This is a genomic window from Sulfitobacter sediminis (assembly GCF_040811725.1).
In the GTDB taxonomy this organism is placed as follows: Bacteria; Pseudomonadota; Alphaproteobacteria; order Rhodobacterales; family Rhodobacteraceae; genus Sulfitobacter; species Sulfitobacter sediminis.
The window spans coordinates 171,963-229,633 of the sequence record NZ_JBFNXX010000007.1; the positions used below are offsets into that span (position 1 = coordinate 171,963).

Below are 57,671 nucleotides of genomic sequence, written 5' to 3' on the forward strand. Positions count from 1 at the left end.
GCGACCAGCGCGCCGATGAGCTGCGCCTTGCCCTGACCCAGCAGCGCCACGATCACCAGCGCCAGCAGGATCGCGGGAAAAGACAGCTGCAAATCCACCAGCCGCATAATCAGCGCCTCGATCCGCCCGCCCACATAGGCCGCGAGGATGCCGAGCGCCGTGCCGATGGTGAGCGAGACGAAGCCTGCGGCAAGGCCAATCTGGATCGAGATGCGCAGGCCGTAGAAGATCGCCGACAGCAGGTCGCGCCCCTGCGGGTCGGTGCCCAATAAATGCGTATAGCCACCCGAGCCGACAAAGCCCGGCGGGCGGCGGCTGTCCATCAGCGACAGGTTGGCGAGGTCGTAGGGGTTCTGCGGCGAGACCAGGTTGGCGAAGAGCGCCAGCAGGATCATGATCACCACGACGACCAGCGCCACGACGGCGATCCGGTTCTCCCGGAACTCCACCCAGAAGCGGTGCAAGGGCGATGCGGGTTGGCTCATGCAGTGGCCCCCTTGCGAACGCGGGGATCAATCAGGGCAAACACCAGGTCGATCACGAAGTTGATCGTCACGAAGAGGAAGGCCACGAGGATCAGGTAGGCAACCATCACCGGCCGGTCGAGCACCGCGATGCTGTCGATGATCAGCTTGCCGACACCGGGCCAGGAAAAGATCGTCTCCGTGACAACGGCAAAGGCGAGGGTCGAGCCAAGCTCGAGCCCGAAGACCGTGATGATCGGAATGGAGATCAGCTTCAGCAGGTGCCGCCGCAGAATCGTCCCCTCCGACAGCCCCGCCGCGCGGGCGAATTTAATCGTATCGGTCAGCATGATTTCCCGGGTCCCGGCGCGGGCAAGCCGGATCATCATCGCCAGCTTAAAAAGCGCGAGGTTGATCGCGGGCAGCACGATATGGCTGAGACCGTCGAGCGTGGGGAAGGACCAGGGCACACCCCAGATCTCCACCGTTTCGCCCCGTCCGCCCGCTGGCAGCCAGCCGAGGTTCACCGCGAAGGTCAGGATCAGGATGAGGCCGACCCAGAAGGAAGGCACCGAAAAGCCCAGCACCGAGACAGCCATGATCGTCTTCGACACCCAGCTGTCCGGGCGGTAGCCTGCGTAAATGCCAAGGGTCACCCCGATAACGGTGGCCGAAATGACCGAGATCAGCACCAGTTCCAGCGTCGCGGGAAGCCGCCCGCCGATCAGCTCCAGCACCGGGATGTTGTAGACAAAGGACCGCCCCAGGTCGCCCTGCAGCAGATTGGCCATGAAGATGAAGTACTGCTCATAAAGGGGACGATCCAACCCCAGCCGCCGGATCGCTTCCTCGCGGATGTCCTGGGTCGCATCGGGCGGGATCACGATGTCGATGGGGTTGCCGATCGCGTAGACGCCGCAGAACACGATCACCGACATCACCGCCATGACGGCGACGGCCTGCAGGAAACGCTGGATGATGAAGCCGAGCATCGGCACTCCCTTCGGGCAAGCGAAGGCCGGGCGACGTCGCAGCCGCCCGGCCTCGTGTCATGTGCTCAATCAGGACGCAGGCTTGATGAAGAATGCAAGCGTGTCTTCGTCAAAGCGCGGGGTAAACTCCAGCATGCCCGCCTTGGCCGCCCAGACCGTCTGAAGCTGCACGATGGAGATATAGGCCTTGTCCGCCATCACCTTTTCCATCGCCTGCTCGTAGGTCGCGCGGCGCTCGTCCGGGTCCATCATCGTGGCACCCGCCTGCAAGAGCTGGTCAACCTCGTCGTTCTTGTACTCGATCCGGTTGAAGGCCCCGAGCTTGACGTCCGGGTTGTTTGAGTGCGCAAGACCACCCAGCGTATAGGACGCTTCGCCCGTCAGCGTGCCCCAACCGTTCATGAACATGGAGTACTCGAGCCGCGCCTGAGCCGGGAAGTAGACCGTCTTGGAGATCGCATTCACGTTGGTCTTGATCCCCACCTGCGTGAACATCTGGCCCAGACCCTGGCAGATCGCTCCGTCACCCGGCAGACGGTCGGCGGTGCAGTAGAGGTCAACCTCGAAGCCATTGGGATAGCCCGCTTCGGCCAGCAGAGCCTTGGCCTTCTCGGGATTGTACTCGGGCATCGGAATATTCTCGGACGAGCCGAAGAAGCCCGGGGGCATCATCTGGTTGGCGGGCTTGCCCAGACCTTCCAGCACGATATCGACCATGGTCTGACGGTCGATGGCGTGGTCGATCGCCTGCCGGACCTTCAGGTCGCGGAACGGGTTCTCGGCCAGTTCCGAACCGTCGATGGCGCGCACCAGCGGCGTTTTTTCACGCTGATCGAGCTGCAGGTTCATGATGTAGACCGAGTCGCCCTCGATGGCGTCGATGTTGGAGTCGTTCGCCAGCGCGAGGTAATCGACCGAGGAGACGTAGTTGATCACATCAACCTGCCCCGCCTTCAGTGCCGCCAGACGCGAGCTGTCGTTGGGGATCTCCTTGCGGATCACGGTCTCCCACGCGCCCTCGCCGCGCCAGTAGTCGGGGTTCTTCTCCAGCACCAGATCGCCCTTCGGCTCCCAGCTGACGAACTTGTAAGGGCCGGTGCCGATGGCGGCCTTGCCGGAGTTGAAGCCCTCGGCGGCCGTCTCGGGTGTGGAGTAATCCGCCGCCGCCTCGGAAGAGACGATGAAGAGACGGATGAAGTCATTGGGAAGCGTCGCCGCCTGACCATCGGTGTGAATGTGGATTGTATGCGGGTCGATGATGTCGACACCCGCGACACGGCGCACGTAGATCGCCGTGGTTGTCGGGCCGGTCACCACCGGGATACGTTCGATGGAGAACTTCACGTCCTCAGCGTCAAAATCCGACCCGTCGTGGAACTTCACGCCCTGGCGCAGCTTGAATTCCCAGGTGTCGTCATCGACGGGCGTCCAGCTTGTCGCCAGACCCGGTTCGATCTGCAGGTCATCTCCCGACCAGACCAGAGTGTCAAAGATATGCTTGGCCGCCTCCGCGTGGGGGCCCAGGGCCGAGAAATGCGGATCCATCGACTCCGGCCCTCCGCGCACGCCCATGGTCAACGTCTGTGCCGACGCAGCTCCCGCCATGCTAAGCCCGACGGCAATCGTCAGGGGCGCAAGGAATTTCTGAAATGTCATGAGACTTCCTTCCCGTTGGTGGACGCGGCAGCAAGGCCCCGCCCTGATGATACTCATCTTTTATTGCGTTCCATTTGGAACTTGCTTTTTCAGAATGTGCGGAGATATGCTATCCGTCAAGTTCTATTTGGAACTCCACCCAGCAATAGCTCGGAAAGCACGCTACATGTCAGGCCCGCAGACCGCCTGTGATCAAGATTTCGGCACCGAGGATGCGGGGGAGGCCCCGGACATGCTGAACGCGAAGTTGTGGGAGAACCCCTGCCCCTTCACCTTCCGCATCAACTATCTCGCCCTGCTCTACAACACGCCGCTCTATAGCTGGATACAGGACACCTACGGGCTGAAACGCCCGGAATACGTCGTGCTCTACTCCCTCGCCCTGGCGGAGGGCGGCAGCGCGCGGGACGTTTCCCGTACGTCGGGGTTTCCCAAGAACACGCTCAGCCGCGCCATAAAGCGGCTGGAGTTGATGGGCCTCCTTGAGGAACGCGCCAAGGCACCTGGCGGCGGGCGGATGCAGGCCCTGCATCTGTCAGAGAAGGGCTGGACGCTGATCCACGAAACGCGCCCGACCTTCGAAGCACAGGAAGAAAGGATGCTTAAGGCACTTTCGGACGGTGAACGGCAGATGCTTTTCGAACTGATGTCCAAGGTCGTGCTGGGGGCGGAGGACTGGGCAGGCGAACTGCCGTCCGACATCCTGCCCGATGCCCTGAATGAAAAGAAAGGAAAGCCGCAATGAATGTGGCCGATATGAACTGGCGCGATATCGAGGCTGCCGCCGCACGCGATCCGCGCTGCGTGCTGCCCATCGGCTCGACCGAACAGCACGCGCAACTGTCGCTTTGCGTGGACATGATCCTGGCCGAGAAGGTCGCGTCGGATGCGGCGGAACCGCTGAACATCCCAGTATTCCCCGTCATGCCCTACGGGCTTGCCCCCTATTTCAACGCCTACCCCGGCACAATCTGCCTGCGTGTCGAGACGCTGATGGCCGTTGTCCGCGACGTGGTCGCGTCGCTGCGCCGCTCGGGCTTTCGGCGCATTCTCATCGTCAACGGCCACGGCGGCAACAACCCCGTCGGCGCGCTTGCGCAGGAGTTGATGGCGGAATACGGCGATATCTCGGTCAAGTTCCACAACTGGTGGAACGCGCCCGAGACATGGGCCAGGGCGCAGTCCATCGACAAGACCGGCAGCCACGCCAACTGGATGGAGAACTTCCCCTGGACCCGGCTCGCTCACGCGCCCGCGCCCGAGGGCGAGAAGCCCGTGGTGGACATGGCGCTGATGAAAGCCTCGCCCCCGGCTTTGGCGCGCGAGGTGCTGGGTGACGGCTCTTTCGGTGGGCCTTGGCAGCGGCCTGACGAGGAGATGCTCGCCATCTGGGAGACCGGCGTCGCCGAGACACGTGCGGCGCTCGAAGGTCCCTGGCCGGAGCTTGGCAATGGCTGAGCCGGTCCTGATCTGGGGCGCCGGGGCCATCGGTGGCATTCTTGGAGCCTATTGGGCACGCGCAGGCGTGCCGGTGCGGATGGTCGATATCGTCGCCGAACACGCCGAGGCCTGTTCGACCAAGGGACTTTCCATCGAGGGACCGGTCGAAGAATTCACCCAAACAGTCCCCTGCGTGACACCCGACAAGCTGGAGGGCACCTACAGCCGCATTGTGCTCGCCGTGAAAGCGCAGGCGACCGAACCCGCGCTTGCGCAACTCATGCCCCATCTGGCCGAGGACGGTTTCGTCCTTTCCGCCCAGAACGGTCTGAACGAACGCGTTATCGCGCAGAACGTCGGCCCCGAACGCACCATGGGTGCCTTCGTCAACTATGGCGCCGACTGGATCGGGCCGGGGCGTATCCTCTTCGGGAACCGCGGTGCAGTGGTTTTGGGCGAAATCGACGGCAGCATCCGGCCGCGCACCGAGGAGATGCACAGTTTGCTGCAAGTCTTCGAGCCGAACGCCGTCCTGACCGATGACATCTGGGCCTATCTCTGGGGCAAGCTCGGCTACGGCGCGATGCTCTTTGCCACCGCGCTCACGCCAGACAGCATGACCGCGAATTTCGCCGATCCCGCGCGTGGCCCCGCTTTGATGGGTCTCGCCCGCGAGGTGATGCAGACGGCGGTGGCCGAAGGTGTCGATCCGAAGCCCTTCAACGGATTCGAGCCCAGTGCCTTCATGCCGGGTGCCTCCGACGATGCCGGCCGCCAAAGCCTTGCAGACCTTGCCGAGTTCAACTCAAAAACCGCCAAGACCCACACCGGCATCTATCGCGACCTCGCCGTGCGCAAGCGCAAGACCGAAGTCGACCCGCAGGTCGGCACCGTCGCCGAGATCGCTGCGAGCCACGGCATCGATACGCCACTTCTGCGCAGGTTGGTCGAGTTGATCCATGACATCGAGGACGGCAGGCGCGAGATGTCCGCCGACACCTTTCACGAACTTACGAAGGTACTGGGATGAGCGCGCGCATCGCACTGGTGACGGGCGTGGTCGGCGGCATAGGTGCCGCCATCGCCAAACGCCTTGCCGCCGACGGGGCGGAAGTGGTTGTCACCGATCTGCCCGGAGACGCACTGGAGCAAGCCGCCCGCCGCCTCGGCCTGCCCCCGGTGGGGGCCGATCTGGGCGATCCCGCATCGGTCAGGGAAATGGCCGCCCGGATCGAGGCCGACCTCGGCACGCCCGATATCCTCGTCAACGCCGCGGGAGGCGTGCGCGGACAGGTCGGCACACCGTTGGAGGACGTGGACCCCGACCAGTGGCACAGCATTTTCGCGGTGAACGTGGACGCCACGCTTTACCTCAGTCAAGCGCTGGTCCCCGGCATGAAAAAGACGGGCTGGGGCCGGATCGTCACCATCAGCTCGGGCGCGGGCTTGCGGCCCAGCCTCACGGGCATTCACGCCTATACAGCGGCCAAACACGCGCTGGTGGGGCTGACCAAGCAGCTGAGCCTGGAACTGGCGCAGCACGGCATCACCGTCAATTCCATCGCCCCCGGCTTTATCCTGTCGAACCCCGCGACCCAGCGTCAGTGGGAGGCGTATGGGCCCGAAGGGCAGCAACAACTGATCAACCGCATCCATACCCGCCGACTGGGCAAGCCCGAGGACATCGCCAATGCCGCCGCCTTTCTGACGTCAGAGGAGGCAAACTGGATCACTGGGCAGATCCTCAGTGTCGATGGCGGTATCACCTGAGGACAACAGCATGACCGATCCCGTACTGGCGCATGCCCATGCGCATGAGACCGATCTTGTCGAGGGACTGAAAACCCTTGTCTCCTTCCCGTCAGTCGGGGCCGATCCCGCGATGGCCGAAGGCATGGAGAATGCCCGCCGTTTCGTCGAGGCGCGTCTCGAAGCGATGGGTTTCGACAATCGCCAGCGCCTGACCCCAGCCGACGGCAGCGGCCAGGCCGCGATCTACGGCGAAAGGCTCGACGCGCCGGGCAAGCCCACGATCCTCGTCTACGCGCACTACGACGTGCAGCCTCCCGACCCGCTCGGCAAATGGGACAGCCCGCCCTTCGAGGCGACAGAGCGGGACAGCCGCCTTTACGGGCGCGGCATCTCCGACGACAAGGGGCCGATGATGATCGCGCTCGAAACGCTCGCCGCCTTTATCGCGGTAGAGGGCAAGCTGCCCGCCAACGTCAAACTGCTGATCGAGGGCGAGGAGGAAACCGGCTCTCCCTCCCTCCCCGGCATCCTGGAAACCCACCGCGACTTGCTCGCCGCCGATGCGGTGCTCTCGGCGGACGGGGCGCGCTGGCGGCCTGACCTCGTGGCACTCAACGTCGGCTCGCGCGGGAACGCAGGCTTCGAGATACGGGTCGAGACAGCGGCCCAGGACCTGCATTCGGGTCGCTATGGCGGAATCGTGGCGAACCCGTTGCACGTTCTCTCAGATCTCATCGCCAGCCTGCACGACGCGAAGGGCCACATCGCCGCCCCCGGCTTCTACGATGGCGTAACCGAACCAACCAATGCCGAGCGGGAAGAGATCGCTAGTATCCCCTACGACGAGGACAGCGCCTTTGCCGCCATCGACGCCAAGCCGCACGGGGAGGCTGGGTATTCCACCCTCGAACGGCTCTGGTTGCGGCCCACTGTCGATGTGAACGGCATGTGGGGCGGCTACACCGGTGCGGGCTCCAAGACGGTGATCCCCAACGAAGCCTTTGCCAAGCTGACCATGCGGCTGGTCCCCGGACAGGACCCCGAACGCGCCAAGCAGGCGGTCATCGCGCACCTGCGCGCTGAATTGCCCGACTACGCCCGGCTGGACGTTTATGGCGAACGGGGCCAGGGCGGTGCCTATGCAGTGCCGCCCGACCATCCGCTGCTTGCCGCAGCCGTCGCCGCGCTGGAAGAGACCACCGGCCAGACCCCGCTCAAGGTGCGCATCGGCGCGTCGCTGCCCCTGACCGAGATCGTCTCGCGTATCCTTGGCCTCGACACGGTGATGTTTTCCTTTGCCCTGTCGGACGAGAATTTCCACGCGCCGAACGAATTCTTCCGCCGCTCCTCCATCACCGAAGGTTTGGCGGCCTGGGTCTCGATCCTGCGGCAGATCGGCACGCTCTCACCCGCCGATTTCGCAGCCTTCCGACGATCGTGAGCACCTCCGCCGAGGTCGACAACCGCTACGGCGCGCTGCTGCTTCTGGTGGCTGCGGCGATCTTCACCGCTGACGTCACCGTACTGCGCTTCCTCTCGGCGGATGTTCCTTTCGCGCAGATCATCTTTTTCCGCTCGCTTTGCCAGCTTGTGATCGTCGCACTTTGGATCGCTGGACGCAGACCCGCGCTCTTCCGGTCGTCCAACTGGCGCATGCTCATCGTCCGCGGGTTGACCAGCCTTGTCTGCTGGTGGCTCTACTATGCCAGCTTCCAGACGCTCGATCTGTCGCTCGCCACCACCCTCACATTTACGACCTCGCTCTTCGTGGTGGTCATGGCGCCATTCGTGCTCGGCGAACGCATTGGACCGCTACGGGCCTTCGCGACAGCACTGGGGTTTTTGGGCGTGGTACTGGCCAGCCGCGCCACGGATTTCTCATTGGAAACCGGTGTGCTCTTCGGTCTCGGCTCGGCGATTGCGGCGGCGGCCCTGATCTTTCAGAACCGCGTTCTCGCCCGGACCGAACACACCGCGACAATCATGGTCTGGATCGGCATGGTCGCGACCCTCGGCACCTTTCCCGCCGCTGCGGCGGGATGGACGCAGGTCAGCGCGGGCGACCTGGCGCTGATGGTGATCGCGGGCACGCTGGCCACGCTCGGGATGCTGCTCACGGTCGAGGCCTACCGCTTCGGAGAGGTCTCGGCGCTCGCCACCTTCCCCTACGCCCGTCTCCTTTTCGCGCTTGCCGCAGGGTACCTGTTCTTTGGAGAGGTCGCCTCGGCCCGGGAGCTCCTGGGGGCCGCCGTGATCATCGTCTGCGGCCTTCTCGCCACCGAACGGCGAAGGCCGCCCGCGCCAAGGGTGCCGTGAACCTTGCGGTGCCTCAATCGCCGCTGCTGTCATCGGACAATAGCCGCGTCAAAGCCCCAGATCGTTCAACCGCCGCTTCTGCCGCGCGGCCAAGGCATCGACCTCGGCGATCGCTGCCGCGCTTAGCCCGGCGCCCGGCTTGCGCAACGTCGGATGGGCGATCATACCCCGCTGCGCCAGTGTATGTTTTCGAATGGCCAACCCCATGCCCGGCTGCGCCTCGTAGCGGATCATCGGCATATAGGCGTCGAAGATGTCCCGTGCGTGATCAAGTTCGCCTGCATGACAGGCGTCGATCACCTGCCGCATCATCTCAGGATAGCCAAAGCCCGTCATGGCCCCGTCGGCACCGCGCAGCAGTTCTTCCAACAGGTACATCCCGCCATTCCCGCAGAGGATCGAGATGCGCCGCGCCCCGGCATCGGATGCCTTCCGCAAGGTGCTGATCTTTTCCAGACCGGGCCAGTCCTCGTGCTTGAGCATGACACAGGTCGGACAGTCCGCCACGATCTGCAGGATGACCGAAGGCGAAATCTGCACGCCGGTCGCCAGCGGGAAATCCTGCAAGACAAAAGGGATATCGCCCAGCGCTTCGGCCACGTTGTGAAAGTACCCGGTGATCTGCGCATCGGTCCGCAGCCCCATGGGCGGCGCGACCATGACGCCCTTGGCCCCCGCCTGCATGGCCTCGCCCGCCAGCGCCGACATTGCGGCAAGCCCCGGCGCGGAGACGCCCACGACGATGGGCACCGGACTTCGGCCAATCACACGCTTGATCACGGCGAGGGATTCATCGGCGGAAAGCTTGCCGGCCTCTCCCATCATGCCGAGGATCGTTAGGCCGTCGGCCCCTTTCTCAGCGTAGGTATCTACCAGACGGTCGAGACTTTCGAAATCCAGCGCTCCGTCGGGCAGAAAAGGGGTGGCGGCAATGGTAAAGACGCCCTTGGCGGTTTCATCCAGCATGTTCTGGTCCCGTACTCTTGTGAGAAAGACTGAGGCGGATCTGGCCCAGCGCCATGCTGACCGCCGCCTGTGTCGGTTCGACAACGGGCAGGCCCGTTGCCTCCTGCAGGGGTTCACGATACCGGGCCATCCCCGCGCAGCCCATGATCAGCACATTCGCCCCGTCCTCGTAACGCAACCGCTTGCCCGTGGCGATCATCGCGGCCAGGCTTTTGCCCTCATCCGCGAGATCAGCGACCCCGAGGCCCAGCGCCCTGTCCCCGGCCAGCCGGTTCAGAACGCCCATGGCACCGAAGGCGCGCAGATGGCGGGGAATGGAAGCAGGCAGGATCGCGATCACCCCGAACCTCTGGCCAAGTGTCAGGGCGGTCATGACGGCAGCTTCCTGAATGCCGACGACCGGCAAGGCCGTCTGGTCCCGCAGGGCATGCAGGCCCGGATCGCCAAAGCAGGCGATCACATAACCCGCCGCGTCTTCCTGCGCGGCGGCCAGTGCCAGCATCGGGGCAATGTTCAGGTCCGCCTGCCGCTGGTTCTCGATGCCGGGCGGCCCTTCGGCCAGCGTCAGACAGCGGATCGGAATGCCGAAGCTGCGCAGGGGATTGAGCGCCTTGTCGATGCCGTCGGTGACCGTCTGGGATGAATTCGGGTTGATAACGATCAATGTGCTCATGCGCCCGCCCGTGTCGCCGATTGGATTTCGATCTGGTAGCCCTCGGGATCGGTGAACACGAAAGCGCGGATGCCAAGCTGCTCGTTCACGAAGAGCCTCGAGAGGTTATCGAGCTTCCGTGCCTCCGCATAGCCATACCACGCATCCACATCCGGTACCCTGATGCACAGCTGAACCGGTTTCTGTTCGGTCCATTTGTTCATGCCCCGCGCCTCGTCCACGAGGCCTACGTGCGCGCCGGGACAGATCGCATAGATCTTGCTCCAGCCCTGGTCGATAGCGAGTTCCAGGCCCAGAACATCCTCGTAGAAGGCCATCGCGCGGGGCAGATCGCGGTAGTAGAAGAATGTGATTGCGAGCTCGTTCGCCGTCTCGGGCCTCTTCATCTTGCCTCCACCTCTGATGCCATTCCTCTGGGCCGGGTCGCCAAGACGGGTCGGTCGATCCACCTGCCGCTTCCCGGCTGGCCGTGAAACGCGCCATCTTCGACAAGGCATTGACCACGCAGGAACACCCGTTCGGGCCAGCCGGTAACGGTGGTGCCTTCCCAAGGGTTATACCCCACGTTGTCGTGCAGATCGTCCGCGCCGTAGGTCACGGTCTTTTCCGGATTCCAGATGACGATATCCGCATCCATCCTCTCGGCCAGCGCTCCCTTGCGCTCCAGCCCGTACAGCCGTGCGGGCGATTCTGAGGTGAGCCTGGCAAAGGCCTCCGGCCCGCCGCGCCCCCGCGACACGATCGCATCGAACATCAGCGGCAGCCGTGTTTCCAGACCGGGCAGACCGTTGGCGATCTGGTGAAACCCGGCATCCGGTCCCGCCGACAGTTTGCCCGTCTCGTCAAAGCGGTAGGGGGCATGATCGGAAGAGACGAGGCTCAATGTCCCGTCGAGCAGCGCAGCCCAGAGGGCTTCCTGATCGGCGGGACGGCGTTGCGGTGGAGAGCACATCCACTTCGCACCCTCCAGCCCCGGCTTGACGAGCACGTCCTCTGTCATGAAGAGGTAATGCGGGCAGGTTTCGGCCCAGACCGGCGCGCCGCGTTTTCGGGCGGTCCGGATCGCCGCCGCACCTTCGCTGGTCGAGATGTGAAACAGCATGACCGGTTGATCGAGGTATTCGGCGAAACGGCACATGCGCTCCACCGCCTCGATTTCCGCCATGCGGGGGCGCGCGCGCGCGTGATCTCGCGGCGAAATCTGACCGGAGGCGATCAGCGCATCGCGGGCTTGCGAGATAATCGCGTCGTTCTCGGCATGCACGCAGACCAGCGCGCCATGCCGACGCGCCTTTGTCAGAACGTCCAGCAACGCGCGATCGTCCAGTTGGATGTTGTAGGTGGTGAAGACCTTCAACGACCGATGACCTGTCCTGATGAGCGTCTCAAGATCACGGTCGAATCCGGCCACGCTGACGTCCGTGACCGTGATATGAAAGGCGTAGTCGATCATCGCGCCCCGGGCCGCCCGTTTGGCGTAGTCCTCGACCGTATCCGCAAGCGACTGGCCACTGGCCTGCGCGGCAAAAGAGATGACGCTTGTCGTGCCACCCATCGCGGCTGACCGCGCCGCCGTCTCGAAGGTATCGGCGTTCCATTGCCCCATCCCGGACATCTGCTCGATATGGGCATGCGGATCGACACCGCCCGGCATCACCAGCTTGCCCCTGGCCGAGATACGCCTCGCGCCGCCGCTGACAGGTTTCCCAACGGATATGATCCTGCCACCGGCAATGGCGATATCCCCCTCGATCACGCCATCGGGGGTGACCACATGTCCGTCGTGGATCACTAGATCGATTTCCGGGGCCATCACTTCCTGCTTTCCGCCGCCACACCGCTTTGGTCGCAGCATGGCGTCAATCCTTGTTTTTGCAAGACTGTCCTGGGTGCTCCCGCGCAGCCGCCCGAGGTTCCCTCCTCTGAATTCGTTCCGGCCGCTTCCGACTGCAGCAACCCGATGCGAGGGCAGAATTCCTTTTCACAACAAGCCTTTTGCCATTAAGCTTTCGTTCATTGAACCCACGCGTGGGAAGGTGCATGTCCGCCCGCTCGATTTGAGGATGTTCGTTCGTGGCGACCCGCAGCCCCAGAAAGGCACCTTCCAGGTCCGATCTTCTGGCAGAAGTCGAAGAACTGCGCGACCGGCTTGCCGATCAGCACGCACGCTTTGCCGCCACCGCGGAAATCCAGCGCGCGATCAAAGCCGCGCGTCACGATCTTCAGCCAATCTTTGACGCAATTGCGCGGAACGCAGCCGAATTATGCGGCGCCAGTTTCTGCATGATGTGGCGGTTCGACTCCGGGCTGATGCATCATTGCGCCAGCTTCGGTTTCACGCCCGAGTTCATGGAGACCTATCTCAAGCAATACCCCTCTGTGCCGACAGACGGCTCGATGGCGGCCAAAGTACTTGACGCCAGGGATATCGTTTTCCTGAACGACGCCTTTGACAGCTCCTACTCGGACCATTTGACAGCAAGGAAATATGGGTACCAGAAAATGTTCGGTGTCCCGATCGAACAGGGCGGTGGCATCTGGGGCGCGGTCATCCTTGCCTGGCCCGAGGGCCAGGAACCGGGTGAAAACGACGCGGAACTGGTCAAGAACTTCGCCCAACAGGCAAGCACGGCCATCGAGAACGCAAAGCTCTTCAACGACACTCAGGAGGCGCTCAACCGCCAGACCGCCACCTCGGACATCCTGCGGGCGATCAGCAAGTCGCCGACAGATGTGAAACCGGTGCTCGAGGTGATTGTCACCTCCGCTGTCAGGCTCCTGAAATGTGATCTCGCGATCCTGCATTTGACCGATGGCAAGGTCTACTGGCCGGCAGCAAGCTCGGATCAGGATGGCAAGATCACGACGCCGCGGCTGGTAGAGACCCTGCTCGCCGCCGGGGCCCCAACACGGCCGGATGGCGGGCCATACTTTCCTCTCGATCCCGAGTTGAATTTCCCGTCGCAGGCCATCGAAACGAAATCGCAGTTGCACATCCCCGACTGGACGGCGGCCGATCTGCCCGAGCACGAAAAGAAACGCCACAGGGATATCGGTATCCACTCGGCCCTCTACGTACCTTTGATGCGCGCTGATGAATGCGTCGGCCTCTTGTCCCTGGGTCAGAAGGTCCCCCGTGTCTTCTCTGACGCCGAAATCGCGCTGGCGCACACGTTCCGTGACCAGGCGATGATCGCGCTGGAAAACACCCGGCTGTTCATGGAAACGCAAGAAGCGCTTGAACAGCAGACCGCCACGGCCGAGGTGCTCAAGACCATCAGCCAGTCGGCATTTGATCTTCCCACGGTTCTGCAGGCATTGATCGAGGCGGCAGCGCGGCTTTGCGATGCGACCATCTGTATCGTCTTCTACCGGGAAGGCGATGAGTTGCACCTTGGGGCAAATACCGGCTGTTCGCCCGAAATGGTCAAGTTCCACACCGAGAACCCGCACAAGATCAACCGCACCAACATCGCGGGGCGCGCGGTTCTCGACCGGACCACGATCCATGTGCCCGACATCACGCTGGATGCGGAATTCGACAACCCGAAATCGACCGAACTTGGCGGCTGGCGGTCGATCATCGCCGTGCCGCTGATCCGCGAGGGCGAAGTGATCGCGGTCCTCGACCTCGCCCGCCCCACCGCGGGGCCTTTCACCAAGCGCCAGATCGAACTGGTGGAGACCTTCGCCGATCAGGCGGTGATCGCGATCAACAACGCGCATCTCTTCGGCGAGGTGCAATCCGCCCTCGTGCGCGAGAAGGCGACCAGCGAGGTCCTCGGCGTGATCAGCCGGTCGCGCGACGATTCAAAACCGGTTTTCGAGGCCATCCTCGACAACGCTCAGGCGCTTTGCAATGCGCCCATGTCCGCTCTGGTGCTGGGCACGGCAGAGGACAGCACCCAGACGCTCGCGGCACATCGCGGCGTCTTCGACCGCGCGGTGCAATTGTTCGAGACGGGACAGATGCCGATGGACGGCGATGTGTCCTACGCCGCGCGATCGATCATCGAGGCGCGGCTTATCGCCTTTCATGACATGGGCGAAAGCGACCTTTACACCGGCGGCAGCCCCGTTGTCCGCTCCATGGTGGACGAAAGCGGCATCCGCAGCGTGCTGTTTGTCCCCCTCATCAAGGATGGCAAGGGGATCGGGACCATCACGCTTTTTCGGAAAGAGGTCGCCCCCTTCGACGAAGCCGAAATCGCCCTTGTCGAAACCTTCGCCGCACAGGCCGTGATCGCAATCGAGAACGTCCGTCAGTTCCGCGAGGTGCAGGAACGCACTTCCGAGGTGACGGAGGCGCTGAAATACCAGACCGCGACCTCCGAAGTGCTCGATGTCATCTCCCGCTCACCCGATGTCCTCGACCCGGTGCTCGAAGAGATCCTGCAGGTCGGCTCCCGCATCTGCAAACCGCAGTACGCTTTCGCCGCGATGCTGAACCCATCTGACGGCCTTTATCACATCACGGCCAGCGCCAAGGTGCCCGACTACGTTCAGGAGTTCTTTTCGGCCAACCCCGTGGCGCCCGGTCATGGCACATGCATCGGACGCACGGCGCTGCTGGGGAAAACCGTCTACGTGCCGGATGTTGCAGTGGACGACAGCTACAAATGGATGGAGGCCGCAACAACCGTCAAGTACGCGGCAATCCTCGGGGTGCCGCTTATCAAGGATGGCGCGACGGTCGGCGTGCTCGTGATGACGAGCCAGACGACCGACCCCTTTTCGGACAGGCAGATCAGGCTCTTGGAGACCTTTGCCTCTCAGGCGGTGATCGCCATCAGCAACACCCAGCTTTTCGCCGAGGTCCAGCAGCGGACAGCGGAAGTGGAAGAAGCGCTGGAATACCAGACCGCGACCTCCGAGGTACTCGACGTGATCTCGCGCTCGCCAAACGAATTGCAGCCGGTCCTCGATACAATCCTGCGCGTGGCTGCACGGCTGTGCGATCCGCAATACGCCTACGCGGCGCTGCTGGATGAGAAAGACGGCTGCTACCACATTGTCGAGACGCACAACGTTGACGACGCATTCTTTGCCTATCTCAAGGCCCGCCCCATCGCACCGGGCCGTGGCACCTGCACCGGACGGGCGGCCATGCTTGGGCACACGGTCTACATCGAGGACACGCAAAACGACGATAGCTACGAATGGAAAGAGGCCGCAACCCTAGGCGATTTCCGCTCGACCATCGGCATTCCGCTGGTGAAGGACGGCGGTGTCGTCGGTGTGATTACCCTCGCCCACAGCCAGTCTTCGGCCTTCACAACCAAGCAGATCGCATTGCTGGAAACCTTCGCCTCGCAGGCCGTTATCGCACTCAGCAACGCGCGGCTATTCAACGAACTCCAAGAGCGCACCGCGGAAGTGGAAGAGGCGCTGGAGCAGCAAAAGGCCAGTGCCGAGATCCTCAGCGTGATCAGCCAGTCGGTCGAAGATACGCAGCCGGTCTTTGAGAAGATCCTCGACAGCTGTAAGCACCTTTTCGGCGGCGAAGAGCTTGATGTGCTGCTGATCGACGAACACGGAATGCTGCAGGTCGCCGCTTATCTTGGTGACTATCGCGAGGCGCTGCTGGAGACCTTCCCCGCCCCGTGGGAAATCACGCCCGCAGGCGAAGCGATCCGCACCAAGCGCGTCGCCAATTTCGCCGATTGCGCCAACAATCCCGATGTGCCGCCCGTACTGCGCAAGATGGCCCGCATTGCCAGTTACCACTCTGTCGCCTTCGCGCCGATGATCTGGGAGGGCAAGGGAATCGGGGTTGTGGGCGTTGCCCGTTCGGCCAAGCCTTTTACCGACAAGGAACTGCGCATCATGCAGGGCTTTGCGGATCAGGCGGTGATCGCGATCCAGAACGCGCGGCTTTTCCGCGAGACGAAAGAGGCGCTTGTGCGCCAGACCGCCAGCGCCGACGTTTTGCGCGTGATCAGCGAAACGCAGACGGATATCGCGCCTGTCTTCGATGCGATCCTCGAACGGGCCGCCCATATCTGCGAGGCACCGCTGGTCAGCCTGAATATCGTCAGCGAAGATCGCACATTCGCCCGGCTGGTCGCCCATCACGGGGACGACCTGAACTATCTCAAGGTGGGCGAGACGACATGGCCGCTCGACGCGGGGCTGGCGACCACGGATGTCTATCAGGTCAAAAAGCCCATCCACGTGCACGATCTGAAAGACACCGATCTTTACCGCGAGGGCGACAACCTGCGCCAGCGGATCGTCGACAACGAAGGCGTGCGCACCTTCCTTGCCATCCCGCTGATCCACAAGGGAGAGGTCATCGGCAACATCGCCGCCTACAAGCGAGAGGTGAAGCCCTTCTCCGAGGCGGACATCGACCTTTTGCAGACCTTTGCCGATCAGGCCGTGATCGCCATCCAGAACGTTCGCCTCCTGCGCGAGACGAACGAGGCGCTTGAGCGTCAGACGGCGACAGCGGAAATCCTTCAGGTCATTTCCAACTCGGTCGAAGACGCCAAGCCTGTCTTCGCGAAAATCCTCGACAGCTGCCAGAAACTGATCCCTTGTCAGGATCTGGCTGTTCTCACCATCGAAGCGGACGGACTGGTTCATGTGGGTGAGATACGCGGTCCCTATGCGACCAAGCAGGGCGCAGGTTTCGTCCCCATGCCGGTGGAGCGCACGCTGCTTTCCTCAGTCCTCGACGTGAAGACAAGCGTCTATTGCCCAAATGCGCTCGACGGTGAAAACTCGTCGCCTGTTCTGAAAAGAATGGCCGAGAAGAACGGGAATTTCGCCACCCTGATGTCCCCGATGATCTGGAAGGGGCAGGCGGTCGGGGCGATCTCGCTCGCCCGTGCATTTGCGAAGAACCCGAAGGCAACCTTCTCAAAGCAGGAGATGGATCTTCTTGACTCATTTGCCGACCAAGCGGTGATCGCGATCCAGAACGCGCGGCTTTTCGATGAGACGCAAAGCGCGTTGGCGCGCCAGACAGCGAGCGCGGATATTCTGCGGGTCATCAGTGAATCGCCCACCGACACCACGCCGGTCTTCGAAAGGATCGTGACGTCCGCAACGCGGCTTGTCTCTTGCGATCTCGCCATCGCGTCGCTTGCGGACGACAATTCCTGGTGGCAGGTCGCGGTCGCTTCGCCAGACGGCCTTTTTGAAGAGATCGGCACCACGCGCCACCCGCTTGACCCCGACGACAACATTCAGTCGTCGGTCCTGCTTTCCGGCAAGACCCGGCACATTGGAGATCTGTCCGCCCCGGGCTTGCCGCGCCTGGCAAGAAAGATGCACGAAGAAAGCGGATCGCAGGCCTATCTGGGCGTGCCGATGATGCGTGGTGGCGTTTGCCTTGGGGCGCTGATCTTCGTTCGAAAAGCCAAGGTGCCTTTCTCCAGGGACGACATCGCCCTTGCCGAGAGTTTTGCGGACCAAGCGGTCATCGCCATTCAGAACGTGCGGCTCTTCAACGAGACACAAGCCTCTCTCGCCCGGCAGACGGCAACCGCGGATATCCTGCGCGTGATCAGCAAGTCGCCCGGTAACGTGACACCGGTCTTCGAGGCGATCTGCACGGCAGCCACCTCCCTGTTATCGAGCGATCTTGCCTTTGTCATGACGACTGACGGTCAAACCTATTCGCCCGTTGCCGGGGCGACGCCCGATGGCGTCGTGACCGCTCTGGGACCACGGGAAATCCCCGTCGATGCGACGCAGAACTTTCCGTCGCGTGCCATCCTTTCTGAGGACTTGTTGCACCTGCCGGACTGGTCCGCGATTGACCTGCCACCGCATGAGCAAGCGATACGCGATGCCTTTGGTATCCACTCGGCGCTATATGTTCCATTGCATCTGGAAAACGGATTGTTTGGCCTGCTGGTTTTCGCCCGGAGTGCGCAACGCGCCTATACCGAGGATGAAATCGCACTGGCCTATTCGTTCAGCGACCAAGCGGTCATCGCCATCGAGAACGTGCGGCTTTTCCGCGCGGCACAGGAAGCACGGGACGAAGCGGAACAGGCCAATGAGGCAAAAAGCGCCTTCCTGGCCACCATGAGCCACGAGATACGCACGCCCATGAATGCCGTCATCGGGATGAGCGGGCTTCTCATGGACACGGCCCTCGATGAAGAACAGCACGATTACGCCCGCACCATCCGCGACAGCGGCGATGCGCTCCTCGGGATCATCAACGAGATCCTCGATTTCTCCAAAATCGAAGCCGGGCAGATGGACATCGAAAAACATCCCTTTGATCTGCGGGAGTGCATCGAATCCGCCCTCGACTTGATCGCGGGGCGGGCGGCAGAAAAGCAGCTCGACATCGCCTATATCTACGACGACAGCGTGCCGGTCGCGATCAACGCGGACCTCACGCGCCTGCGGCAGATCCTGCTCAACCTGCTGTCCAACGCGGTGAAATTCACCCCTTCGGGCGAGGTGGTCCTCTCGGTCTCCGGCAAACCGGCGAAGAAAGGCCGCATCGAACTGAATTTCGAAGTGCGCGACACCGGCATCGGGCTGACACCCGAAGGGATGAGCCGCCTCTTCCAGTCTTTCAGCCAGGCGGATTCTTCGACCACCCGCAAGTACGGCGGAACGGGTCTGGGTCTTGCGATCTCCAGGCGGCTCGCCGAATTGATGGGGGGCACGATGTGGGCCACCAGTGAAGGGACCGACAAGGGCTCGAGCTTCCATTTTACCATCGAAGCCGCGCCGGCTGACCTTCCCGACAAGCAACAGCGCAATCTGGCCGGTGAGCAATCCGAGCTTGTCGGCAAGCGGCTGCTGGTCGTCGATGACAATGCGACGAACCTCAAGATACTCGCCCGCCAGACCGAGAAATGGGGCACCGAAACGCTGGCCTTCGACAGCCCGGGCGCGGCGCTCAACGCCATAGAGGGGGATGCGCCTTTCGATCTCGCGATCCTCGACATGCATATGCCAGAGATGGACGGGGTGGCGCTTGCCCAACGCATCCGTACACATCACCCCAAGCTGCCTCTTATCCTGTTCAGCTCGTTGGGGTTGCGCGATCTCGATGCAAAGGAAGACCTCTTCGACGCCTACCTCGCCAAGCCGCTGCGGCAGTCGCAGCTCTTCGACACGCTCGTTACGCTCCTGATGCCCCACGACACTCCCAAGCCCGAGCGCAAGACGCCCGCCAAGTCCAAGACCGACCCCGAGATGGCCGCGAGACATCCCCTGCGTATCCTTCTGGCCGAGGACAACCTCGTGAACCAGAAGCTTGCCATCCGGCTGCTGGAACAGATGGGTTACCGCGCCGATCTTGCCAGCAACGGCGCCGAGGCATTGGAAAGCATCGCCCGACAGACCTACGACGTGGTTCTGATGGACGTGCAGATGCCCGAGATGGACGGGCTCGAGGCCTCCCGCAGGATCAATCGCAGCTACCCGCAAGGCGACCGCCCCCGGATTGTCGCGATGACCGCGAACGCCATGCAGGGCGACCGCGAGATGTGTCTCGAGGCGGGGATGGACGACTACATAGCAAAACCCATCCGCGTCGATCGCCTGATCGAGGCTCTGCAAAACGTGACAGCGCGCGAAAGGAAAAACGATGCATGACGGCGTTCTGGATCACGAGGTATTGGATGAACTGCGCGAGACAACCGGCGATGACTTCCTGTCGGAACTGGTGACGACCTTTCTGGACGAGGCCCCCGCGATGATTGCCGACCTCAAGGACGCGGCAAACAAGGGGGATGCCGACCGCTTTCGCCGTGCCGCCCATTCGATCAAGTCGAACGCAAGCTCCTTCGGCGCCACCGCCCTTGCGGAATTGGCCCGGTCAATGGAACTGGGCGATCTGGCCGAGGACGCCGCGAAAGGTGGATCGCCCCTCGCGGCGCTTGCGGCGCTGGATGCCGAATACGCCCGTACGTCGGCAGCCCTGAAAGGTGTCTTGAATGAATAACGGGGGCGGCAACCTTCTGATCGTCGACGACAACAAGGTCAATCGCCTGCTGTTGTCCCGCAACGTCGAGCTTTTGGGGCACAACGCCACGCTTGCCGAGAACGGTCGCATCGCCCTTGAACGTCTGAGGGCGGACAAGTTCGACCTCTTGCTTCTCGACATCGAGATGCCCGAGATGGACGGCTTTGAGGTTCTCGAAGCGATTAAGGGCGACGCAGACCTGCGCGACTTGCCGGTGATTGTCACCTCCTCCGTCGAGGGTCTCGACAACATCGTGCGCTGCATTGCGCTTGGGGCAGAAGACTACCTGCCGAAGCCGGTGAACCAGACGCTGCTGAAAGCACGGCTCACCTCCTGTCTCGACAAAAAGCGCCTGCAGGACGAACAGAAGGAACTCCTGCGCCGCTTCGCGGCCAGCGAGGTCGCGCAGGATTTGCAGCAATCGGGTTTTTCCATCGGTGGACGACGGGTCAATGCCTCCGTCCTTTTTTGCGACATTCGCGGTTTCACCGGCCTGTCCGAAAACCTGCCGCCCGAGGAAACCATCGAACTTCTGAACGTCTACTACACGCTCATGTTCGAGGCGATCAGCAGCCATGGGGGGATCGTCACCCTGATGATCGGCGACGGGCTAATGGCCGTCTTCGGCGCCCCGCAACCATTGGATAACACCGCACAGAGTGCGGTGTCCGCCGCACGGGAAATGATCGAGATGATCGAGGTGCTGAACGTCGACCGCCTCGCGGGCGAAAGCCCGGCGATCAAGGTGGGCATCGGCATCGCCACCGGAGAGGTTGTCGCGGGCTACGCCGGAACCGACCAGCGGGCCACCTACACTTGCGTCGGCAACACGGTAAACCGCGCCGCCCGTCTCGAGGCGCACACGAAGGTCGCGGAATGTGCCCTTCTGATAGATGAAGGGACCCGCGCAGCGCTCGATGGCCAGACTGTCCTGAACGCGATCAGCGGGGTGCACCTGAAAGGCTTTGCCGATCCCATCGACGTCTATTCCGTGACGATCTAGGCACGCGGGACAACGCACGGCCAACACCCTTTCTTCGGAAAGTTGCCGCGAGGAAGTGACCGTCTTCCTGACCACCTCCTCACCTTTCCCGATATGTCTGGCACAACTGCAGGATCACCGGCATTCTGCCCAGGACAGAGGTGGAAAGGGCTTGTGGATGATTAAGTACCGACCCGGTGACAGCGTGGGCCCGCTCGAAAACTGGCCCTTCGACAACCCCAAAAGCAACTACGTGATCAAGAAGGGCAACCCGAGGGCCTCGGGGCGTATGGACGCGGGCGGGCCTGGACATACGACGCGCACCGGCATCTGGCGCTGCACAGCGGGCGTCTTCGAATGCACCGAGCAGGGTGACGAGTTGATGACGATCCTCTCCGGTCGCTGCCGACTGACCGACACGATCACCGGCGAGGTTTCCGAGCTTGGCCCGGGCGAGAGCCTGTTCGTACGAGACGGTAGCCGGGTGATCTGGGAGATACTGGAGGATGTCACCAAGGTGTTCTTCGGTCACAAGAGCGACGGTTTCTGAGAACCGACGTTCGCACCTGCCCTGCGACCCGGCGCGCGGCACCATCAGGGCCTGATCGCCCTTGCACAGCGGACGTCAAAGATGGACCATTGAAACGCTCCAACCATGGAAAGACACAAGATGAAAGACCTGGAAGGCCGCGTTGCCCTGATCACCGGTTCCGCCACAGGGCTTGGGCGCTCGATATCCGTCAAGCTTGCAGAGCGCGGTGCCGACGTGATCATCAACTATTCCCGCTCATCCACCGAAGCCGAGGAAACCGCCGGTCTGTGCGAGGCTGCCGGGGCCAAGGCAATCGTGATCAAGGCGAATGTCGCCGATCCCGATGACTGCCGAAAGCTGGCCGAAGCCGCCGCGCCCTGGGGGAAACTCGATATCCTCGCCAATAACGCGGGCATCACCCGGCACGCGCGGGATCACGGGGATCTCGACGCGCTGTCAAAGGCGGACTTCATGGACGTCTACGAGGTCAATGTCGTGGGGGCCTATCTGATGCTACAGGCCGCCAAGGACCTCCTGGTGGCCGCCCATGACCAGACCGGTCGCGCCAGCGCCGTGCTCAACACTTCGTCGATTGCGGGCGTCAAGGGGATCGGGTCTTCGGTGGCCTACGCGGCGTCCAAGGGGGCGCTCAACACGATGACCGTCTCACTTGCCCGCGCGCTGGCCCCCGCGATCCGGGTGAACGCGATCTGTCCCGGCTTCATCGGCACGCGCTGGTTCAGGGATGCGATGGACGCGGAAAGCTATCAGAAGGTCACGCGCAGGATCGAGTCCACGACACCGCTTGCCGTGGCATCGGGGCCCGATGACATCGCCGATACTGCTGTCTTCTTCCTTTCCGATGCCTCACGGCACGTCACCGGTGAGCTTCTGCTCGTGGATGCGGGGATGCACCTCGGCAAGGCCGGAGGCTGAGAAGCCCCCGGGCCCTGAGTGGCAATACAAGGCGCGCGCTAGCGCTGCCCGACCTTCGCGTTCTTGAAGAGGGTCTTGAATTCGCGCGGCTGGGATCGCCAATACTGGTGCGGTGCGCTGATCTCGGCCCCGAGCGCCGCAGCGGCGTGCCAGGGCCAGCGCGGATCGTAAAGCATCCCCCGCGCTAGCGCGACTGCGTCAGCTTCGCCGCTCTTGACGATCTGCTCGGCATGATCGGCCTCGGTGATGAGGCCGACCGCGATGGTGGGCAGTCCGACTTCCGCCTTCACCCGCGCGGCATGGGGCACCTGGTAGCCGGCGGAGAGCGGGATCTCCTGTTTCGGCGACACGCCGCCCGACGAGACGTGGATTGCCGCGCATCCCCGCGGCTTGAGCGCCTGCCCGAGTGCCACTGTATCGCCGACATCCCAGCCGCCGGGCACCCAGTCCGTTGCCGATACCCGAACCCAGACCGGGATATCCTCCGGCACGGCGGCCCTGACCGCGTCGAAAACCTCGATGGGAAAACGCATCCGGTTCTCAAGGCTGCCACCGTAGTCGTCGGTCCGCTGGTTCGACAGCGGCGACAGGAATTCGTGCAGCAGATAGCCATGTGCAAGATGCAGTTCGATCCCCCTGAACCCGAGTGCGACGGAGCGCCGGGCGGCTGTCACGAAATCGTCTCGCACCTTCGCCAGCCCCGCATCATCGAGCGCAAGCGGGATATCCTCTCCCTCGGCATGGGCGATGGCCGAGGGCGCAACCGCCTTCCAGCCTTCCGGCGCATCCGGCGGGATCTGCGCGCCACCTTCCCACGGCGCACGGCTCGACGCCTTGCGCCCCGCATGGGCAAGCTGGATCACCATCTGGGTCTGCGCATATTTCGTCACCGCCTCCATGACACGCCCCAGCGCCGCTTCGTTCTCGTCCGAGTAGATGCCGAGGTCCCACGGGGTGATGCGCCCCTCGGGCGAAACGGCGGCCGCCTCGACAATCAGCATGCCCGCACCCGACAGGGCGAGATTGCCGAGATGAATGAGGTGCCAGTCCTGCGCATTTCCGTCGACAGCCGAATACTGGCACATCGGCGCGATCACGATCCGGTTCTCAAGCGTCAGCCCCCCGATCTCAAGCGGTGTGAAGAGATGGCTCATGGCGTCAGGTCCCCCGTTCAGGAATGTCGTACGATGGGTGCGAAGCAGTCTTCGCCCTCACAGCACTTCCTGTGCCGGGCCGTCGTAGTCAAGAGGGCCATCGGGCTGTGTACAAATCCGTTGCACACCAGCCGACCGGTCTTGGGTGGGAATGAGCGTGAATTGAGCAGCAAAGGGGCGCAGTCCCGGGCAGTCGAAATCAGCGCCTGTCAGAAATTACCGGCCGATCTCGGCAAGGATGACATGCTGCGCTCCGGGACGGATTTTCTCGTCGAACAGAAGGTAGGTCCGGTCTTCTCCCTTGCTGTCGATCTCGAGAACCCTTGCCTTGGCCACCACCCCGAATTCGGAGATCAGCATCAGGGATTTGGCGCAGGTGAACTCCAGCAGCCGCGACCCGATATCGACGCGATCAAACATCACGCGAAGCCTCTGCCCCGCGATGTCTTCGCTGGAAACGTCACGGAATTGTGCTCCGTGCACGAGCCTGATCGCGTCGCCGACCAGGAGATCCTCAGCGCCAAGAAGCGGATCGCCGCAGACAGCGCCCTCGACGACCGCAACGTCCTTCAGTCCCAGCAAGAACCCCGGCAAGCAAGTCTGCGGAGGGGCAAAGTCCGACCCGGCATACCGCCCGGACAGGCCCGTCCCGAGGTTATTTTCAGCGATAAGACCCATCACACACAAATCCACTTTTCACGCAATCGTGGGTCTTGGCCGCCTCAGGCAAGGACCAACGACCCTGTGGAAATACTCTGGATTCTAGGCAAATCTTTGCAGAAATTGTGTCGCATAAGGAGTATCGAGGGAGACAACGCGAAGTTCCGGTCTTGCCGGACCATGGGTAACGACCTGCGGGAGAACCTCGCCGCCATGCGCAACTCAAGGAGACGAAGCGCGGTGGGTGGCGCTGACCCGGCCCACGTTACAATCCCGACGCGCGTTAGAGATTCGTCAACGATCGCACCGGATCGGGCTTTTCCGGGATCACCTGCGGCACCTCGACGGCCACGGGAATGATATCCGGTGGCGCGCTGTGAGACCCTTCAATGGAAATCCGGGCCTGTCCCAGCCGGGGATGCAGTTTTCGCGCCAGCACCCATGTCAGCAGCAATCCGGCGCCGCCGGCGGTGAAGACGCCAGAAAGAGGTGCGAAGAGAAGAACCAGCCAGGCGGCGCCGGGCGTCACGATGCCAGAGACATCGCGAAAGCTCGAATAGATCGCCGACATCTCCGTACGCTCGGACGGCTTCACGGCAAGCAGGAACGGCAGACCGGCGGAGACATCGAGCAGAATGAGAAAGAACGAGCCCGCCATCAGCAGGACAACCGTCAGTTCTGGGATGCCGTTGGGCGGCCCCGCCATGAGGAACAGGAGCCCGGACATCAAGAACCCTGTCCTGACCGCCGCTCGCACCGACCTGCGCTGCATGAAGCGCAGCATCAGCGGCGTGAGAAACAGCGAGGCGTTGGAGATCGAAAGCGCGATGCCGCCCAGCTGGCTTCCCAGTCCGTTCTGCACCGCGTAGATGGGCAGGTAGACGACATAGACCCACCACCCGCAGGACCGCACCACCGCGAATATCCAACCCGTCACCAAGCGCGGCTGCGCGACGAACCTGCCGAAATACGCAAGCGGGTTGGCCGGGGGCCGTCTGCCCCTTGCGATAAGCTTGCCGTTTCCAAGGCGCATAACGAGGAATATCAGCAGCATGCCGAAGGCCGCGACGGCGGCGATCAGGAAGGGCGCGGGCCGCCACCAGGCGTAAAGAAACGTTCCCAGTGCAGGGCCAGCGGTCCATCCCAGTGCGCTGTAGAACAGACGCGATGTCTCGAAACGTCCAAGCTCGATCTTGGCCACGTGGTCAAGGACGTAGGCATTGAAGCACACGAACGTGGTGACGACCGCGAAGGTGATCAACGCAAGTCCCGCGACGGTCGCGGCGGGCGTCTCGAAGATGGTCACCGACGCGCCGCTCACGAACATCAGCGTGCCGAAGACATAGACCCACCACCGAGGGATGAACCGGATCAGGAAGGGGACAAGCAGGCCGATCACCAGGGAAATCGCCCCGATGATGAAATAGACCTCGGAGACCAGTCGCGCGTCCTTCAGCGAGTTGTACATCACCACCGGAAAGACCGAGATCAGGATCCCCCTCGCGACCGCCTCGGTTCCCGCCAGCAGGGCAAATCCGCGCACGCTGGGCGCAGGCGCATGGCGAAGCCATTCGGGTATTCGGCGCTCGTGCATGGGGATCGCTCCTGTTTTCGCCCCCAGTCAAACCGCTTCACACCCGGTTGCTCTTCCCTTTGCGACCCCATGTCGTTTTCCGCCGTTGATGCGATGCCGAATGTCTTCAGATCACTCCCCGAGCAGCCGGTCACGCAGGTTCGACAGGTCTCCGGCAGGCAGCCCGATGTCCTTCAGGTAGTTGGAAACCGACCCGTGGCGTCGATCGATCTGTTCCAGCGTTGTTGCCATCGTCAGGGGCGCGCAGGCCAGGAACTGCGCGTGCCTCTCGGTATCGCCACCGCTCTGGCGGGTGCGGTCCAGCAGCTCCTCGACCAGGTCGGCGATAAAGTCTCCGGTCAGGGAATAGTCGGCCAGGATCGTTTCGCGGTCCACCCCGGCGATCTCCAGCAGAAGGGCCGCCACCAGACCGGTGCGGTCCTTTCCAGCGGTGCAATGGAAAAGGATGGCGCCCTTGGGCGCGGAGGCGATGGTCGCAAGGATATCGCGCATCGCCTCGGACCGCTCCAAAAGGGCGGTGAGGTAAAAGCCGACAAGCGGATCGTCCTTGGCCGCCTCGTGGGTTGCCATCATGGCAGGGGCCAGATCGTCGTAGATCGGCTTGTGATGAAAACCGACCTGCGCCTCGTCCAGGTAGGGGTTCGGCTCTTCTTCGAGCTCCGCATGCGAGCGCAGGTCGATCACCGAGGTGAGCCCTTCGGAGTTGAGCAGCTGGACCCCTTCCCGCGTCAGCCGGTGCAGCCCGTCTCCCCGAAGCAGACGCCGCCACTTCGTGATCAACCCGCTGTGCGTCCGGTAGCCGCCAAGGTCCCGGACATTCAGCAAGCCGGGTATCTCCAGACGGCGTTTCAGATCCTGCTTCATGAGCTGTGCCTCACCTGAAAGCGCGCAAGCGCGCCTCTTCCAGCAGGCCCAACTGGCGGCGTTCGGGGGTGAGCGAGACGAATGAGACTGACAGCCCCGAGGGCCGGAGCACACAAAGCCCCATGCTCGTCCCCTCCACGATGCGCATGTCGCGCTGTTCAAGGATATCCACGGTCGAATTCAGGCCCATACAGGTGATGACGGGCACCCCGTGCCAGTGGTGGACCTGGTCAAGATGCACGTGGCCCGAAAGCACCCCGATCACGCCGCGCCCGGCAATCGTTTCGCCGAACTGCTGCGAGCTTTGCGCATCCAGGCTGGCCCAGGGCAGGGTACGGTCGTCCATGCGTGGCGGATGGTGTGCGACAACCAGTTTCGGCAGCGCGGGCTCCCGCGCGAGGGCAGCATCGAGAAAAGCGATCTGATCGGGATCGATCCGCCCTGCCACGTGACCGGGCACGAGCGTGTCGAGCGTGATGACATGCAGATCGCCAAAGGTCTGATCGTGTACGAAAGGCGCGTCACCGGTACCGGTCTCAAAGACTTCGGCGAAGGGACCGCGTTTGTCGTGATTGCCCAGCGCCAGAACGACAGGCGGTGCCAGGTCGGCAAGGATCTCCTGCAAAAGCGCGTAGGACGAAGCAGCCCCGGTATTGGTCAGATCTCCGCTCGCCACCACAAGGTCCGGCAAAGGTTCCATCGCATTGATGGCCGCAATCGCGCGCCGCAGTGTCTCGGTCGTGTCGGTCTTGAGCGCGGCGTCACTCAGCTCGGGGTGCGAGATGTGAAGATCGGTCAGGTGAACAATTCTGGTCATATCAATCCGGCGGCTGTGAGAAGCGAACGCGTATATCCCTGCTCGGGCGCGCGCATGATCTGTTGGGCGGCACCATATTCCACGGTCTTGCCGTGTTCCATGACAAGGATGCTGTCGCAGATGCTGCCCACCACCGACAGATCATGGCTTATGAAGAGGATTGCAAGACCCAGCTCATCCTGCAGGTCCATCAGCAGGTTGAGGATCTGGGCCTGAACGGACATGTCGAGCGCCGAGACCGCCTCGTCCGCGACGAGGAGTGAAGGACGCGTCACGATGGCCCGCGCGATGGCCACGCGCTGCCTTTGCCCGCCGGAGAATTCGTGCGGATATTTGTCCGCATCTTCCGGCCGCAGGCCCACCTGTTCGAGGGCCTGTGCCACGCGGGCTTTATCCGCCTGACCGGTGGCGCGGAGCGGTTCGGCGATGGACCAGCCCACGGTGCGCCGGGGGTTCAGGCTGCTGTAGGGGTCCTGAAAGACCAGCTGAAAATGCGGCCGCAGCGCCCGCAGATCAGCAGGGGCGAGTGTGGCCAAATCCTTCCCTTCAAAAAGCACCCGTCCTTCGTCGGGTCTCTCGAAGGCCATGACCATGCGGGCGAGGGTCGACTTGCCCGATCCCGATTCACCGACGATGCCCAGCGTCTCGCCCCGCTCAAGGGTAAAACTTGCCTGGTCGACCGCTGTCAGGACAGCGGGCGGTGTCAGCAATGCCTGCCGGGGCAGCCGGTAGCGCCTTGTGACATTCTCCACCGAAAGCAGCGTCACGTGTCAGCCTCCATCAGGTGGCAGGCAGTTCCCTTGCGCTCTGTCGGCTTGCGGGTCGCACATTTCGGCAACTCGACCGGGCAGCGTCCGGCAAAACGACACCCCGCTGGCAGGCTCGCCAAAGGCGGCACGGCACCCGGTATCGTCGGCAGCCTTTTGCGCCGCCCGTCGATCTCCCGCATATTCGCCGGGCTGGGCCGAGCCGACAGAAGGCCCTGCGTATAGGGATGTTTCGGCTCGGACAGAACCGCCGCCGTCTTGCCCCTTTCGACGATATCGCCGCCGTACATCACCAGCATGTCTTCGGTCGCGCGCGCCACGGCGGCCAGATCATGGGAAATGAAAAGCAGTGCCATCGTCCTGTCGCGCGCCAACCGGGCCAGAAGATCGGTGATCCTGAGCGCGACGTTCGCGTCAAGCGCGGTCGTCGGCTCGTCCGCAATCAGCAGTTCCGGATCGCAGGACAGCGCCAGCGCGATCAGCACCCGCTGCCGCTGCCCCCCCGAAATCTCGTGCGGGAACTGCCGGAGCCGCGCCTCCGGCTCGGGAATGCCGACCTCTTCGAACAAGGACAGCGCGCGGTCGCGCGCCTGTTCCCGGCTCAGTCCCAGGTGGATCATCAGGGGTTCCATCACCGTGTCCCCCACCCGCTTGATCGGGTTGAGCGCGGCCATGGGTTCCTGAAAGATCATCGCCACCCGCCGGGCGCGTTGGGCCTGCCAGGCCTTTTCGGAGGCGCCCACCATCTCGGTCCCGTCCAGCAGCAGGCTGCCGCTGACCTGCGCCGCATCGGGCGTCATCCCGATCATGGCCAGCCCCAGCATCGTCTTGCCGCAGCCGGATTCCCCCACCACGCCGATCCGGTCACCGGGCCGTACCTGAAACGAGACGTCCCGCACCGCCTGTCCCGCGCCAAAGGCGACAGTGAGATTGCGCGCCTCTATCATCTTTCGCGCGCCAATCTTGGGTCGGTGATATCGCGCAGCCCGTCGCCCAGTAGGCTGAAGCCCAGCACCGCGAGCACGATGCAAAGACCGGGATAAATCGCCAGTTGCGGGGCAAGGTACATGAGCGTCTGCGCCTCGGACAGCATCCGCCCCCAGGAGGGCGCAGGCGGCTGTGCGCCAAGGCCAAGGTAGCTGAGCGCTGCTTCGGCGAGGATGGCGATGGCGAACTCGATTGTGGCCTGCACGATGACCGGGGCCGCGATGTTGGGCAACACGTGATCGCGGGTGATGGCAAAACGGCCCATGCCCGCTGCGCGGGCGGCAAAGACATACTCACGCGTCCAGATCTGATTGGCCGAGGCACGGGCGACGCGGGCGAAGACGGGGATGTTGATGAAGGCGATGGCAACCACCGCGACGGTCAGCGAGGGGCCGAAGACCGCCGCCAGCATGATCGCGAAGAGGAGCGTTGGAAAGGCGAAGCTGATGTCAGCGATCCGCATGACGAAATCCTCGACCAGCCCGCCGATGGCAGCCGCCAGCAGCCCCAGAGACACACCGATGGAGCCGCCGATGAAGACCGCCGTCAGAGCCACCGCGACGGAATTGCGCGCCGCAGCCATGAGTTGCGAGAATACGTCCCGGCCAAGCTGGTCGGTGCCGAGCCAATGCTCGGGCGAGGCCGGGGCGAACTTGCCCCGGATGTTGAGCAGCGTGTGATCGTGCGGCGTCCATATCAGCGAAAGTGCCGCCGCACCCACGACCAGCCCGACAAGCACCGCGCCTATCAACAGGTTCACCGGCAGGCGCTTCATGAACGGGTCTTCAGGCGCGGGTCGATCACGAGATAGAGCAGATCGACGATGAAGTTGGCGGTGACCACGATGGCTGCGAAAAGCATCACAAGGGCCTGCACCGAAGGCAGGTCACGGTTCGCGATGGACTGAAAGATCAGCCGCCCCAGACCGGGGAGGTAGAACACGTTCTCGATGACGATGGTGCCGGTCACAAGAGCCGCGAACTGCAGCCCGACAATGGTCACGATGGGGATGAGGGCGTTGGGCAGGACGTGCCGCCAGAGCACACGGTTTCGGGAAAAGCCCATGGCGCGCGCGGTTCTCACATAATCGAGCCGCATCACCTCCAGCGCAGAGGAGCGTGTGACGCGGGCCAGCACGGCAGACTGCACCAGCGCCAGCGCCACCGTCGGCAGGATCAGCGCGCGCACCGCCTCCCAAGGCTCCGACCAGCCGGGAAAGCCACCGGGCGGCAGCCAGCGCAGTTTGACCGCAAAAAGCAGGACCAGCAGGATCGAGAGCCAGAAGGCCGGCACGGCAATGCCAAGCTGGCTCAGAAACATGACCCCCCAGTCCCCCGCCTTGCGATGGTTCGCCGCCGCGCCAATCCCCAGCGTCAGCGCGAGGATGATCGTCACGAGCATCCCGGAGATGGCAAGCGAAATGGTCAACGGCAGCCTTTCGGCGATGAGCTCTGAAACGGGGACGCGAAAGGAATGACTGGTCCCGAAATCACCCCTCAGTGCGCCCCCGACCCATTCGGCATATCTCAGAATGACCGGATCGTTCAGCGACAGCTCTTCGCGCAGGGCGGCCAGCGCGTCGTCGGTCGCGTCAAGGCCCAGGATGGTCAGCGCCGGATCACCCGGCAGGATGTTCATGACCGCAAAGACCACTGCGGACACCACGAACAGCGTCAGGACAAAACTGATGGTGCGTCGAAGGAGGAAGTAACCCATTGCAGATGACCTGCGCGCAGACCCTGTCCGCGCGCAGGCAATCCAGTCAGTTCACGGTGACACCCGCCAGCGGCTGGAACAGAACGGCGCGCGAGGGCCAGAAGCCTTCGACCCCGGTCTTGTAGACCCCCAGCTGCGGGAGCTGGAACAGGAACCCGTGCACCGCCTGATCGGTCAGGTACTGCTGCGCCTCCCTGAGCAGGCCATTGCGCGTCTCCGGGTCCGCCTCGCTGCTGATCCGCGCCCAGAGATCGTTGAAGGCCGCATCGTCATAGCCGTAGAAATACTTCGGCCCGCGGGCGAAGTTGCCCAGGTCGTTGGGCGATGTATGGGCGATGATCGTCATGTCGTAGTTCTTCTTCTTGTAGATCTCGTCGATCCAGAAGCCCCACTCGACGTTCTCGACCTTGGCGTCGATCCCCGCTTCGGCAAGTTGCGCCTGAATAATCTCGGCCGACCGCGTCGCATAGGGGAAGGGTGGCACGCGTAGGGTCATGGTGCTGCCCGCGACGCCCGCCTCTTCGAAGAGCGCCTTGGCCTTGTCGGTGTCATGCGGATAGGTGCCGGTCAGATCCACGTAGGCAGGGCCATGGGGCGGATAGAAGCTGCCGATGGGCACGGCCTGTCCGTACATCGCCCCGTCGATGATCTCATCGCGGTCGAAAGCATGGTTGATCGCCTTGCGCACCCGCGCGTCGTTGAAGGGCGGCTTGGAATTGTTCATCGCCAGGATCACCTCGCCCTCGGTCGACCCGACCACCACATTGAAACGCGGATCGGCTTCGAACTGCGGCAGCAATTCCGGGGCCGGGAAGCCCGGGAAGGCGTCGATCTCTTCTGCAAGCAGGGCCGCCGATGCGGCAGCGGCGTCAGAGATGAATTTGAACTCGACCCGGTCCAGCGCGACTGATCCGGCATCCCGGTGATCGGCGTTCTTTGTCAGGACCAGTTTGTCGCCCCGTGTCCAGCTGTCATACTTGAAGGGGCCGGTGCCAACGGGTGTGGCGTTGTTCGCCTCGACACTCTCGGGGGCGATGATCGACGTATCGCCCTGCGCCATATTGAAGAGAAAGAAGGCATCCTTCTGCGACAGCTTGATCTCGACCGTGTTCGCGTCGACTGCAGTTACGCTTTCGATCGGCTTGAACAGCCCCTTGGAGGGATTGACCGAATCCTCGGCCATCGCCCGGTCGAAAGTAAAGACCACGTCCTCTGAATCGAAGGCGGTGCCGTCATGGAACGTCGCACCATCGACAAGGTCGAAGGTATAGGTCAGCCCGTCTTCCGAAACAGTCCAGCTTTCGGCAAGTTGCGGCTGAACCTCACCGGCCTCGTTCACGGTCGTAAGCGATTCATAGAGGTTCTGGGCCAGCATGCCATCGATCGAGGCCGTCGCATCGGCCGTCGGATCGAGCGAGGTCGGCTCTTGCTGGAGACCGATGACAATTGCGTTTTCAGCGCCGGCTACGGTTGGCGAAAGTGTCGCCGAAACGGCAAGTGTCGCTGCGGCTATCAAAGGCCTTTTCAGATTGAGTGGCATGATCGTGTCTCCCTGTGAATGGTAGGACAGACGTCTCCCTGCTTGCCGCCGCCCCCAAGGGGAGGATGCCTGAAGCATCGCGAATTCGTCAAGTTCGCGTGAGGGCACCCGACAACCGCACAAGAGGTGCGGGCCCTCGTTTGGATCAGGCCCCGAAAACCGGCGCGGAACCGATCTCAGGCTTCAGGCCTTCGAGCAACATATCCGCAATCGCTTGGTTGATCGCGTTCCCGCGATCGTGACAACGGAGGATAAACCAAGCCATCCCGCCTATTACGTCGAGAAAGACCGGTTCGTTCATAGGCATTCGTCAGCGGCTTCCACGGCCAATCTGACCAGTTTCGGATAGTGCTTGACGCGGGCCACCGAATGCGGCGATGCCGCCTGACCCCTTATCACTCGGCCCTTGATCCCGTGAAAGATCGCCGCCATGCGGAAAAAGTTGAAGGCAACGTAGAACGTGTAGTCAGGTATCCCGCGGCGGCCGGTGGTGGCGCAGTATCGGGCGATGTATTCTTCCTCCGTCGGGATGTTCAAGCTGGCCGGATCGACGTCGCCAAGCCCCGCCACGATCTCGGGGGGCATCCGGTACATCATCGCGTGATAGGTGAAATCGGCAAGCGGGCAGCCAAGCGTCGATAGCTCCCAGTCCAGCACGGCGATCACGCGCGGCTCGGTGGGATGAAAGATCAGGTTGTCACAGCGGAAATCGCCGTGAACGATCCGCGTTTCAGCGGCAGGCGGGATCGCCGTGGGCAGCCATTCGACCAGCCTGTCCATCCCGGGGTCAAGCCCCGCATCCGTGTCATCAAGATAAGACCGGCTCCACCGGCTGATCTGACGCTCGAAATAGTTTCCTGCGCGACCGTAGTCCTGCAGCCCCACGGCCTCGGGCGCAATCATGTGCAGCCGCGCCAGCGTGTCATTCATTGCCCAGAAATACGCGGGCCTTTCTGTCGCGGCGATCTCCGGAAAGCTGGCGTTCCAGAAGATACGGCCTTCCACCATCTCCATGATGTAGAACCAGCTGCCGATGACACTATCATCGGTACAAAGCCCGTACACCCGCGCAACCGGGAAGCCCGCCTTGGCCAGAGCCCTCAACACCCGCGCCTCGCGGTCGACCGCATGGGCACCTCTCGCCAGCTTGCCGGGCGGTTTGCGCCGGAGGACGTAGGTCTTTCCGGGCGTCACAAGCTGGTAGGTCGGGTTCGATTGCCCGCCCTTGAACTGCCGCAAAGAGAGGGGCCCTCCGAAGCCTGCGACATGTGCTTTCATCCAAGCGGCCAGCGCGACCTCGTCAAACCCGAACCCCGCTCTGACGGGCGTGGTCCCCGTATTGGCGTCGGCGCTGACGGCAGCGGATGTCATCCGCCGTGCTCCGCCTTCCAGTCGCGCTTGATCTTCTTGGCAAGGCTCCACTTGTGCACTTCGGTCGGCCCGTCATAGATGCGGAAGGCCCTGATCTCGCGGAACACCTGTTCAACGATCGTATCCGCCGTCACACCCTGCCCGCCCATGCATTGCACGCAGCGGTCCGCAACGCGCATCAGCGCCTCGGAAACGGCGACCTTGGCCATCGAACTTTCAGCCCCACCCTGCGCGCCGCTGTCGAGCACGTCGGCACACCAGTAGATCATCAGCTCGGCCTGTTTCAGATCCATCAGGTTCTCGGCCAGCATGAAGCCCACGCCCTCGTGGTCGATCAGCTGCTTTCCGAAAGCCATGCGCCGGTTCGCGTAATCCGTCGCGATCTCATGGGCGCGCACGCAAGCCCCGAGCCAGCGCATGCAGTGGCTCAGCCGCGCTGGCGCAAGGCGCACCTGGGCATATTTGAACCCCTCGCCCGATTCCCCCAGCATCTGGTCGGCGGGTACGCGCAGGTTGTCGATGGTGATCACCGCGTGCCCGCCTGGCATGGAGCTGTCGATGGTGTCCATCACCCGCTCGATCCGGATTGCGGGGTCCGGCAGATCGACAAGGAACATGCAGGCACCATCGTCGGATTTGGCCATGATGATGCCCATTCCCGCCCCATCCGCGCCGGTGATATAGGTTTTCCGCCCGTTCACCACCCAGTGATTGCCATCCATCTTGCAGGTGGTCAGCATCATCGACGGATCGGACCCCGCGCCCCCGTCCTCGGCCGGTTCGGTCATGAAGAAGGCGGTGCGCATGCTGCCGTCGATCATCCGCGACAGGAACCGCTCTTTCAACTCGGGCGAGGCGACCTTGCCCAAGAGGAACATGTTGCCCTCGTCGGGCGCGCAGGTATGGCAGGCCAGCGGCCCCAGCGGCGAAAGGCCCGACCGGATCAGCACCGCAGCCGTTTCCCGCTGGGTCAAATGTCCGCCATCGTCGAGAATGTGGGGCGTCATCACACCGGCCTCTCGGGCAAGCGCCTTCAGTTCCATCGACAGATCCTCTGACGGGCCATGGCCTCCAAGACGCGGATCACGCTCGTAGGGGATGACTTTCTCCCGGACGAAAGCCTCGACCTTGTCGGCGATCTCGAGCGCCCGGTCAGATATTCCCTCGCGTTGCAGCAGTTTACTCATTAGGTACAGTCCATTTCTCATGTGCCGGGCTTCGTCTCCGGCGGGTTGTCCAGTTTCGCAGGCTATTCGGCCTGGCGATCCGTCACGGCTCGACGAGACCGAGGTCCTGCTTGATCTGGCGCTTCAGGATCTTGCCATTGGCATTGCGGGGCAAGGGCGTCTCAAGCAGGGTGTAGCTTTCGGGGCATTGATAATCGGCCAGTTCAGCGGCGCAGGTCGCCGCCAGGGTCGCCTCGTCCACCGCTTCGGCCTTCACCGACAGCACGGCATGGACACGCTCGCCGAGGATCGGACAGGGTTTGGCCACCACGGCTGCCTCGATCACGCCGGGGCAGGCGGTCAGCACGCTTTCCACCTGTGCGGTGAATATCTTGTGCCCGCCCCGGTTCACCATGTCCTTCTTGCGATCGTGGACATGGACGAAACCATCCGTGTCGATCATGCCGATATCGCCCGATTTCCAGAACCCCGCTGCGAATTCGCGCGCGTCCGCTTCCGGGTTACGCCAGTATCCCGGCACCGCCATCGCGCCTCTGATCCAAAGCTCGCCGTCCTCCCCCCTTGGCACTTCGCACCCGTTCTCATCCATGACGCAGATCTCGGCCCCCGGCACGGGCAATCCCACGGACAGCCGCCGCGCGGCGGTATGTTCGGCGGGCATCACCGTCGCTGGTGAGGTCAGCTCCGTCGCCCCGTAGGCATTCATCAGTCCCAGTCCGGGCAGGGCATCGGCCAGCCGCTCGATCGTGGCGGCAGGCATCGGCGCGCCGCCATATCCGCCCACCCGCCATGCCGAGAGGTCATAGTCGCTCAGATCGGCCTGATGCAAACAAAGGCTGTACATCGCAGGCACCATGAGCGAACAGGTCATCCGCTCGCGTGCAGCGCATTCGAGGAACCTGGGTGCCTTGAACTCCCGCATGATCGCGATGGCGCCCCCGGCCCGGACCAGCGTGTGTATCCCGGCAACAAGGCCCGTCACATGGCTCATCGGGACCACGACGATGGTCTTGTCTGTCGGCCCCAACCCCATCGTGACCACGAAATTAGTGGACGAATGCACGACCCCCAGACTGGTCAGCATCGCCCCCTTCGGCACACCGGTCGTGCCAGAGGTATAGAGGATCGTCGCAACCTCATCCTCTGCGACATCCGCCGGTGTCGTCAGCGGCGATGCCTTCCGCAACGCCTCGTAGGCAACGAAACCTTCTGCCTCACCGACCGATATCCGCAGGTCGAGCGACGGCGTTTCTTCCGGCGTCGGCACCAGATGCGTGAACTCCGCCTCTGCCACCACCGCGACCGCTTCGGAATTCACCAGCGCGTGCCGGATCCCCGGCATCTGGTCCCTGATGCTCAAGGGAACGCTCACTGCGCCCAGCCGTGCCGCCGCATAAAGCAAGACCACGAATGGCACACCGTTTCCAAGAAGCATTGCGACCCTGTCGCCCTTCCGTACGCCCCGCTCTGCCAGTCCCGCCGCGACCCGGCCAACCTCAGCGTCGAATTGGGCGTAGGTCAGACGCACGTCATCGCAGATCAGGGCCTCGTTTTCGGGGAACTTCGCAACCGCCTCCTCAAGCAGACCGTGGAGGTTGGCCGGGCGCTCGGCATAGCAGGCGACCACCCGGTCACCGTAGTGCAATTCAAGCCGCAAAGTCCGCTCGGCTGTCATCTCGCTGCCCCCTCCGGTTGCGCCCCTGTCCGGTCCGTCATCTTTGCCCCTGCCTTTGCTCGACCAGCCGCGCGGCGGCCCCCGCGATGGGCTTGTCCAGGGGCAGCCCCGCGTGGACATAGCCCCGTTTGAAGTCGTCGATGTGCCGCGCCATCCACTCCCGCGCGGTTGCGGCGTCGCCTGCCCGGATCGCCTCGATCACGTGATGATGCGCCACCAGTTGCCGGGCCATCGCCTGCGGCAGTTTCGGGATCAGCACATCGATGCCGCTGTAAAGCAGGAAGCCAATCGGCTCGCGCGCCATCTGCAGCACGCGGTTCTTGCTGGCCGCCGCGACGCGGGAATGAAACGCCGTGTCGATCTCGACCGTCGCATCCCCCTTCCCTTCTGCTGCCTTGAGCTTTCGGTGAATGCGGTCCAGATCGGCGATATCCTCGGCATCCGCATGTGTCGCGGCCAATTCGGCGGCCAAGGGTTCGGTCGCGATTGCCACGCTCCAAAGCTCGTCAAAGGTCACGTCCAGCATGCTAAGCGCACGGGTCTGTCGGGAGGAAAGCTCCGCCATCCGCGGAATGCTCACCACCATCTTGCGCGGCGATATCCGCCGCAGGAAACCCTCGCTTTCCAGCCGCCTTATCCCCTCCCGGACGGTCGAGCGGTTCACGTTGAACATGGCAGCCATCTCAACCTCGCCGGGCAGCCGATCACCGGGCTTCAGTGAACCACCCAGGATCTGTGCCTCGATCTCGCTTGATACCTGCTCGTAGGCATGCTGGACGCGTAGGGGTTTCGCTTCGAGCGGCATAGGCGACCTACTTTTTCACATCCCGACCCATCGGATCCATCGCTGCAGTGCTCAGAGGGGCAAATGACGACATCACGTGGCCTCCGCCAGCGAGTGATCAATGACGTTCACCTTGATGATCTCACCGCGTTCGATCACGCTTTCACGCTGGAGCAGATCCAGCGAATGGCTAAGCTCGGACTGGGCAATCAGGACGGACAGCCCCTCTTCCTTCAGCGACGCGATCACCTCCGAAATGCGCTTGGCCAGTGCAGGCGCAACACCCTCAAAGGGTTCATCCAGCAGCAACAGCTTGCGCCCGGCGATAAGCGCCCGTCCAAGGGCAACCATCTTTTGCTGTCCACCTGAAAGCAGCAGCGCCTTGCGAGATGACATGTCGGTCAGTTCGGGCATCAGGTCATAGACGAAAGCCAGCCCCTTCTGGCCGTCGATGTCCTTGTTCACCCAGGCCGGCAGCAGCATGTTTTCCTCGACCGTCAGATCGGGAACGAGGCGGCGGTCTTCGGGCATGTAGCCAAAGCCCAGTTGCGCGCGCTGGCGCGGCGGCATGGTCGAGATGTCCTCGCCGTTCCACAGAACCTTGCCGGCCGACAGGGTCGCCAGCCCGGTGATGGTACGCATCACGGTGGTCTTTCCCGCACCGTTGCGGCCGACAAGGCCCATGCGCTCCCCCGTCCCGACCTCAAGGCTCACCCCCCGCAGGATGGGTGCCGCCTGGATGCTGACTTCGACATTTTCAAGTTTCAGTGTCATGCGGGCGCCCCCGTCACATAGCGTTGCACTTCGGGGTCCGAGAGCACTTCGTCCGGCGCATCGTCGGCTATGATCCTGCCGTCGTAAAAGGCCAGAACCCGTTCGGAGTAGCGGGTCACGATATCCATGTCGTGCTCGACGAAGATGACGGTCACGCCCGCCCCGCGCAGGGCCTCCATCACAAGGTCCATGATGGGAAACTTCTCATCCGCCGCGACACCCGAGGTGGGTTCGTCCAGCAGCATGATCTGCGTGTCGCCTGCCATGGCCATCGCGATATCGAGCAGTTTCTTGACGCCGCCCGAAAGCTCGGGGATCAGCCGGTCGCGATGCTCGGCGATGTTGAACCGCTCCAGCGTCGCCATCGCCCGCTCCCGCGCCGCGCGGTCATGGGCCTGCCGCAGGAACGACGGCCCCTTGGCCCCATGGATCGCATCGGCGACCAGCATGTTTTCCTCGACCGTCAGTTCGTTGCACAGCTGCGCGATCTGGAACGACCGGTGAATGCCCAGACGTGTGATCTGTCGCGGGGACATGCCGATGATGTTGCGGCCCCCAAAGTTGATCTGGCCAGCGTCCGGCCTGATGTAGCCCGTCACCATGTTGACGAAAGTTGTCTTGCCCGCCCCGTTGGTGCCGATCAGCGAATAGACGGCACCCTCCGGGACAGTGACCGAGATATCCTTGGCCGCCGTCACCGCGCCAAAGGATTTCTGGACGTCGCGAACCTCGAGGACACCCTTGCTCATGCCTCGTTCCCTTTCCGGCGGCTGACAAGCGATCCCAGTCCGTTGGGCAAGACGATGATCACCACCAGCAGGAAGATGCCCAGCGCCAATTGCCACGTATTGGGAAAATACAGGTTCGAGAATGACCGGACGAGCTCGAGAATGATCGCCGCGACAAAGACCGCCGGTACCGAAAGATAGCCCGCGAGAATGGCGACGAACACGAACTCTCCCGAGGTGGTCCAGAAGGCGAATTCCGGGTCCACGTGCCCAAGCGCCAGCGCCGCGATGGTGCCGCCGATGCCGCCCAGAACCGCGCCGAAGACGTAGTTGTAGGTCATGATGTTGCGCACCGAGGCGCCGAGGTATTCGATCCTCAGCTCGTTGTCCCGCGTGGCCAGTGTCAGCAATCCACGCTCACTGTCGAAATAGACCCGCATCAGCGTCCCGGCGATCACCACGATCACCACCACGTAGAGATAAAGCGCCGTCTGCAAGGGGCGGCCCTCCGGCGACCATCCAAGGAAAGTCGGGGCGGCGATGTTCAGACCATCGGTCCCACCGATGAAGCTCATCTTCGACAGTGAGCCGTAGAGCACCATGGAAAGCGCCAAAGAGAGCATCGCGAAGAAGATCCCACGATAGTTCGAGAGCAACGGCCCGAAGGCCACGCCCACCAGCAGGCAGACCAAGGCACTCAGCAGGGTCAGCAGAAAAATATCCGAGACCCCGAACTGATTGGAAACCAAGGTCGCCGTATAAGCGCCAAGGCAATAGTAAAGCCCCTGCCCGAAAGAGACGACGCCGCCGCGCATCATGCCGACGATGCCAAGGCAAACCAGCCCCTTGGCCAGCGCCATGGCGCAGAGAAACATGGCCCAGTCGGGCAGCACCACGGCACCTGCCGCCAGAATGGCAAGCGCGATCAAAGCACTGACAATAAGTTTGGACTGCATCAGATCTTCCTCGCCTGGGTTTTCGCGAACAGCCCCTCGGGCCGGAACAGCAGCACGATGGCCATCACGAAGTAGATGATGAAAAGCTCGGCCTCCGGCAGCAGGTGAACGGAAGCGGCCCGGCTGATCCCCACCATCAGCGCCCCGATGGCCGCACCGGGAACAGAGCCCAGCCCGCCAATGATGACCACGGCAAAGGCCACGATGATCACGTTGACCCCAAGCCCCGGCGTGACCGAGATCATCGGCGCGGTCAGCGCCCCGCCCAGCGCCGCGAGAAACGCACCGGCCATGAAAGCCCCGAGATAGATGCGCTGGACGTTCACGCCCATGGTCTGGCTCATCTCGGAATCGTGGATCACCGCGAGGACGACCTTGCCGATCTGCGTGTGGTTCAGCGTCAGCCACACCGCGAGGCCGACGACAATCGCGGCGGCGATGACCGCGAAATCGTAGCCCACATAGAACAGCGGCCCGATCTCGACATCGCCCAGCAGGGTGTAGGGCTCGTAGACGAAATAGGGGTTCACGCCCCAGATCAACTTCATCACGTCTTCGAGGATCAGGAAGACCGCGTAGGTCACCAGCACGTTCAGCACCTCGTCCCGGCCGTAGAAGAACCGCAAAAGGCCCCGCTCAAGGAGCGGTCCCAGCACCAGTGCAACCAGCACCGCGGCAAGAATCAGCGCTGCGTAGCTGCCGAAGGGAAAGACCTCGCCGCCGGAGGCGAAATAGACACCCACAAGTGAGGCCGAGGCATAGGCACCGATCGCATAGAGGCTGCCATGCGCGATATTGAGAATGTTGAGCACGCCGAAGACGAGCGTCAGGCCGACGGAGACGATGAAAAGCCAGCCGGCGTAGATCAGTCCGTCGACAAGGATGGTTGCCGCAAGATCCATGGATCAGGTGCCCCTGCGTTTTGTGATAGGGAAAGAGCCCGCCGCATCACAGCGGCGGGCCTGTTCAGATGGCGGGTATCAGTCGCACTGGGCGCCGGGGAAACCCTGCGCAATCCACTCCTGCGACTTCATGCCTTCGGGCGGGTTCACGCAGCGGGCGTCGTAGTACTCCACGTCGACCAGCTCCATCTTGCCCGCGTCGGCGTTCCACTTGGTGGTACCGATGGCATTCGGCTGGATCGCCTGATGCCCGTCGGCAAGCGCCATCTCGATCCGGCCCGAGGGCGCATCCCAGGAAAGACCCTTCATGGCCGCCGCCAGTTCCTCGCTCGACGGTTTCTTGCCGCCATTGTCGGCCATCGCCTTTTCAATCGCGGTCTTCAGACCAAAGAGCGCCTGCCACATGCGGAAGGGCGCCTGCACCGGGAAGGTGTTGTATTCGGCCTCATAGGCGTTCCACATGGTCTCGGTCAGTTCCTTGAGCTCTCCACCGCGCGCATAGGCGGCAAGCCCGTTGACGCCGCGCGCGCCAAGGAAGATGCCGTCGGGCATCTTGTCCTGAAGCTGCGGGATCACGTGGTCACCAGCGGCCAGCGCAAGCTGGGCACGCTCGTGCAGGCCCCGCGCCGTCGCCTGAATAAGGAAGCCCTGCAAATCGCCGCCCCAGTTCGAGGAATGCACCAGCGCCGGCCGCTCGCGCAGCAGCGCCGAGATCTCGGTGCCGTACTGGCCCGCGCCAAATTTCGGGAAGAGCGCCGTCTTGACCTCGGCATCGGGGTAAAGCTGGCTCATCGACGCGGTGAAATCCGCCCAGCTGTCCTGACCCCAGGCGTAATCCTGATTGAGACCGGCAAAGCTTGGCACGTCGAAGTTCCGCGACTTGAGATAGCGCGCCAGGCTGACGTTATCCATCGTGGCATGGGCGGCGGTGCGGAACACGTACTCGTAGGTACCATCCTCGAACACCCGCGGCGTGCCGCAGTCGTAAAGGATGGTAAAGGCCTTGAGCTCATCCGCGACAGGCGGGATGGCAAGGCAATCGCCCGACGAAACATATCCCACGACCGCGTCGACTTCCTCGCGCTGAACGAGGTTGCGGAATTCCTGAACCTGCTTGGTGGCACCGCCCGCCTCGTCAACGACGACGACCTCGATGTTCATGCCGCCAAAGCCCTTCTGGTCGTAGGGCGCGGGCAGCTTGCCGCCCTCGTTCAGCATGTCGACCAGCAGCTTGCCGCCGTTCCACGCCGGCACACCAAAGCTTTCCGCCGCCTGACCCGACAGGAACGTGATCACGCCGATCTTGAAGGTGTCGTCCTGGGCCGCCGCGGGGCCGGAGAGCCCCGCCGCCAGTGTCATAGCGGCCAGCGCGCCGCCAAATCTGGATTTGATCGTCTTCATGGTTTCCTCCCTGAAACATCAAAGGACTGGCCAGCTTTCAGGAGCAGATACGATGACAGGCGCCTCCCGTACCCGACTGTTGCGGGTACTGCCGTCATCCCTCCCCAAAGATGACTTCATTAGTGTCCTATTGTTGGACACTGTAGTGCAATTCACCTTACGTCAACCCGGAAATGCGACGTGGCTTGGGAAAACACTCGGGCGGCACCCCTAGCCCGCGGCCAGAGGTGGAAACCAAAAACACAGAACCCGAAACTAGAGCCGTGCGATCTCCACAAGCGTTGTATGCGCGCTGCACCCCTGGCCAAGGCGCGACGTCCCAACATCTCGGGTGAGCACATTCGGATTCCCGTCAGGATCGACGTTGGTTCCCGGATCCCCGAACCAGGCACCGGTCGGAAGGGCCACCACACCTTGGAGGATATCATCCGACACGCGCGCCCGCGCCCGACAGGCACCGCGCGCGTTGAAGACCCGAACCAGATCGCCCGTGGTGATCTCTCGCCGCGCTGCGTCCTTCGGGTGGATCACAATGGTTTCGGGCCGTGCCCCTTCGACATCGGCAAGGGCGCTTTCCAGCTGGCTGTGAAGCTTGTCCCCGGGCTGGGGCGAGACAAGGTGCAAAGGTGCGGCAGCCGTGGCAGTCCCCAGCCATTCGGATGGCGGAAGCCATACCGGATGGCCCGGGCAATCATCGTATCCAAAGCCGTCGATGGTTGCAGAGAATATCTCGATCTTGCCGGACGGTGTCGGGAGCGGCGCACCCTCCGGGTCTTCGCGAAACGGTGCAAAAAGTGTTCTGTTCGGCCCCTCCATCTGGATCGGCAGTCGGACCCAGTTCTTTTCCTGCAGGGCCTCGTAGTCCGGCACCTCGACACCTTCGTCCCGCGCCATGCCCTGATACGCGTGATAGAGCACCCGAAGCCATTCACCGGCTCTGCGCCCTTCGGTAAACTCCTGCGCCTTGCCAAGCCGTTCAGCCAGCCCTGCAAAAATCTGGTAATCGTCCCGGGCCTCGGCAACGGGCGGGATAAGTTGCGGCATGTGAAAAAGGTAGTCGTCGAAATTCGACCTGCCGATATCCTCGCGCTCGTAGGGCGTCGTCGCCGGAAAGACGATATCCGCCCGCTTGGCCGTCGCGGTCCACCAGGGTTCGTTGACGATGATCGTCTCGGGTTTCTGCCAGGCCTCGTGCAGCGCGTTGAGATCCTGATGATGATGGAACGGGTTGCCGCCCGCCCAGTAGATCAGCCGGATATCCGGATAGGTATCCCGTCGCCCGTTGAAATCGTAAGCCTCGCCGGGCCTGCGCAGCATGTCGCCTGCCCGCGCGACGGGGATGAATTTCGTGACAGGATTCTGCCCCTGGGAAAAGGTCACGCCCCGCAATCCCTTGAACGATTTCCCGACCCCACCAATAGCGCCATAGCCATAGCCAACGCCGCCCCCGGGCAGACCGATCTGCCCCAGCATCGCGGCCAGCACCGCCGACATCCAGAAGGGTTGTTCGCCGTGTTCCCCGCGCTGCAAGGACCACGCCACGGTGATCAATGTGCGTGTCGTGGCCATCCGGCGCGCCAGTTCCCGGACGGTGTCCGCCGCGACACCTGTCAGGGGCGCAGCCCAATCGGGTGTCTTGGGAAGGCCGTCCGTTTCGCCCAGCAGATAGGGCCGAAAGCGGTCATAACCTGTGGTACAGCGCCCCAGAAAATCCCGGTCCACCAGGTTTTCGGTCTCCAGCACGTAGGCCAGCGCCAGCATCAGCGCGGTATCGGACCCCGGCCTGACGGCCATCCACTCGCATCCGTCCGGCGCGTCGGTGCGCTGCGGCCCGATGTTGACACAGCGCATCCCTTTCTCGGCGAAGGTCTCGAACCAGCCCGCTGTTTCGTGCCGCGTGACGCCGCCCATGCTGACCTGTGAATTCTTCGGGTTCACCCCGCCGAACATGACCAGCGTCTCGGTATGTTCCGCAATCGTGTGCCAGCCATCCTGATGTTCGTAATTCAGCTGAAGAAACGGCACGCCGAAGACATGCGGCATGATCGCCTGAGCGCAACCGGTGGAGTAGCTGGCAAAGGAAGAGACGTAGCCGCCGATGGTGTTCAGGAAACGGTGCACCTGGCTTTGCGCATGATGAAACCGCCCCGCGGACCCCCAGCCATAGGAGCCCCCGAAAATCGCCTCGTTCCCATGGGCCTTGCGCACCCGGTCGATCTCGGCCGCCGCGATATCCAGCGCCTCATCCCATGGGAGTTCAACGAAGGTATCGCCACCCCTGCCCGTGCGCTCCCTGCTCTCCAACCAACCGCGACGAAACGACGGTCTGGAAACCCGGCTGCGATGGTGCACCGCCTGCGGCAGGATATCGGGGATTGCACTGGGATGCGGGTCTTCCGCGAAAGGCCGCGTGGCGACGATTCTTTCGTCGCGAACATCAACTTCGAAGGCCCCCCAATGGCTGGAGGTCACCTTCGTCACGCTTCCGGGCTCCTTGCTCAAGGAAACCTCCTGAATCTGGAAAGGGCATAGAGTAGAAAACTGAACCGAAGCTAACCGGCAAACCCGAGAAAAGATAGGCGTTTTGGCAAGCAGCAAAGCAGTCGGCGCGTCTGTCGTCGCTCTGGGTCTCCGGTCGGTCGAGGGCCCGCAAGAGCCCCGATGCAAAGGCAATCCCCTGTTGCGCACGTCCCCAATAAATCCGTCAGGCAGACGCCAACCTGATCCCACTTGAGACCGCGGCGCTTGCAAGGTTTGGGTTTTCAACTCCGGCCAAAGACCTGCTTGGCAAGAACGGCTTCGCCCAGCACAATGAGAAGACCAGCGACCCGGGACAAATGCCATGACGACCCTCGTTACCAGATCCTCCGACGGCACCCGCATCGCGTACACGACCACAGGCGACCCAGGCCTTCCGGGCATTCTGCTGATCCATGGCTGGGCACAGCAGTTCATCTGCTGGCGGCCAATTGTAGAGCGGCTCTCGAAGCGTTTTCACATTGTTTGCATGGACCTGCGTGGTCACGGGGCGTCAGACAAACCGCAGAGCGTTGAGGCCTACACCGAAAGCGATCTCTGGGGCAGTGACGTGCAGGCCGTCATCACCGCATCCAATCTCGATCGTCCCGTTCTTTGTGGCTGGTCCTACGGCTCGCGTGTCATCGCCGCTCATCTTGCCAGCTTCGGCGATGCCCACCTTTCGGGTGTCGCCCTTGTCGGTGGGATCCTCGCGATCGGTGCCGCGCGCGAGGACTGGATGGTCGGACCTGCCAGCCCGGCCTTGGACAAGGACCTCTTTTCCGAAGAGGTCCCACTGCGCCTCGCCGCCACGGCACGCTTTGTCGAGGCCTGCACCGCGCACCCGCTTGAGCGCAGCTACTACGCCGAACTGGTCGGCGCGAACATGCTGTGCCCCGCCCATGTGCGACGTGCGCTTTTCCAGACCGACCTTGATTTCGGACCGGTCTACGGCGCGATGAATTGCCCGGGTCTGGTCATTCATGGGACAGCCGATGCAGTGGTCACGGCAGCCACAGGCGAAAGGGCAGCCGACCTCATCCCCGGTGGCCGGTATGTGCCTTACCTGAACCTCGGTCACGCGCCCTTTCTGGACGCTCCCGATCGTTTTGCAGAGGACTTCGCTGCCTTCGTTACAGCGTGCCGCGATTGACCAGGACCTTCCCGATTTCCCCAAGGTGCTTCGCATGCCGCAATGCTCGCCTCATTCTACAGAGCGTTCAGATCATGTGTCCCGGTTAGGTCCTTTCTGGTTTGGCGCCCCAAGACGACCGCGTGCAAGTCATGGTCGGAACCCTGCAAGGCGAAGTTGATACAACACGCGCGATGTCACGCCTCCGCGCGGACAAGGTTCTGCACAAGCTCCGCATCGAAGAGCGCCCTGGCGCCGATGCACACCACGCCGACCTCGTGCGGCCCATCGGCGATCTCAACTTCGTACCTTTCCCCGACCACGTGGATCAAGGCGAGGCCCTCGTCCGTCTCCACGTAGCCCTTGGCGCGGGTGATGGCATCAACCCCGGCGAGCGTACGGGCGAGGTCCTCGGCATTCATGGGGCCGCGAGGTGACAGCACCGTGCTGGCGAAGGCGCTTTTGGACATGGGCGCGCTGCCGTACCGACCAACCAGCGGGATCGCGCCAACGACCGCCTCCAGCGGCACCTTCCCACGCTCGGCGCGCAGAACGCGGGCCTGCGGGGCTTGCATCCTCAACCAGTCCTCGACCTGCGAAAGGCGCTCGGCGCTGACCAGATCGGTCTTGGTCACCAGAAGAATATCCGCCTGCTCCAACTGCCGCAGAACCGTATCGGCAAGGTATTTGTTCGCGGCATTACGCTGGACCTGCTCGGCATCCGCCAGCACGATACTCGCATCCGGGCGCAACCCGTCCACCAGACCCACGGTCGTCATGATCGACCCCGGCAGCGCCACGCCGGAAGCTTCGAGCAGCACGTGATCGAAGCCGAGCGTGCTGTCGCGGATGTCTTCGAGCACCCCGATCATGTCACCGCCGAAAGCACAACAGACGCAGCCGCCGGAGATCGACATCAGCCCGTCTTCCTCGGCCTCGATCAGGTCCTCATCGATGGAGAGCTCCCCGAACTCATTAACCAGCACCGCCAGCCGCAAGCCGTTCGCGTTGCGCAGCAGGTGATTGATCAGCGTCGTCTTGCCCGCGCCGAGGTAGCCGGAGATGACGGTGACGGGCAGTTTCATCAGATGCCCGATGCCTCGAAGATGCGCCCGCCCTGCACCGTACCCCAGACGCCAATGTCCTTGAGGCTTTCGGGTGTCGCTTCGGTCGGATCGTCGTGCAGCACCGCGAAATCGGCCCGCTTGCCGGTCTCGATGGACCCGATGCGGTCGTCCATCTTCATGGTGATCGCAGCACCCATGGTGACGGCATAGAGCGCTTCGGCCACGCTGATCCGTTGCGCCTCGCCCTGCGTGCGGCCCGAAGCGGTGTGCCGGGTGGCCGCCGCACTCGCGGTAAAGAGCGGCCCGAGCGGTGTCACCGGCGCGTCGGAGTGGATCGTCATCGGCACGCCCGCGTCCAGTGCGGCACGACAGGCGTTCATGCGCTCCGCCCGCTCGGGCCCGACGGTCAGGCGGTAGTGTTCGTCGCCCCAGTAGAAATGGTGATTGGCAAAGAGGTTCACGCACATCCCCAGCCGCCCCATCTTGCGGAACTGCGCCTCGGAGGCGAGCTGGCAGTGCTGCAGGGTGAAGCGGTGGTCGAAGTCCGGGTGCTCGCGCAGCGCCGCTTCGAGCGTCTCGATGGTGAGCTGCGTCGCCTCGTCCCCGTTGGTGTGGGTATGCACCTGCACCCCCGCCGCCAGCGCGCGCTTATAGATCTCCGCCAATTGGTCAGGGGTCACGTACCACAGCCCGTTGGGCGCGCCGTTGTAGTAGCCGGGCCATAACAGCCGGGCGGAGAAGCCCTGGATCGAGCCGTCGGCCACCACCTTGATCTTGCCCAGTTCCAGCCGGTCGGTGGAGCGGTCGGTCAACGACGCGGTGTAATCGACCAGTTCCTGCGGCCCGACGCCAAAGTTGATGCGAAAGGCCACAAGGCAGACGGGGAACCGGTCCTCTCCCGTCACCCGCTCGAACATGGCGACAAGATCATCGTTCAACTGCTGGCCCAGGTCCGAGGATGTCGTCACCCCGGCCCGCACGCAAAGCCGCGCATAGTTACGCAATCCGTTCTCGTCCGAGGCGAGAAAGGCGCGATCCATGCCCACATGCTTGCCTGCGGGCATGATGATCTCGGGGCTTTTCAACTCGCCCGTCGGCAGGCCATCCTCACCCAACGGAATGCCCGGATGGTTGGTCCCCTCCTTCAGCAACCCGGCCAGTTCCAGCCCCTTGGTGTTGACGTTCAGGATATGGCCGGAGGCATGCAGCACCCCGACAGGCCGCGTCTTGGACACCCGGTCGAGGTCATGACGCGACACGCGCACGTTATCCATGTAGATCGGATCAAGCCCCCAGCCTAGCAGCGGCGCGTCCGGATCCTCGATCCGAGCTTCTGCCTCGGCAAGCCGCGCGATCACATCGTCGACCGTTTTCAACCCCGACCAGGTCTTGCCATCGGGGTCCATCCGGTCGAACCAGCCGACGTAGGTGAAGGACCATAGCGCCCCTTCCATCGTATGCGCATGCCCCTCGACCAGCCCCGGCATGATCACCAGATCGGCAAAACGGTCATCGAGCGTGTAATCGCCCCAGCCTGCCAATTCATCCAGTGTGCCTGCCCCCAGAATACGCCCGTCCCGCACCGCGACATGGCTGACCACGGGGCGGTTGGGGTTCATGGTGATGATTTTTCTGGCGGAGAAAATGGTGGTCTGGGTCATTGGGCAACTCTTCTTTTGACGATCACCCCAAAACGCTAGCCAGCTTTGCTTGCTTGGAAAAATGTTATTAACTGACCCATAAGTGCTATTTTTCCGAGGATTGAGGCATGCTGAACTTCACCCTCAAGCAGCTCCGCTATGTGGAAGCCGCAGGCCGGTTGCGCTCCATCGCCAAGGCGGCGGCGGAGTTGTCGATCTCGCAATCCTCGATCACGGCGGCCATCGACTCGCTCGAGACTTGGCTCGACTATGACCTCTTCGTGCGCACCCCGGCCAAGGGGATTCAACCCACGCCCGCGGGGGCCGACGCCCTCGAGTTGATCCGCAACCTTCTCGACCAGGCGCGCCAGTTCGATGCGGAGTTGCGCTCGGTCGGGGGCGATGCCGCCGGGCTCGTGCGCATCGCCTGCTATGCAACGGCAGCACCCGCCTTCCTGCCGCCAATCCTGCGCAGCATCAACCGGGACTTTCCGCAGATGTCGGTACAGGTTCTGGAAGGAAACATGGAGGCCATCGCGACCTTCCTTGACGAGGGAAAGGCGGACCTCGCCTTCACCTACCCGCGCGTGCTCCACGCCGGGCACGACTTCCTGCCGCTGTTCCAGCCACCGCCCTTTGCGCTGATCTCAACCGACGATCCCATGTCCAAACGGAAAAGCGTCACCCTGAAGGAGCTGTCGCGCAAACCCATGGTCTTGCTCGACCTTCCCCTGACCCGGGACTATTTCGTGGGCCTCTTCAACGCCTGCGATTGCACCCCGCAGATCGCCCACTCCACCCGGTCGGCCGAGATCGCCCGCGCGCTGGTGTCGGGCGGGTTCGGCTACACCATCCTCAACATCCGGCCACAGCCTTATCAGGATGAGAACGCCCGATACCGCGCCGTGCCCATAAGCGACGCAAGCGAAGTGGAATGGTTCGGCATCGCCACCATCGCCAACGTCCGGCGCCCAAAGATCGTGCAGACCTTCATGGACGTCTGTGCGGGGCTTCAGCAGGATGGCGCCTTTGACGCGCTTGCGGTTCGACCACAGCCATAAACCCTAAAAAACCATGGAATAGCTGGCAATAAATCTGTTTTTTGCGGGAATGAGAATGATCTACGCTCGATTCATAAAAACAAGAATAGAGCCAACAAGGAGTGATACCACGTGAAGCATCAACTGAAGAATTTTCTGGCGGCAACCGCGACGGCGGCCCTGCTGGCCACCGGGGTTTCGGCCCAGGAGACCCCCAAGGCGGGCGGCACGCTTGTCGCCGCCCTGACCGGCACGCCGCGCGTACTGAACCCCGCGGTGCAGTCGGGCATCGTGACCGGCCTTGTGGGTGCGCAGCTTTTCGCAGCACCCCTGCGCTATGACGACGGCTGGAACCCGCAACCCTACCTCGCCAAAAGTTGGGAGGTCAGCGAGGACGGCCTCAAGGTCACGCTGAACCTTCAGGAGGACGCGACCTTCCACGATGGCGAGCCGATCAAATCCTCTGACATCGCCTTCTCGGTCAAGATCATCCAGGAATACCACCCCTTCAAATCCATGTTCGCACCGGTCACCTCGGTCGATACACCCGATGAGCATACTGCCGTCCTGAACCTCGCCCATCCGCACCCCGCGCTGATGCTGGCGATGTCCGGGCAGCTGATGTCGATCATCCCCGAGCACATCTACGGCGACGGTCAGGACCCCAAGAACCATCCGCGCAACAACGAGGACGTGGTGGGCTCCGGCCCTTTCAAGCTGGTGGAGTTCAAGCCTGGCGAGCACGTGATCATGGAGCGCTATGACGGCTATTGGGAGGAAGGCCTGCCCTACCTCGACCGGATCGTCGCACGCATCATCCCCGACAGCTCATCGCGCACCATCGCGCTTGAGAACGGCGAGCTGCATCTCTCCACCTTCGAGGCGGAGCCGACACTGGTCAACCGCATGATGAATGCCGATGGCATCAGTGTCTCGGGCGACGGCTATGGCGGCATCGGCCCCATCGACTGGCTGGCGATGAACACCACCCGCGGTCCGCTTCAGGACGTGCGCGTGCGTCAGGCCATCGCCTATGCGATCGACAAGAACTTCATCCACAAGGCGATCATGCGCGGCACCGCCAAGGATGCGAAAACCGGCGTGCACCCCGACAGCCCGCTCTACAACGCGAACGTCAACGCCTATGATCTCGACGTCGACAAGGCCAACACCCTGCTGGACGAGGCCGGTTTCCCGATGGAAGGCGGCAAGCGGTTCGATATCACGATGGAGCTGGTTCCCTTCCCGGGCTACAAGCCGCAGACCGAGTACATCAAGCAGGCGCTCAGCAAGGTCGGCATCAACGTCACCATCGAATCCGTGCCGGATTTCCCCAGCTGGGCGAAGCTGATGGGCACGATGGATTTCGACATGTCGCTCGACAGCGTCTACAACTGGGGTGACCCGGTGATCGGCGTGAACCGGACCTACATGACCAGCAACATCGCCAAGGGTGTGTGGTCGAACACGCAGGGCTATTCCAACGCCCGCGTGGACGAACTGCTGGAAATGGCGGCGCAGGAGAACGACCAGGAAAAGCGCAAGGCGCTTTACGCTGAGTTCCAGGAGATCGTGAACGAAGAGGTGCCGATCTACTACCTGAACGCCGTGCCCATGCACACCTTCTACTCCAACAAGGTGCAGAACCCCCCGGTGGGCGGCATCTGGTCCACGTCCTCCCCGATGGACCGTGTCTGGCTTAAGGAATGAGCTGAAGTGAACCGGGCGGACCGGCCACCGGTCCGCCCGACCTGCGATAGACGCGCATAAGGATCACGGGCCTTGGACTTCATCCGAACCATCGCGACACGCCTGTTCTACGCGGTCGCCCTTCTGCTGGCCGTGCTGGTGCTCAATTTCACATTGATCCACCTGGCGCCGGGGGACGTGGCCGACACCATCGCGCAGTCGATGGGGGGCGCCGACGAGGAAATCCTCGACCGTATCCGGGCGGACTACGGGCTGGACCAGCCCTTTATCGTCCAGCTTGGCAGCTACATGGCGCGGGTCCTGCGCTTTGATCTCGGCTATTCCTTCTTCTATTCCATGCCGGTGACAGAGCTGATCCTCCAGCGTCTGCCCGCGACACTGCTGCTGGTCTTTCTCGCACAACTGCTCGCGCTGATCATCGGCGTGGTGCTGGGCGTCATCTCGGCCCGGCGGCCGAACGGCATCCTGTCGCATTTCGTGACTTTCTTCGCCCTCTTCGGCTATTCCGCACCGGTGTTCTGGACGGGCATCCTGCTGCTCATCGGCTTCTCGCTGAAAATCCAGTGGTTCCCTGTGGCTGGCATGCGCGACGTCACGCTGATCGGGGGCTTCTGGGCGCACTTCTGGGACGTGGCACGCCACCTCGTGCTGCCGGTCATCACCCTGTCCTCGATCTTCCTCGCCCTCTATTCCCGCCTGTCCCGCGCCACGATGATGGAGACGCTGGGCAGCGATTACGTCCGTACCGCCAAGGCCAAGGGCCTTTCCACCCGCTCCGTCGTCTACAAGCACGCGCTGAAAAACGCGCTGTCGCCGGTGATCACGCTGGCGGGCCTGCAATTCTCCGCCGTCGTCTCGGGTGCGGTGCTGGTCGAGACGGTCTTTGCCTGGCCGGGTCTTGGCACGCTTGCCTTCCAGTCGATCATCGCCCGCGACACGCCCACGATCCTTGGCATCCTGTTCTTTTCCGCGCTGATGGTGATCGTCGGCAACCTTTTGACCGACTTCGCCCTCCGTGCGGTCGATCCCAGAATGAGAGGCCGGGGATGACCGACCAGACCAGCCAACCCGTCCCCAAGGCCCAGTCCCCGCTTTCCGAAGCCTGGGACATGTTCAAGCGCAACCACGCCGCAATGGCGGGGCTGGTGGTGCTCTGCCTCATCGTGCTTGGCGCAATCTTCGGCCCCTATCTCTATCCCGGCCAGCCCTTCGAGATGGCCTGGGCGCCCTTCTCTCCGCCCGGTGTGGACGGCTTCCTCTTGGGCACCGATTACCTCGGCCGCGACCTCTTGGCGCAGATCATCCATGGAGCGCGGGTCACCCTGATCATCGGGCTCTCGGCCGCCATCGTCACGGTGGTCATCGGCGTGACCATCGGTGCGCTCGCGGGCTTCTACGGTGGCTTCGTAGAGGAAGCCCTGATGCGCTTCACCGAGTTCTTTCAGGTGCTGCCCACGCTGCTCTTCTCCATGGTCATCGTCGCGCTCTTCGGCGCGAGCCTGCCGATGATCACACTCGCCATTGGCCTTGTCAGCTGGACCGCCGTGGCCCGGATCACCCGGGCCGAGTTCCTGCGGATCAGGGAACTGGAATACGTCATGGCCAGCCGCGCCTCGGGAGCCTCGGGGCTGAAGCTGATGTTCCGCGTGATCCTGCCGAACGCCCTGCCGCCGATCATCGTGCAATCCGCGCTCATGGTCGGCTCCGCCATCCTCTTCGAGGCGGGCCTGTCGTTCCTTGGCCTCACCGATCCCAACGTGATCAGCTGGGGCCAGATCATCGGGTCGAACCGGCAATACATTCTTGAAAGCAGCTTTACCGTGACCATCCCCGGCCTCGCGATCTTTATCACCGTGCTGGCGATCAGCCTTGTCGGCGACGGTCTGAACGACGCGCTCAACCCCCGTCTGAGGCAGCGCTGATGGAACCGCTTCTGAAGGTCGAAAACCTGCGTATCGAATTGTCGACCCGTGCGGGCGTGGCCCCGGTGATCGACGATCTGAGCTTCGAGCTGGGGCATGGTGAGAACATCTCCTTTGTCGGCGAAAGCGGCTGCGGCAAGTCGATGACCGCGCTCGCGATCATGGGACTGCTGCCCGAAGGGATCGGGCGCATCGCCTCGGGCCGCATCATCTTCGACGGCGAGGACCTGACCAAGGCGAGCGAGAAGCGCCTGCGTGACCTGCGCGGCAACGACATCTCGATGATCTTTCAGGAGCCTATGACCTCGCTCAACCCGGTCTACACCGTGGGCGAACAGATCGCCGAAGTGCTGCGCGAGCATGAAAACCTTGGAAAGACGGCCGCGCATGACGCCGCCATCGAGCTTCTTGACGCGGTGCGCATCCCCAACCCCAAGGGCCGCGTCAACGACTACCCCTTCCAGATGTCGGGCGGCCAGCGCCAGCGCGTGATGATCGCCATCGCCCTGGCCTGCAAACCGAAAATCCTGATCGCGGATGAGCCGACAACCGCCCTTGACGTCACTGTGCAGGCGCAGATCTTCGATCTGCTGCGTGATCTGCGCCGCGAATTCGGCACCTCGATCATCATGATCACCCACGACATGGGCGCAGTGGCCGAAATGGCCGAGCGGATGATCGTCATGTACGCCGGTCGTAAAGCCGAGGTCGGTCCGGTGCAGCAGATCATCGAACACGCAAGGCATCCCTATACCAAGGGTCTTATCTCCTGCGTGCCGCACATCATGGCCGATCCGACCTTCGAACGGGAGGAGTTGACCGAGATCCCCGGCATCGTGCCGGGCCTCGGCGAATTTGGGCAGGACAAATGTCTCTTCGCGGAGCGCTGCACCATGGTGGTGGACAAATGCCTGCGCGCGCGTCCCCCCGAGGCCGCATTCGCCAACGGTCAAAGCGCCGCCTGCTGGCGCGCGGAGGAAGTCTGATGGCCGAGCTTCTGGAAATCGAAAATCTGTCAGTCCGCTTTCCGGTACGCAAGAAAGGCGGCGGATGGGGCGCAAAGACGTACCTCACGGCCGTGGACAGCGTGAATTTCACCGTCCGCAAGGGCGAGACACTGGCCATCGTCGGCGAAAGCGGATCAGGCAAGACCACGGCGGCGCTCGCCATCGCGCGGCTGGTCACAGGCGAGACCACGGGCGAGGTGCGGCTGGAGGGCAAGGACATCCTGCCGCTCCAGCAGGAGCAGCTGAAGGCGATGCGCCGGCAGGTGCAGGTGATCTTTCAGGACCCCTATTCCTCGCTCAACCCCCGCCAGCGGGCCGAGGACATCGTGCGCGAACCGCTCGACAGCCTGACCGACAAGTCTGTCGCCGAAAAGGCCGCCATCGTGGACGAGCTGTTCGCCGCCGTGGGCCTGCGGCCCGAGCAAAAGCGGCTTTTCCCGCACCAGTTCTCCGGCGGCCAGCGTCAGCGCATCGGTATCGCCCGCGCGCTTTCCACCCGGCCCGAGGTCATCATCTGTGACGAGCCGGTCAGCGCCCTCGACGTCGCGGTGCAGGCACAAATCCTCAATCTGCTGCGCCGCCTGCAAAAGGATTTCGGGCTGACCTACCTCTTCATCAGCCATGACCTCGGCGTCGTGCAGCACATGTGCGACAGCGTGGCGGTCATGTATATGGGCAAGATCGTTGAACACGCCGACCGCATCGCGCTCTTCTCCGACCCGCAGCATCCCTATACCGAGGCGCTTCTCTCCGCCGTGCCTTCCGTTGATGCCAAGCGGCGCGAGGAGACCCGGCGCATCCTGATCCCCGGCGACCCGCCCGATCCACTGAACCTGCCCAAGGGCTGCCGTTTCGCCTCGCGCTGCCCGATCGCGGAACCGCGCTGCTCGGAGAGCGAGCCGCCGCTAAAACCGGCCAGGAACGGCGGTCTGGTCGCCTGTCATCTGCGCGAGGCGGGGTGAGCATCTTGTCGCATTTCGCTGAGGGGACCCGCGATGGAGTTTGACTTCGAAGCCCTCCCCCCGCGGGACCGCTACCGCCTGCTGTGCGGTTTCGTGGCCCCCCGCCCCATCGCGCTGGTGACGACGATGAGCGACAGCGGAACGGCCAATGCAGCACCCATGAGCTTCTTCAACGTCTTCTCGCAAGACCCGCCCATCGTGATCCTCGGCATCCAGACCCGGCCTGATGGCACCGAAAAGGACACAATCCGCAACATCCGCCGCAGCGGTGAATTCGTCGTGAACCTCTGCGACATGGCACTGGCGCAGCAGATGGTGGATTGCGGCCATCCCTTTGACGCGGACGTGGATGAGATCACGCTGACAGGGCTGAGCCATGCGCCCTCGCTCAAGATCGCCCCGCCCCGCGTGGCAGAGGCTCCGGCCTCGATGGAATGCCGTGTCGAACGGTTGATCGAGTACCCCAGCCGGGTGATTGTGTTGGGCGAAGTGGTGCAAATGCATGTGCGCGACACCTGCCTCGACGCGGACGGCCACTACGTCCGGCCCGAAATCTACCAGCCCGTCGCGCGCCTTCATGCCGACAATTACATCGTCGCCGACCGCCAGTTCGTGCTGACCGAAAGCGCCGATCTGGCCGACCGGCCAAGGCGTTGAGGGGTTGGGCATGGCAGAGGATACGCTCATTCTCCGCAACGTCCGCCCCGAGGGGGGCAAGACCGTCGATGTCCTGATCCGCGACGGCCATATCGCCCGCATCGCGCCCGGCCTGCCAGACGCGCCCGATGCGCGGACCCTCGACGGCGAAAACGCCATCCTGCTGCCGGGACTGGTCGAGGCGCATACCCATCTCGACAAGACCCTGCTGGGCATGGGCTGGCGTCCGCATCAGGCGGGCCCGACCCTGAAGGACAAGATCGACACAGAGCGCCGCCTCCGCCGCGAGTGGGACATCGACCCGCACCGGCAATCCATGCGGCAGGCGCTCTTGTCGCTGGGCCATGGCTCCACCGCGATCCGCAGTCACGTGGATATGGACACCGACTGCGGCATGGAAGGCTTCGAAGGCGTGACGCGCACGCGCGAGGCGCTTGCCGGGCTGATCGACCTCCAGATCGTCGCCTTCCCCCAGTCCGGCCTGCTGGTCCGCCCCGGAACAATCGACCTGATGGATCAGGCCCTGCAAGACGGCGCAGACGTGGTCGGCGGCCTCGACCCCTGCAGCATGGACCGCGATCCGAAAGGTCACCTTGATGCGGTCTTCGGTTTGGCCGAGCGGTACGGCAAACCGATCGACATCCACCTGCACGAACCCGGGGAGCTGGGCGCATTCTCCATCGAGCTGATCCTCGAGCGCACCCGCGCCCATGCCATGCAGGGCCATGTCACGATCAGCCACGCCTTCTGCCTCGGTATGCCCGACCGGGAGCGCGCGCTGGCGCTCATCGCCGATCTGGCGGAGGCGCGCATCCACATCGCCACCGTTGCCACCCCCTTCCGCCCCGTGCCGCTGGCCGACGATCTGCGCAGCGCAGGTGTGACGCTCTGTGCCGGGTCGGACGGAATACGCGATTGCTGGGGCCCCTATGGAAATGCCGACATGCTGGAACGCGCGATGCTCCTTGGGCTGCGCAACAATTTCCGCAGGGACGAGGATGTCGAACATGCGCTCTGGTGCTGCACCCATGGTGGCGCGCGGGTCATGGGTTTGGAAAAATACGGCCTGACCGAAGGCTGCCGCGCCGATCTGGTGCTCGTCAAGGCAGAGACACCCGCACATGCGGTCGTAAGCCACCCGCCGCGCAAGCTGGTGCTGAAAGGCGGCCGCGTCGTGGCGCAGGAGGGCCGCGCCCTCCGCGATGCGCCATGACAGCCGCCGGACGGCAGAGCGGGCGGGTCCTGCTGACGGCGGACTGGGTGGTGGGGCACCGTGAGGACGGGCACATCCTGCTGCCGCAGGGCGAGGTGGTGTTCGAGGATGGCGAAATCCTCTTCGTCGGGCGGGGCTTTGACGGCGACGTCGCCCGCCGGATCGACTACGGGCAATCGCTGGTCGGACCGGGGTTCATCGACCTCGACGCGCTGTCAGACCTCGACACCACCGTGCTGGCGCTCGACAACCAACCGGGCTGGCGCAAGGGG

At 63.1% G+C, this 57,671-nt stretch carries 51 protein-coding genes (2 of these 51 cut by a window edge); 21 read left to right on the forward strand and 30 right to left on the reverse strand.

Annotation, left to right across the window (positions count from 1 at the left end):
- The 3 genes from AB2B41_RS11545 to AB2B41_RS11555 all read right to left on the reverse strand — a co-directional run.
- A protein-coding gene (locus tag AB2B41_RS11545) for an ABC transporter permease (protein WP_367877949.1) crosses the window boundary here: on the reverse strand, positions 1-485 show its 5' portion. It extends 397 nt beyond the left edge of the window; the window shows 485 of its 882 coding nt (coding positions 1-485); its start codon is at positions 483-485; its stop codon lies beyond the left edge, outside the window.
- A complete protein-coding gene (locus AB2B41_RS11550) occupies positions 482-1,456 on the reverse strand; it encodes an ABC transporter permease (protein ID WP_367877950.1) in 975 nt (324 codons plus the stop codon). The genes AB2B41_RS11545 and AB2B41_RS11550 overlap by 4 nt, the downstream gene beginning before the upstream one ends.
- A 69-nt stretch (positions 1,457-1,525) precedes the next feature.
- Positions 1,526-3,112, reverse strand: a complete 1,587-nt coding sequence (locus tag AB2B41_RS11555) for an ABC transporter substrate-binding protein (protein ID WP_367877951.1) — start codon at positions 3,110-3,112, stop codon at positions 1,526-1,528.
- A gap of 166 nt (positions 3,113-3,278) precedes the next feature.
- Between AB2B41_RS11555 and AB2B41_RS11560 the strand changes: the two genes are divergently transcribed.
- From AB2B41_RS11560 to AB2B41_RS11585, 6 genes are read left to right on the forward strand one after another with little or no spacing between them, the layout of a single operon-like run.
- Positions 3,279-3,857: a MarR family winged helix-turn-helix transcriptional regulator gene (locus AB2B41_RS11560; protein ID WP_367877952.1), complete on the forward strand. Its 579-nt coding sequence runs from the start codon at positions 3,279-3,281 to the stop codon at positions 3,855-3,857.
- Entirely contained in the window at positions 3,854-4,570 is a 717-nt protein-coding gene (locus tag AB2B41_RS11565; RefSeq protein WP_367877953.1) for a creatininase family protein, read from the forward strand. The genes AB2B41_RS11560 and AB2B41_RS11565 overlap by 4 nt, the downstream gene beginning before the upstream one ends.
- Positions 4,563-5,582: a ketopantoate reductase family protein gene (locus AB2B41_RS11570; RefSeq protein ID WP_367877954.1), complete on the forward strand. Its 1,020-nt coding sequence runs from the start codon at positions 4,563-4,565 to the stop codon at positions 5,580-5,582. The genes AB2B41_RS11565 and AB2B41_RS11570 overlap by 8 nt, the downstream gene beginning before the upstream one ends.
- On the forward strand, positions 5,579-6,322 hold the full coding sequence (locus AB2B41_RS11575) for an SDR family NAD(P)-dependent oxidoreductase (RefSeq protein WP_367877955.1): 744 nt from the start codon (positions 5,579-5,581) through the stop codon (positions 6,320-6,322). Before AB2B41_RS11570 ends, AB2B41_RS11575 begins: the two co-directional genes overlap by 4 nt.
- 10 nt (positions 6,323-6,332) lie before the next feature.
- Complete coding sequence (locus AB2B41_RS11580; protein ID WP_367877956.1) at positions 6,333-7,745, forward strand: M20/M25/M40 family metallo-hydrolase; 1,413 nt, start codon at positions 6,333-6,335, stop codon at positions 7,743-7,745.
- On the forward strand, positions 7,742-8,620 hold the full coding sequence (locus tag AB2B41_RS11585) for a DMT family transporter (protein ID WP_367877957.1): 879 nt from the start codon (positions 7,742-7,744) through the stop codon (positions 8,618-8,620). Before AB2B41_RS11580 ends, AB2B41_RS11585 begins: the two co-directional genes overlap by 4 nt.
- A 48-nt stretch (positions 8,621-8,668) precedes the next feature.
- Here AB2B41_RS11585 and AB2B41_RS11590 read toward each other — a convergent pair whose 3' ends face one another.
- From AB2B41_RS11590 to hydA, 4 genes are read right to left on the reverse strand one after another with little or no spacing between them, the layout of a single operon-like run.
- Complete coding sequence (locus AB2B41_RS11590; RefSeq protein WP_367877958.1) at positions 8,669-9,586, reverse strand: dihydrodipicolinate synthase family protein; 918 nt, start codon at positions 9,584-9,586, stop codon at positions 8,669-8,671.
- On the reverse strand, positions 9,576-10,259 hold the full coding sequence (locus AB2B41_RS11595) for an aspartate/glutamate racemase family protein (RefSeq protein WP_367877959.1): 684 nt from the start codon (positions 10,257-10,259) through the stop codon (positions 9,576-9,578). Before AB2B41_RS11595 ends, AB2B41_RS11590 begins: the two co-directional genes overlap by 11 nt.
- Positions 10,256-10,645, reverse strand: a complete 390-nt coding sequence (locus AB2B41_RS11600; RefSeq protein WP_367877960.1) for a VOC family protein — start codon at positions 10,643-10,645, stop codon at positions 10,256-10,258. The genes AB2B41_RS11595 and AB2B41_RS11600 overlap by 4 nt, the downstream gene beginning before the upstream one ends.
- Positions 10,642-12,114 carry a dihydropyrimidinase gene (gene hydA, locus AB2B41_RS11605; RefSeq protein ID WP_367877961.1) on the reverse strand — a complete coding sequence of 491 codons (1,473 nt, stop codon included), beginning with the start codon at positions 12,112-12,114 and terminating at the stop codon, positions 10,642-10,644. Before hydA ends, AB2B41_RS11600 begins: the two co-directional genes overlap by 4 nt.
- Positions 12,115-12,332: 218 nt before the next feature.
- On the opposite strand from hydA, the gene AB2B41_RS11610 reads away from it, so the two are divergent.
- The 5 genes from AB2B41_RS11610 to AB2B41_RS11630 all read left to right on the forward strand — a co-directional run bounded on the left by AB2B41_RS11610 (position 12,333) and on the right by AB2B41_RS11630 (position 22,655).
- Positions 12,333-19,835, forward strand: coding sequence for a GAF domain-containing protein (locus AB2B41_RS11610; RefSeq protein WP_367877962.1), 7,503 nt, complete (start codon positions 12,333-12,335; stop codon positions 19,833-19,835).
- Entirely contained in the window at positions 19,828-20,184 is a 357-nt protein-coding gene (locus AB2B41_RS11615) for an Hpt domain-containing protein (RefSeq protein ID WP_367877963.1), read from the forward strand. The genes AB2B41_RS11610 and AB2B41_RS11615 overlap by 8 nt, the downstream gene beginning before the upstream one ends.
- On the forward strand, positions 20,177-21,208 hold the full coding sequence (locus AB2B41_RS11620; protein WP_367877964.1) for an adenylate/guanylate cyclase domain-containing protein: 1,032 nt from the start codon (positions 20,177-20,179) through the stop codon (positions 21,206-21,208). The genes AB2B41_RS11615 and AB2B41_RS11620 overlap by 8 nt, the downstream gene beginning before the upstream one ends.
- A gap of 157 nt (positions 21,209-21,365) precedes the next feature.
- Entirely contained in the window at positions 21,366-21,737 is a 372-nt protein-coding gene (locus AB2B41_RS11625; protein WP_367877965.1) for a cupin domain-containing protein, read from the forward strand.
- 120 nt (positions 21,738-21,857) lie between these two features.
- Positions 21,858-22,655 (forward strand): SDR family NAD(P)-dependent oxidoreductase, encoded by a 798-nt coding sequence (locus AB2B41_RS11630; RefSeq protein ID WP_367877966.1) that lies wholly within the window; start codon positions 21,858-21,860, stop codon positions 22,653-22,655.
- A gap of 38 nt (positions 22,656-22,693) precedes the next feature.
- Here the strand turns inward: AB2B41_RS11630 and AB2B41_RS11635 are convergent, their stop codons facing one another.
- The 21 genes from AB2B41_RS11635 to AB2B41_RS11735 all read right to left on the reverse strand — a co-directional run bounded on the left by AB2B41_RS11635 (position 22,694) and on the right by AB2B41_RS11735 (position 45,004).
- Complete coding sequence (locus AB2B41_RS11635; protein WP_367877967.1) at positions 22,694-23,809, reverse strand: NADH:flavin oxidoreductase/NADH oxidase; 1,116 nt, start codon at positions 23,807-23,809, stop codon at positions 22,694-22,696.
- 216 nt (positions 23,810-24,025) lie between these two features.
- Positions 24,026-24,391 carry a hypothetical protein gene (locus AB2B41_RS11640; protein WP_367877968.1) on the reverse strand — a complete coding sequence of 122 codons (366 nt, stop codon included), beginning with the start codon at positions 24,389-24,391 and terminating at the stop codon, positions 24,026-24,028.
- 361 nt (positions 24,392-24,752) lie between these two features.
- Positions 24,753-26,063: an MFS transporter gene (locus AB2B41_RS11645; protein ID WP_367877969.1), complete on the reverse strand. Its 1,311-nt coding sequence runs from the start codon at positions 26,061-26,063 to the stop codon at positions 24,753-24,755.
- A 111-nt stretch (positions 26,064-26,174) separates the two neighbouring features.
- Positions 26,175-26,927, reverse strand: a complete 753-nt coding sequence (locus AB2B41_RS11650; protein WP_367877970.1) for a tyrosine-protein phosphatase — start codon at positions 26,925-26,927, stop codon at positions 26,175-26,177.
- Positions 26,928-26,937: 10 nt separating this feature from the next.
- Positions 26,938-27,744, reverse strand: a complete 807-nt coding sequence (locus tag AB2B41_RS11655; protein WP_367877971.1) for a metallophosphoesterase family protein — start codon at positions 27,742-27,744, stop codon at positions 26,938-26,940.
- Positions 27,741-28,511 carry an ATP-binding cassette domain-containing protein gene (locus AB2B41_RS11660; protein ID WP_367877972.1) on the reverse strand — a complete coding sequence of 257 codons (771 nt, stop codon included), beginning with the start codon at positions 28,509-28,511 and terminating at the stop codon, positions 27,741-27,743. The genes AB2B41_RS11655 and AB2B41_RS11660 overlap by 4 nt, the downstream gene beginning before the upstream one ends.
- The gene (locus tag AB2B41_RS11665; protein WP_367877973.1) at positions 28,508-29,458 is read right to left on the reverse strand and encodes an ABC transporter ATP-binding protein; all 951 of its coding nucleotides are present in this window, start codon (positions 29,456-29,458) and stop codon (positions 28,508-28,510) included. Before AB2B41_RS11665 ends, AB2B41_RS11660 begins: the two co-directional genes overlap by 4 nt.
- On the reverse strand, positions 29,455-30,273 hold the full coding sequence (locus tag AB2B41_RS11670; RefSeq protein WP_367877974.1) for an ABC transporter permease: 819 nt from the start codon (positions 30,271-30,273) through the stop codon (positions 29,455-29,457). The genes AB2B41_RS11665 and AB2B41_RS11670 overlap by 4 nt, the downstream gene beginning before the upstream one ends.
- Positions 30,270-31,214 (reverse strand): ABC transporter permease, encoded by a 945-nt coding sequence (locus tag AB2B41_RS11675; RefSeq protein WP_367877975.1) that lies wholly within the window; start codon positions 31,212-31,214, stop codon positions 30,270-30,272. The genes AB2B41_RS11670 and AB2B41_RS11675 overlap by 4 nt, the downstream gene beginning before the upstream one ends.
- 46 nt (positions 31,215-31,260) lie before the next feature.
- A complete protein-coding gene (locus AB2B41_RS11680) occupies positions 31,261-32,754 on the reverse strand; it encodes an ABC transporter substrate-binding protein (protein WP_367877976.1) in 1,494 nt (497 codons plus the stop codon).
- A 145-nt stretch (positions 32,755-32,899) separates the two neighbouring features.
- On the reverse strand, positions 32,900-33,055 hold the full coding sequence (locus AB2B41_RS11685) for a hypothetical protein (RefSeq protein WP_367877977.1): 156 nt from the start codon (positions 33,053-33,055) through the stop codon (positions 32,900-32,902).
- Positions 33,052-34,125 carry a phosphotransferase gene (locus AB2B41_RS11690; protein WP_367877978.1) on the reverse strand — a complete coding sequence of 358 codons (1,074 nt, stop codon included), beginning with the start codon at positions 34,123-34,125 and terminating at the stop codon, positions 33,052-33,054. The genes AB2B41_RS11685 and AB2B41_RS11690 overlap by 4 nt, the downstream gene beginning before the upstream one ends.
- Positions 34,122-35,312 carry an acyl-CoA dehydrogenase family protein gene (locus AB2B41_RS11695; protein ID WP_367877979.1) on the reverse strand — a complete coding sequence of 397 codons (1,191 nt, stop codon included), beginning with the start codon at positions 35,310-35,312 and terminating at the stop codon, positions 34,122-34,124. Before AB2B41_RS11695 ends, AB2B41_RS11690 begins: the two co-directional genes overlap by 4 nt.
- 82 nt (positions 35,313-35,394) lie before the next feature.
- A complete protein-coding gene (locus AB2B41_RS11700) occupies positions 35,395-36,987 on the reverse strand; it encodes a class I adenylate-forming enzyme family protein (protein ID WP_367877980.1) in 1,593 nt (530 codons plus the stop codon).
- 37 nt (positions 36,988-37,024) lie between these two features.
- Positions 37,025-37,792 (reverse strand): FadR/GntR family transcriptional regulator, encoded by a 768-nt coding sequence (locus tag AB2B41_RS11705; RefSeq protein WP_367877981.1) that lies wholly within the window; start codon positions 37,790-37,792, stop codon positions 37,025-37,027.
- A 72-nt stretch (positions 37,793-37,864) separates the two neighbouring features.
- Positions 37,865-38,545 (reverse strand): ABC transporter ATP-binding protein, encoded by a 681-nt coding sequence (locus AB2B41_RS11710; RefSeq protein WP_367877982.1) that lies wholly within the window; start codon positions 38,543-38,545, stop codon positions 37,865-37,867.
- On the reverse strand, positions 38,542-39,294 hold the full coding sequence (locus AB2B41_RS11715; protein WP_367877983.1) for an ABC transporter ATP-binding protein: 753 nt from the start codon (positions 39,292-39,294) through the stop codon (positions 38,542-38,544). Before AB2B41_RS11715 ends, AB2B41_RS11710 begins: the two co-directional genes overlap by 4 nt.
- On the reverse strand, positions 39,291-40,229 hold the full coding sequence (locus AB2B41_RS11720) for a branched-chain amino acid ABC transporter permease (RefSeq protein ID WP_367877984.1): 939 nt from the start codon (positions 40,227-40,229) through the stop codon (positions 39,291-39,293). Before AB2B41_RS11720 ends, AB2B41_RS11715 begins: the two co-directional genes overlap by 4 nt.
- Positions 40,229-41,131, reverse strand: coding sequence for a branched-chain amino acid ABC transporter permease (locus AB2B41_RS11725; RefSeq protein ID WP_367877985.1), 903 nt, complete (start codon positions 41,129-41,131; stop codon positions 40,229-40,231). Before AB2B41_RS11725 ends, AB2B41_RS11720 begins: the two co-directional genes overlap by 1 nt.
- A 78-nt stretch (positions 41,132-41,209) precedes the next feature.
- Positions 41,210-42,532: an ABC transporter substrate-binding protein gene (locus tag AB2B41_RS11730; protein WP_367877986.1), complete on the reverse strand. Its 1,323-nt coding sequence runs from the start codon at positions 42,530-42,532 to the stop codon at positions 41,210-41,212.
- Positions 42,533-42,787: 255 nt separating this feature from the next.
- On the reverse strand, positions 42,788-45,004 hold the full coding sequence (locus AB2B41_RS11735; protein WP_420014288.1) for a molybdopterin-dependent oxidoreductase: 2,217 nt from the start codon (positions 45,002-45,004) through the stop codon (positions 42,788-42,790).
- Between the two features lie 370 nt (positions 45,005-45,374).
- Here AB2B41_RS11735 and AB2B41_RS11740 point away from each other — a divergent pair, with 370 nt between their 5' ends.
- Positions 45,375-46,202 (forward strand): alpha/beta fold hydrolase, encoded by an 828-nt coding sequence (locus AB2B41_RS11740; protein ID WP_367877988.1) that lies wholly within the window; start codon positions 45,375-45,377, stop codon positions 46,200-46,202.
- Between the two features lie 176 nt (positions 46,203-46,378).
- Here the strand turns inward: AB2B41_RS11740 and AB2B41_RS11745 are convergent, their stop codons facing one another.
- Both AB2B41_RS11745 and AB2B41_RS11750 read right to left on the reverse strand, forming a co-directional pair.
- Positions 46,379-47,266 (reverse strand): CobW family GTP-binding protein, encoded by an 888-nt coding sequence (locus AB2B41_RS11745; protein WP_367877989.1) that lies wholly within the window; start codon positions 47,264-47,266, stop codon positions 46,379-46,381.
- Positions 47,266-48,909 (reverse strand): amidohydrolase, encoded by a 1,644-nt coding sequence (locus tag AB2B41_RS11750; RefSeq protein WP_367877990.1) that lies wholly within the window; start codon positions 48,907-48,909, stop codon positions 47,266-47,268. The genes AB2B41_RS11745 and AB2B41_RS11750 overlap by 1 nt, the downstream gene beginning before the upstream one ends.
- A gap of 107 nt (positions 48,910-49,016) precedes the next feature.
- Here AB2B41_RS11750 and AB2B41_RS11755 point away from each other — a divergent pair, with 107 nt between their 5' ends.
- The 9 genes from AB2B41_RS11755 to AB2B41_RS11795 all read left to right on the forward strand — a co-directional run.
- Positions 49,017-49,949 carry a LysR family transcriptional regulator gene (locus tag AB2B41_RS11755; RefSeq protein ID WP_367877991.1) on the forward strand — a complete coding sequence of 311 codons (933 nt, stop codon included), beginning with the start codon at positions 49,017-49,019 and terminating at the stop codon, positions 49,947-49,949.
- Between the two features lie 111 nt (positions 49,950-50,060).
- Complete coding sequence (locus AB2B41_RS11760) at positions 50,061-51,638, forward strand: ABC transporter substrate-binding protein (RefSeq protein WP_367877992.1); 1,578 nt, start codon at positions 50,061-50,063, stop codon at positions 51,636-51,638.
- A 72-nt stretch (positions 51,639-51,710) separates the two neighbouring features.
- Entirely contained in the window at positions 51,711-52,688 is a 978-nt protein-coding gene (locus AB2B41_RS11765; protein ID WP_367877993.1) for an ABC transporter permease, read from the forward strand.
- A complete protein-coding gene (locus AB2B41_RS11770; RefSeq protein ID WP_367877994.1) occupies positions 52,685-53,560 on the forward strand; it encodes an ABC transporter permease in 876 nt (291 codons plus the stop codon). Before AB2B41_RS11765 ends, AB2B41_RS11770 begins: the two co-directional genes overlap by 4 nt.
- Positions 53,560-54,546: an ABC transporter ATP-binding protein gene (locus AB2B41_RS11775; RefSeq protein WP_367877995.1), complete on the forward strand. Its 987-nt coding sequence runs from the start codon at positions 53,560-53,562 to the stop codon at positions 54,544-54,546. The genes AB2B41_RS11770 and AB2B41_RS11775 overlap by 1 nt, the downstream gene beginning before the upstream one ends.
- Positions 54,546-55,529: an ABC transporter ATP-binding protein gene (locus tag AB2B41_RS11780; RefSeq protein WP_367877996.1), complete on the forward strand. Its 984-nt coding sequence runs from the start codon at positions 54,546-54,548 to the stop codon at positions 55,527-55,529. The genes AB2B41_RS11775 and AB2B41_RS11780 overlap by 1 nt, the downstream gene beginning before the upstream one ends.
- 33 nt (positions 55,530-55,562) lie before the next feature.
- On the forward strand, positions 55,563-56,186 hold the full coding sequence (locus AB2B41_RS11785) for a flavin reductase family protein (RefSeq protein WP_367877997.1): 624 nt from the start codon (positions 55,563-55,565) through the stop codon (positions 56,184-56,186).
- A 10-nt stretch (positions 56,187-56,196) separates the two neighbouring features.
- Positions 56,197-57,399: an amidohydrolase family protein gene (locus AB2B41_RS11790; protein WP_367877998.1), complete on the forward strand. Its 1,203-nt coding sequence runs from the start codon at positions 56,197-56,199 to the stop codon at positions 57,397-57,399.
- Positions 57,396-57,671, forward strand: the 5' portion of a protein-coding gene (locus AB2B41_RS11795) for an amidohydrolase family protein (RefSeq protein WP_367877999.1). It continues 1,206 nt past the right edge of the window; only the first 276 of its 1,482 coding nucleotides appear in the window; it begins with the start codon at positions 57,396-57,398; its stop codon lies beyond the right edge, outside the window. Before AB2B41_RS11790 ends, AB2B41_RS11795 begins: the two co-directional genes overlap by 4 nt.

Coding starts and splice junctions, on each gene's coding strand:
- AB2B41_RS11755 (WP_367877991.1), top strand. CDS start 49,017: ATGCTGAACTTCACCCTCAAGCAGCTCCGCTATGTGGAAGCCGCAGGC.
- AB2B41_RS11700 (WP_367877980.1), bottom strand. CDS start 36,987: ATGACAGCCGAGCGGACTTTGCGGCTTGAATTGCACTACGGTGACCGG.
- AB2B41_RS11590 (WP_367877958.1), bottom strand. CDS start 9,586: ATGCTGGATGAAACCGCCAAGGGCGTCTTTACCATTGCCGCCACCCCT.
- AB2B41_RS11550 (WP_367877950.1), bottom strand. CDS start 1,456: ATGCTCGGCTTCATCATCCAGCGTTTCCTGCAGGCCGTCGCCGTCATG.
- AB2B41_RS11710 (WP_367877982.1), bottom strand. CDS start 38,545: ATGACACTGAAACTTGAAAATGTCGAAGTCAGCATCCAGGCGGCACCC.
- AB2B41_RS11785 (WP_367877997.1), top strand. CDS start 55,563: ATGGAGTTTGACTTCGAAGCCCTCCCCCCGCGGGACCGCTACCGCCTG.
- AB2B41_RS11555 (WP_367877951.1), bottom strand. CDS start 3,112: ATGACATTTCAGAAATTCCTTGCGCCCCTGACGATTGCCGTCGGGCTT.
- AB2B41_RS11565 (WP_367877953.1), top strand. CDS start 3,854: ATGAATGTGGCCGATATGAACTGGCGCGATATCGAGGCTGCCGCCGCA.
- AB2B41_RS11675 (WP_367877975.1), bottom strand. CDS start 31,214: ATGGGTTACTTCCTCCTTCGACGCACCATCAGTTTTGTCCTGACGCTG.
- AB2B41_RS11715 (WP_367877983.1), bottom strand. CDS start 39,294: ATGAGCAAGGGTGTCCTCGAGGTTCGCGACGTCCAGAAATCCTTTGGC.
- AB2B41_RS11680 (WP_367877976.1), bottom strand. CDS start 32,754: ATGCCACTCAATCTGAAAAGGCCTTTGATAGCCGCAGCGACACTTGCC.
- AB2B41_RS11630 (WP_367877966.1), top strand. CDS start 21,858: ATGAAAGACCTGGAAGGCCGCGTTGCCCTGATCACCGGTTCCGCCACA.
- AB2B41_RS11625 (WP_367877965.1), top strand. CDS start 21,366: ATGATTAAGTACCGACCCGGTGACAGCGTGGGCCCGCTCGAAAACTGG.
- AB2B41_RS11750 (WP_367877990.1), bottom strand. CDS start 48,909: ATGACCCAGACCACCATTTTCTCCGCCAGAAAAATCATCACCATGAAC.
- AB2B41_RS11655 (WP_367877971.1), bottom strand. CDS start 27,744: ATGACCAGAATTGTTCACCTGACCGATCTTCACATCTCGCACCCCGAG.
- AB2B41_RS11595 (WP_367877959.1), bottom strand. CDS start 10,259: ATGAGCACATTGATCGTTATCAACCCGAATTCATCCCAGACGGTCACC.
- AB2B41_RS11635 (WP_367877967.1), bottom strand. CDS start 23,809: ATGAGCCATCTCTTCACACCGCTTGAGATCGGGGGGCTGACGCTTGAG.
- AB2B41_RS11740 (WP_367877988.1), top strand. CDS start 45,375: ATGACGACCCTCGTTACCAGATCCTCCGACGGCACCCGCATCGCGTAC.
- AB2B41_RS11725 (WP_367877985.1), bottom strand. CDS start 41,131: ATGGATCTTGCGGCAACCATCCTTGTCGACGGACTGATCTACGCCGGC.
- AB2B41_RS11600 (WP_367877960.1), bottom strand. CDS start 10,645: ATGAAGAGGCCCGAGACGGCGAACGAGCTCGCAATCACATTCTTCTAC.
- AB2B41_RS11690 (WP_367877978.1), bottom strand. CDS start 34,125: ATGACATCCGCTGCCGTCAGCGCCGACGCCAATACGGGGACCACGCCC.
- AB2B41_RS11695 (WP_367877979.1), bottom strand. CDS start 35,312: ATGAGTAAACTGCTGCAACGCGAGGGAATATCTGACCGGGCGCTCGAG.
- AB2B41_RS11570 (WP_367877954.1), top strand. CDS start 4,563: ATGGCTGAGCCGGTCCTGATCTGGGGCGCCGGGGCCATCGGTGGCATT.
- AB2B41_RS11745 (WP_367877989.1), bottom strand. CDS start 47,266: ATGAAACTGCCCGTCACCGTCATCTCCGGCTACCTCGGCGCGGGCAAG.
- AB2B41_RS11705 (WP_367877981.1), bottom strand. CDS start 37,792: ATGCCGCTCGAAGCGAAACCCCTACGCGTCCAGCATGCCTACGAGCAG.
- AB2B41_RS11615 (WP_367877963.1), top strand. CDS start 19,828: ATGCATGACGGCGTTCTGGATCACGAGGTATTGGATGAACTGCGCGAG.
- AB2B41_RS11770 (WP_367877994.1), top strand. CDS start 52,685: ATGACCGACCAGACCAGCCAACCCGTCCCCAAGGCCCAGTCCCCGCTT.
- AB2B41_RS11620 (WP_367877964.1), top strand. CDS start 20,177: ATGAATAACGGGGGCGGCAACCTTCTGATCGTCGACGACAACAAGGTC.
- AB2B41_RS11665 (WP_367877973.1), bottom strand. CDS start 29,458: ATGATAGAGGCGCGCAATCTCACTGTCGCCTTTGGCGCGGGACAGGCG.
- AB2B41_RS11775 (WP_367877995.1), top strand. CDS start 53,560: ATGGAACCGCTTCTGAAGGTCGAAAACCTGCGTATCGAATTGTCGACC.
- AB2B41_RS11730 (WP_367877986.1), bottom strand. CDS start 42,532: ATGAAGACGATCAAATCCAGATTTGGCGGCGCGCTGGCCGCTATGACA.
- AB2B41_RS11790 (WP_367877998.1), top strand. CDS start 56,197: ATGGCAGAGGATACGCTCATTCTCCGCAACGTCCGCCCCGAGGGGGGC.
- AB2B41_RS11685 (WP_367877977.1), bottom strand. CDS start 33,055: ATGAACGAACCGGTCTTTCTCGACGTAATAGGCGGGATGGCTTGGTTT.
- AB2B41_RS11720 (WP_367877984.1), bottom strand. CDS start 40,229: ATGCAGTCCAAACTTATTGTCAGTGCTTTGATCGCGCTTGCCATTCTG.
- AB2B41_RS11670 (WP_367877974.1), bottom strand. CDS start 30,273: ATGAAGCGCCTGCCGGTGAACCTGTTGATAGGCGCGGTGCTTGTCGGG.
- hydA (WP_367877961.1), bottom strand. CDS start 12,114: ATGCTGCGACCAAAGCGGTGTGGCGGCGGAAAGCAGGAAGTGATGGCC.
- AB2B41_RS11780 (WP_367877996.1), top strand. CDS start 54,546: ATGGCCGAGCTTCTGGAAATCGAAAATCTGTCAGTCCGCTTTCCGGTA.
- AB2B41_RS11650 (WP_367877970.1), bottom strand. CDS start 26,927: ATGAAGCAGGATCTGAAACGCCGTCTGGAGATACCCGGCTTGCTGAAT.
- AB2B41_RS11560 (WP_367877952.1), top strand. CDS start 3,279: ATGTCAGGCCCGCAGACCGCCTGTGATCAAGATTTCGGCACCGAGGAT.
- AB2B41_RS11580 (WP_367877956.1), top strand. CDS start 6,333: ATGACCGATCCCGTACTGGCGCATGCCCATGCGCATGAGACCGATCTT.
- AB2B41_RS11645 (WP_367877969.1), bottom strand. CDS start 26,063: ATGCACGAGCGCCGAATACCCGAATGGCTTCGCCATGCGCCTGCGCCC.
- AB2B41_RS11575 (WP_367877955.1), top strand. CDS start 5,579: ATGAGCGCGCGCATCGCACTGGTGACGGGCGTGGTCGGCGGCATAGGT.